At 66.3% G+C, this 41,665-nt stretch carries 42 protein-coding genes, 2 tRNA genes and 1 riboswitch; of the genes, 16 read left to right on the top strand and 28 right to left on the bottom strand.

Translation table 11 applies throughout. From position 1 onward, the window contains the following. From LBC97_05425 to LBC97_05400, 6 genes are all read right to left on the bottom strand, one after another. Window positions 1-242, bottom strand: a 242-nt coding sequence (locus tag LBC97_05425; protein MDR2565493.1) for a hypothetical protein, incomplete at its 3' end; no start/stop codon positions are given. Window positions 243-1,133: 891 nt separating this feature from the next. Continuing rightward, the gene (locus LBC97_05420; protein ID MDR2565492.1) at window positions 1,134-1,382 is read right to left on the bottom strand and encodes a (2Fe-2S) ferredoxin domain-containing protein; all 249 of its coding nucleotides are present in this window, start codon (window positions 1,380-1,382) and stop codon (window positions 1,134-1,136) included. Window positions 1,383-1,387: 5 nt separating this feature from the next. Then, window positions 1,388-3,085 carry a [FeFe] hydrogenase, group A gene (locus LBC97_05415; GenBank protein MDR2565491.1) on the bottom strand — a complete coding sequence of 566 codons (1,698 nt, stop codon included), beginning with the start codon at window positions 3,083-3,085 and terminating at the stop codon, window positions 1,388-1,390. Window positions 3,086-3,089: 4 nt separating this feature from the next. Then, entirely contained in the window at window positions 3,090-4,949 is a 1,860-nt protein-coding gene (locus LBC97_05410) for an NADH-quinone oxidoreductase subunit NuoF (protein MDR2565490.1), read from the bottom strand. Between the two features lie 15 nt (window positions 4,950-4,964). Continuing rightward, window positions 4,965-5,468: an NAD(P)H-dependent oxidoreductase subunit E gene (locus LBC97_05405; protein MDR2565489.1), complete on the bottom strand. Its 504-nt coding sequence runs from the start codon at window positions 5,466-5,468 to the stop codon at window positions 4,965-4,967. A gap of 162 nt (window positions 5,469-5,630) precedes the next feature. After that, window positions 5,631-6,803 (bottom strand): hypothetical protein, encoded by a 1,173-nt coding sequence (locus tag LBC97_05400; protein MDR2565488.1) that lies wholly within the window; start codon window positions 6,801-6,803, stop codon window positions 5,631-5,633. On the opposite strand from LBC97_05400, the gene LBC97_05395 reads away from it, so the two are divergent. Beyond that, entirely contained in the window at window positions 6,802-6,957 is a 156-nt protein-coding gene (locus tag LBC97_05395) for a hypothetical protein (protein MDR2565487.1), read from the top strand. The two genes, LBC97_05400 and LBC97_05395, sit on opposite strands and share 2 nt — an antisense overlap. 30 nt (window positions 6,958-6,987) lie before the next feature. Here the strand turns inward: LBC97_05395 and LBC97_05390 are convergent, their stop codons facing one another. The 11 genes from LBC97_05390 to recF all read right to left on the bottom strand — a co-directional run bounded on the left by LBC97_05390 (window position 6,988) and on the right by recF (window position 17,503). Next, window positions 6,988-7,719, bottom strand: a complete 732-nt coding sequence (locus LBC97_05390; GenBank protein ID MDR2565486.1) for a hypothetical protein — start codon at window positions 7,717-7,719, stop codon at window positions 6,988-6,990. Next, window positions 7,716-8,378: a helix-turn-helix domain-containing protein gene (locus LBC97_05385; protein ID MDR2565485.1), complete on the bottom strand. Its 663-nt coding sequence runs from the start codon at window positions 8,376-8,378 to the stop codon at window positions 7,716-7,718. The genes LBC97_05390 and LBC97_05385 overlap by 4 nt, the downstream gene beginning before the upstream one ends. A gap of 426 nt (window positions 8,379-8,804) precedes the next feature. Next, a tRNA-Ala gene (locus tag LBC97_05380) sits at window positions 8,805-8,877 on the bottom strand. Window positions 8,878-8,927: 50 nt separating this feature from the next. Beyond that, a complete protein-coding gene (locus LBC97_05375) occupies window positions 8,928-9,047 on the bottom strand; it encodes a DLW-39 family protein (GenBank protein MDR2565484.1) in 120 nt (39 codons plus the stop codon). A 179-nt stretch (window positions 9,048-9,226) separates the two neighbouring features. Then, window positions 9,227-9,499, bottom strand: a complete 273-nt coding sequence (locus LBC97_05370; protein MDR2565483.1) for a hypothetical protein — start codon at window positions 9,497-9,499, stop codon at window positions 9,227-9,229. Between the two features lie 45 nt (window positions 9,500-9,544). Continuing rightward, window positions 9,545-9,618, bottom strand: a tRNA-Ile gene (locus LBC97_05365). Between the two features lie 133 nt (window positions 9,619-9,751). Then, window positions 9,752-10,693, bottom strand: a complete 942-nt coding sequence (locus LBC97_05360; protein MDR2565482.1) for a DUF3566 domain-containing protein — start codon at window positions 10,691-10,693, stop codon at window positions 9,752-9,754. 59 nt (window positions 10,694-10,752) lie between these two features. Beyond that, the gene (gyrA, locus tag LBC97_05355; GenBank protein ID MDR2565481.1) at window positions 10,753-13,431 is read right to left on the bottom strand and encodes a DNA gyrase subunit A; all 2,679 of its coding nucleotides are present in this window, start codon (window positions 13,429-13,431) and stop codon (window positions 10,753-10,755) included. A gap of 93 nt (window positions 13,432-13,524) precedes the next feature. After that, window positions 13,525-15,525, bottom strand: coding sequence for a DNA topoisomerase (ATP-hydrolyzing) subunit B (gene gyrB / locus LBC97_05350; GenBank protein ID MDR2565480.1), 2,001 nt, complete (start codon window positions 15,523-15,525; stop codon window positions 13,525-13,527). A gap of 237 nt (window positions 15,526-15,762) precedes the next feature. Further along, the gene (locus LBC97_05345) at window positions 15,763-16,389 is read right to left on the bottom strand and encodes a DUF721 domain-containing protein (GenBank protein MDR2565479.1); all 627 of its coding nucleotides are present in this window, start codon (window positions 16,387-16,389) and stop codon (window positions 15,763-15,765) included. After that, window positions 16,382-17,503, bottom strand: a complete 1,122-nt coding sequence (recF, locus tag LBC97_05340) for a DNA replication/repair protein RecF (GenBank protein ID MDR2565478.1) — start codon at window positions 17,501-17,503, stop codon at window positions 16,382-16,384. Before recF ends, LBC97_05345 begins: the two co-directional genes overlap by 8 nt. Window positions 17,504-17,647: 144 nt before the next feature. On the opposite strand from recF, the gene LBC97_05335 reads away from it, so the two are divergent. After that, window positions 17,648-18,073 carry a hypothetical protein gene (locus LBC97_05335; protein ID MDR2565477.1) on the top strand — a complete coding sequence of 142 codons (426 nt, stop codon included), beginning with the start codon at window positions 17,648-17,650 and terminating at the stop codon, window positions 18,071-18,073. Continuing rightward, window positions 18,070-18,438: a DUF5615 family PIN-like protein gene (locus tag LBC97_05330; protein MDR2565476.1), complete on the top strand. Its 369-nt coding sequence runs from the start codon at window positions 18,070-18,072 to the stop codon at window positions 18,436-18,438. The genes LBC97_05335 and LBC97_05330 overlap by 4 nt, the downstream gene beginning before the upstream one ends. A gap of 115 nt (window positions 18,439-18,553) precedes the next feature. On the opposite strand, the gene dnaN is transcribed toward LBC97_05330, so the two are convergent. Next, on the bottom strand, window positions 18,554-19,681 hold the full coding sequence (dnaN, locus tag LBC97_05325) for a DNA polymerase III subunit beta (GenBank protein ID MDR2565475.1): 1,128 nt from the start codon (window positions 19,679-19,681) through the stop codon (window positions 18,554-18,556). A 615-nt stretch (window positions 19,682-20,296) separates the two neighbouring features. Next, on the bottom strand, window positions 20,297-21,682 hold the full coding sequence (gene dnaA / locus LBC97_05320) for a chromosomal replication initiator protein DnaA (protein MDR2565474.1): 1,386 nt from the start codon (window positions 21,680-21,682) through the stop codon (window positions 20,297-20,299). Window positions 21,683-21,974: 292 nt separating this feature from the next. On the opposite strand from dnaA, the gene rpmH reads away from it, so the two are divergent. The 9 genes from rpmH (at window position 21,975) to LBC97_05275 (ending at window position 26,713) form a co-directional block, all read left to right on the top strand. After that, a complete protein-coding gene (gene rpmH, locus LBC97_05315) occupies window positions 21,975-22,112 on the top strand; it encodes a 50S ribosomal protein L34 (GenBank protein ID MDR2565473.1) in 138 nt (45 codons plus the stop codon). Window positions 22,113-22,122: 10 nt separating this feature from the next. Then, the gene (rnpA, locus tag LBC97_05310; GenBank protein MDR2565472.1) at window positions 22,123-22,476 is read left to right on the top strand and encodes a ribonuclease P protein component; all 354 of its coding nucleotides are present in this window, start codon (window positions 22,123-22,125) and stop codon (window positions 22,474-22,476) included. Continuing rightward, the gene (gene yidD / locus LBC97_05305) at window positions 22,473-22,730 is read left to right on the top strand and encodes a membrane protein insertion efficiency factor YidD (GenBank protein ID MDR2565471.1); all 258 of its coding nucleotides are present in this window, start codon (window positions 22,473-22,475) and stop codon (window positions 22,728-22,730) included. The genes rnpA and yidD overlap by 4 nt, the downstream gene beginning before the upstream one ends. Window positions 22,731-22,732: 2 nt before the next feature. Further along, the gene (gene yidC, locus LBC97_05300) at window positions 22,733-24,001 is read left to right on the top strand and encodes a membrane protein insertase YidC (protein ID MDR2565470.1); all 1,269 of its coding nucleotides are present in this window, start codon (window positions 22,733-22,735) and stop codon (window positions 23,999-24,001) included. 10 nt (window positions 24,002-24,011) lie between these two features. After that, window positions 24,012-24,524 (top strand): single-stranded DNA-binding protein, encoded by a 513-nt coding sequence (locus LBC97_05295; protein ID MDR2565469.1) that lies wholly within the window; start codon window positions 24,012-24,014, stop codon window positions 24,522-24,524. 25 nt (window positions 24,525-24,549) lie between these two features. Next, on the top strand, window positions 24,550-25,161 hold the full coding sequence (gene rsmG / locus LBC97_05290) for a 16S rRNA (guanine(527)-N(7))-methyltransferase RsmG (GenBank protein MDR2565468.1): 612 nt from the start codon (window positions 24,550-24,552) through the stop codon (window positions 25,159-25,161). Window positions 25,162-25,297: 136 nt separating this feature from the next. Then, a complete protein-coding gene (locus LBC97_05285; GenBank protein ID MDR2565467.1) occupies window positions 25,298-25,774 on the top strand; it encodes a hypothetical protein in 477 nt (158 codons plus the stop codon). A gap of 307 nt (window positions 25,775-26,081) precedes the next feature. After that, window positions 26,082-26,336, top strand: coding sequence for a type II toxin-antitoxin system Phd/YefM family antitoxin (locus LBC97_05280; GenBank protein MDR2565466.1), 255 nt, complete (start codon window positions 26,082-26,084; stop codon window positions 26,334-26,336). Next, window positions 26,333-26,713 carry a type II toxin-antitoxin system VapC family toxin gene (locus LBC97_05275; GenBank protein MDR2565465.1) on the top strand — a complete coding sequence of 127 codons (381 nt, stop codon included), beginning with the start codon at window positions 26,333-26,335 and terminating at the stop codon, window positions 26,711-26,713. The genes LBC97_05280 and LBC97_05275 overlap by 4 nt, the downstream gene beginning before the upstream one ends. Here the strand turns inward: LBC97_05275 and LBC97_05270 are convergent. Next, window positions 26,661-27,065 carry a class I SAM-dependent methyltransferase gene (locus LBC97_05270; protein MDR2565464.1) on the bottom strand — a complete coding sequence of 135 codons (405 nt, stop codon included), beginning with the start codon at window positions 27,063-27,065 and terminating at the stop codon, window positions 26,661-26,663. The genes LBC97_05275 and LBC97_05270 overlap by 53 nt on opposite strands. A 794-nt stretch (window positions 27,066-27,859) precedes the next feature. Here LBC97_05270 and LBC97_05265 point away from each other — a divergent pair. After that, window positions 27,860-28,663: a ParA family protein gene (locus LBC97_05265; GenBank protein ID MDR2565463.1), complete on the top strand. Its 804-nt coding sequence runs from the start codon at window positions 27,860-27,862 to the stop codon at window positions 28,661-28,663. Window positions 28,664-29,021: 358 nt separating this feature from the next. After that, a complete protein-coding gene (locus LBC97_05260; protein ID MDR2565462.1) occupies window positions 29,022-29,924 on the top strand; it encodes a ParB/RepB/Spo0J family partition protein in 903 nt (300 codons plus the stop codon). Window positions 29,925-30,032: 108 nt separating this feature from the next. Here the strand turns inward: LBC97_05260 and LBC97_05255 are convergent, their stop codons facing one another. Both LBC97_05255 and LBC97_05250 read right to left on the bottom strand, forming a co-directional pair. Then, window positions 30,033-30,725: a queuosine precursor transporter gene (locus LBC97_05255; GenBank protein ID MDR2565461.1), complete on the bottom strand. Its 693-nt coding sequence runs from the start codon at window positions 30,723-30,725 to the stop codon at window positions 30,033-30,035. A 136-nt stretch (window positions 30,726-30,861) separates the two neighbouring features. Next, window positions 30,862-31,374: a hypothetical protein gene (locus LBC97_05250; protein MDR2565460.1), complete on the bottom strand. Its 513-nt coding sequence runs from the start codon at window positions 31,372-31,374 to the stop codon at window positions 30,862-30,864. 171 nt (window positions 31,375-31,545) lie between these two features. On the opposite strand from LBC97_05250, the gene LBC97_05245 reads away from it, so the two are divergent. Beyond that, window positions 31,546-32,613 carry a hypothetical protein gene (locus LBC97_05245; protein ID MDR2565459.1) on the top strand — a complete coding sequence of 356 codons (1,068 nt, stop codon included), beginning with the start codon at window positions 31,546-31,548 and terminating at the stop codon, window positions 32,611-32,613. Then, window positions 32,610-33,527: a hypothetical protein gene (locus LBC97_05240; GenBank protein ID MDR2565458.1), complete on the top strand. Its 918-nt coding sequence runs from the start codon at window positions 32,610-32,612 to the stop codon at window positions 33,525-33,527. Before LBC97_05245 ends, LBC97_05240 begins: the two co-directional genes overlap by 4 nt. A gap of 112 nt (window positions 33,528-33,639) precedes the next feature. Here LBC97_05240 and LBC97_05235 read toward each other — a convergent pair whose 3' ends face one another. The 6 genes from LBC97_05235 to LBC97_05210 form a co-directional block, all read right to left on the bottom strand. Beyond that, a complete protein-coding gene (locus tag LBC97_05235; GenBank protein ID MDR2565457.1) occupies window positions 33,640-34,536 on the bottom strand; it encodes an anaerobic ribonucleoside-triphosphate reductase activating protein in 897 nt (298 codons plus the stop codon). Beyond that, entirely contained in the window at window positions 34,533-36,719 is a 2,187-nt protein-coding gene (locus LBC97_05230; GenBank protein ID MDR2565456.1) for a ribonucleoside triphosphate reductase, read from the bottom strand. The genes LBC97_05235 and LBC97_05230 overlap by 4 nt, the downstream gene beginning before the upstream one ends. A gap of 147 nt (window positions 36,720-36,866) precedes the next feature. Then, window positions 36,867-37,012, bottom strand: a riboswitch (cobalamin riboswitch). Between the two features lie 186 nt (window positions 37,013-37,198). Continuing rightward, window positions 37,199-38,554, bottom strand: coding sequence for an ABC transporter permease (locus tag LBC97_05225; GenBank protein ID MDR2565455.1), 1,356 nt, complete (start codon window positions 38,552-38,554; stop codon window positions 37,199-37,201). Further along, window positions 38,551-39,447, bottom strand: coding sequence for an ABC transporter ATP-binding protein (locus tag LBC97_05220; protein ID MDR2565454.1), 897 nt, complete (start codon window positions 39,445-39,447; stop codon window positions 38,551-38,553). Before LBC97_05220 ends, LBC97_05225 begins: the two co-directional genes overlap by 4 nt. Continuing rightward, window positions 39,444-40,949, bottom strand: a complete 1,506-nt coding sequence (locus tag LBC97_05215; GenBank protein MDR2565453.1) for a peptidoglycan-binding protein — start codon at window positions 40,947-40,949, stop codon at window positions 39,444-39,446. The genes LBC97_05220 and LBC97_05215 overlap by 4 nt, the downstream gene beginning before the upstream one ends. A 515-nt stretch (window positions 40,950-41,464) precedes the next feature. After that, window positions 41,465-41,665 (bottom strand): hypothetical protein (locus LBC97_05210; GenBank protein ID MDR2565452.1); only part of this gene is annotated, 201 nt, incomplete at its 5' end.

The raw sequence follows: 41,665 nt of genomic DNA, 5'->3' as shown, positions 1-41,665 counted from the left end.
GCATAGCCGGACTGGGAGAGGGTTTCCGCCAAACGGCCGGATTGGATGGGGCCGGCAAAAACTCCCGCCTGCACCGCGTAATGGGGCGCGGAAACGGCAGCAGCAGCGGGAGCGCTTTGCAACAGCAGGCCCAGCCCCCAAACCAGCAGCCAAACGGGATAATTAAGAATCAGCCGGCCCCGGCAGGGACGGCGGGAGGCAATTAATTTCAATAAACTGACCTCTGCTGGCGCGGAAAGCAATAAATAACAGCCGCCGCGCTTTGCTTGACAATTGGAATAATTCAGGCAACGGTCTCAACTTGCTGACACTAATAATAACAGATTGTCCGGCAAAAAAAATCATTTTTTCACACAGCTTCGATTAGAGCATATTCACTTTGCGATAACAGCCGGGCGGTCATTCAGAAGCTTAAGACCGCCCAAGCCGAAAAGCGCGCTTTTCGGCTTGGGCCAGGCTTTGGGCAATGCTTGGCAGCCGCAGCCTGCCTTCTTAAAGTTAACCCGGATATGGCACGAGCTATGGCCATCTTTGCTGCGGCTGTTTTAAAGTTTTGTCACTGGGTGTCATGTTATTGCTCATCATTGTCATGTCTCGAACAAGAACTGAAGAATCCATTGACTTTGCTTAACAGCCCAAAGCCTAGTGTCATGTGTCGCTTAAAACTATACATTCGTTTCGTTTTAAGCTCTTAAGATCGCTAAAGCCGAAAAGCGTGGTTTTCGGATAAGCTTACGCCGCTCGGAGCGCGGCTAAGCCGGGCTTGATCGCCCGGCGGCTAGTGCGCTGCTTGATGTACATTTTTAAGTGTCACAGCGCACTAGATTCTCCGGCTCCGGCGGCCGCAATTGACGCGTTCAAAGAGATAATGCGGATATTTAAGGCAATTTTCATGACCGGGCGGGCAGAATAGCTCCGCAGGTAATCCTCCGGCAAAATTACGCGCCTCATGCCGACAAGCGCCGCAGATAATATATTTTTGTCGTCCATATATATTTTGTCCGTCTTCCATGCGGCCCACATTGGCTTCCGGAACTTGACATACGCGGATGCAACGATTGCAGCCCGCGCATTTTTCGCGATCCTTGGCAATCAGATTCCGCATGGCTTTGCCTCTTTGTTCATGTGCTTGCTTACGGATCCACTTGGGGCAAAACTACCGTGCGGAAGAATTCCCGTGATGTTTCCGGCAGGATACTGAACTCTTTACCGCCAATCAGCACCGAGACCCCTTCCTGGCATTGTTTCATGCAAAAAGTGGCTTGCATGTTAATCTTTTCATGCAAGCGTCCATCTTCAATCAATTGCTGAAAGATCTGGATCACGTTATAGGAACCTTTTAAATGGCAGGAACTGCCCACACAAATATTCAAATCGACCATGATAATTATGCTCCTTGACGCTCATGGCCGTAATGGACATGCAGCAATTTGTGAACTTTGCCTCTTAACAGGCCGTTATATAAACCCAGCATGAGAGGATTCTCTTCGGAACGTTTAATGTTGGTGAGCTTGTCGGCGGCATATAATTGCCGGCCGCGTTCTTCTTTGCCGGCAAAGCTGGCAAAAGGCTGGCCGGCGCCGCTGACACAGCCGCCGGGGCAAGCCATAACCTCCACAAAATCATAATGACCGCCGTCTTTAATGCGCCTGATTAGGGTCTCGGCATTGGCCAGGCCGCTGACCACGGCTATCTTTACTTCCCTTTCACCTACCGCCACCGTAGCTTCTTTGCTGCCTTGCATACCGCGCACTCCGGTGAAAGCAATAGATCTGAGAGCGCCGGGAGTTTTATCAGAGGCAATACGGCGTACCACCGCCTCCGCAACCCCGCCGCTTACGCCAAAGATAATCCCCGCCCCGGTTATGGCGCCAAAAGGCATGTCAACCGCCTCCGGTTCCAGTTCGCTGAAAATGATACCTGCCTCCTTAATCATATGAATAAGTTCCTGAGTGGTAAGCACGCAATCCACCTGCACCGTGCCGTCAACGGCGAGCTCCGGCCGCGCCGCTTCAAATTTTTTGGCAGTGCAGGGCATGATGGCCGCATGAAACAGCTTGCGGTTGGATTTGCTGTAATGCTCTTTGATAAGCGCGGCAAACATTTGCATGGGAGAGCGGCAGCTTGACACAGCGGGCATCAACTCGGGGTGTTTTTTTTCACAATAACTGACCCAGGCCGGGCAGCAGGAAGTGAACAGGGGCAAAGAAGGGTTGGTCTCCAGCCGGGTCTGAAATTCATTGGCTTCTTCCAGAACCGTGAGATCCGCTCCGGTGGCGGTATCAAATATCTCATCAAAACCCATGCGCCGCAAGGCCGCCACAATCCGGCCCATGGAATTTTCCGTTTCCCCCAGGCCTAAGCTCCGGCTCACCGCCACTCGCACTGCCGGGGCAATCTGGGCGATGACCTTGACCCCTTTGTCGCTTAGAGCCTGCCATAATTTCTGAGTATCGTTTTTAACCACAATAGCTCCGGTGGGGCAGACCGCCGCGCATTGCCCGCAGCCCACACAGTTGGACTCCGCCAGCGGGACCTCAAAAGAGGTGCTGATAGTCATCTTGGAGCCGCGGTGGGCAAAATCAATAGCCCCCACATTTTGCACCTCGTGGCACATACGCACGCAGTCGCCGCAGAGAATGCATTTATTCCTGTCTCGGGTAATGCAGAGAGAGGAATCATCTGTGTCAGATTCTTGGGAAGTGTTAGCAAAACGCACCCGGTCTATGTTAAAACGCATGGCCAGCTCCTGCAGCTTGCAGCTGCCGTTATTGTGGCAAGTGGTGCAGTCGCGGCAATGATTGGCCAGGAGAAGTTCCAGAATTATTTTGCGGTATTTGCGCAGACTCTCGGTATTGGTTTTGATTTCCATGCCCGCCTGGGGAGGAGTGGAGCAGGCGGCTTCCATTTCTCCCCATTTATTTTCCACCATGCACATGCGGCAGGCGCCGTAAATGGAAAGCTCGGAATAATAACAGAAGGTAGGCAGCTCAACGCCTATCTTGCGGATTAAATCCAGCAGATTTTTTTCACCATTGATGGGCACAGGCATTCCGTCTATAGTTATGTACGTTTTTTCTTTCATATTTTTATTTCTCCTTGATCGCCTGAAAAGAACAGGCCTCCACGCAAGCCCCGCATTTTATGCACCGGGCGGCGTCAATAGTGAAAGTTTCTTTAATTTTGCCGGATATGGCTTCCGCCGGGCAGCGCCGGGCGCATTTGGAGCAGCCCTTGCACAGCTCGGGATCAATATGGAAAATTTTTAAATGAGGACAGCTTCCGGCCGGGCATTTTTTGTCATAAATATGCGCCTTATATTCATCCAAAAAACCGCTGATAGTGCTGACTACCGGGGATGCCGCGGTTTTGCCCAGCCCGCACAAGGCAGTGGAGGAAATGGTATCGGCCAGTTCCAGAAGGAGATCAATATCGCCGTCCCGGCCCTTGCCCTCTACAATATTTTGCAAAATTTCCAGCATGCGTTTGGTTCCTTCCCGGCAGGGGACACATTTGCCGCAGGATTCGTTTTGGGTAAAATTCATAAAAAAACGGGCGACTTCCACCATGCAGGTTTTATCGTCCATGACCACCAGGCCGCCTGATCCGATCATGGCTCCGGCTTTTTTCAGGGAATCAAAATCAAGAGGGAGATTGAGATGTTCTCTGGTGAGGCAGCCGCCGGAGGGCCCGCCTATCTGCACCGCTTTGAAAGCGGCGCCGTCACGGATGCCTCCTCCGATATCGAAGATTACTTCCTGCAAAGCGGTGCCCATAGGCACTTCGATTAATCCGGTGTTGACAATATTGCCGGTCAGAGCGAAGGCCTTGGTGCCGGGGCTTTTTTCCGGGCCCATGCTTTTGTACCAGTCAGCGCCGCGCAGGATAATCTCCGGGACATTGGCAAAGGTCTCCACATTGTTGAGGACGGTAGGCATATTAAAAAGCCCGTGCTCTACCGTGCGGGGCGGTTTTACCCTGGGCATGCCTCGTTTGCCTTCAATGGAAGCGGTGAGAGCGCTGCCTTCACCGCAGACAAAAGCTCCGGCGCCGCGATTGATGCGCAAATTGAAAGCAAATCCGCTGCCCAGGATATTTTCCCCCAGAATACCCCATTCCCCGGCCTGGATAATAGCGGTCTTAAGCCGGCTGACCGCCATAGGGTATTCCGCCCGCACATAGATATAACCCCGGCTGGCCCCGCAGGCCAGAGCGGCGATGATCATGCCTTCCAGCATACGGTGAGGGTCTCCCTCCATAATGCTGCGGTCCATGAAAGCGCCCGGATCCCCCTCGTCGGCGTTGCAGACGATGTATTTCTGGTCGCCCGCCACCTTCCTGCACGCCTCCCATTTGACGCCGGTCGGGAAGCCGGCGCCACCCCGGCCCCGCAGGCCGGACTTCGTGATCTCTTCGACCACTTCGGCCGGGGCCCGTCGCAGCGCTTTGGCGATCGCCGTGTAGCCGTCGCGGGCTATGTAGGCGTCCACATTTTCCACATCGATCACGCCGCAATTGCGCAGGGCGACGCGCATCTGGTCGCGGAAGAACGCCACGGAGTCGATATCCAACGCGTGCCTGCCCTGGACGCTGTCGTAAAACGCGTACTCCTCGACTGGCTGGCCCTTGAGGAAGTGGCTGACAACGATCTGTTCGATTTTCTCGGGCGTGAGTTCGGAGTAGTAGGCACCATCCGGCAGCACGTAGACCACCGGGCCGACCGCGCAGGTGCCCATGCATCCTCTTTGGATGACTGCGACCTGGTCCCCGATCCCGTGCTTCGCCACCGCGTCCTTCAGGGCCGCGGCTATCGCGGCGGAGTTGGCGGAGACGCAACCGGTCCCGCCGCACACCAGCGCCTGATACCGGTACTTGGACAGGCGCGACCGATAGCGGTCTTTGACGCGCGTCAGTTCGCCAACCGTGCTAAGCCGTAGCGCAGTTTTCACGGCGCCTCCTCCTTGTCAGTACTCGGCTCGAATCGCGTCCAACTTGGCGGGCGTGACCTGCTTGTGCACCACGTCGTCGATCATCACGGCCGGAGCCAAACCGCAGGCCCCGATGCAGCGGGCCACGTCGCAGGAGAACTTGCGGTCCTCGGTCACACCGCCCACCGCGACTCCCAACGTCTCCTCCAAGTGGTCGACCAGTCGCTTGCCGCCGCGGATGTAGCACGCCGTGCCCAGGCAGACCCGGATGATGTGCTCGCCGCGCGGCACCGTGGAGAAGAACGAGTAGAAGGTCACGACTCCCGCCACCTGCGACAAGGGCAGGCTCATCCGCGCCGCGATCATTTTCTGCACGCTGAGCGGCAGGTAGCCGTAATTCGTTTGGGCCAGGTGCAGCACTTGGATGAGGCCGCTTCTGGCGTCCGGGCACTCGTTGATCAGCGCGGCCAAGCGCGCCTCGTTCAGTTCTTCTTTCTCGGGCGGACAGGCCGGGCCAGCTGTTGGCGCAACACTTTTCATGGTCGCCTCTCCGATGAGGGATTGAGTCAGGCCGCCGTCTTTGGGGCCGCCGCTTCCTCCATGGAGCGTACAGACCCCCGTGGAGCCTCACAAGGGCCCCCACGTGGACTTTTGATCAGCGCCGATGCCGTGCCCCCCGTCGCCCAGGCACGCCCGGCTTGACTATTCGGGGAGCGTCCGCTCCTCCACGCCCCCGTCGGCGTACCGGTAGAAGACGCGATGCTTCGCCGAATACGTCCAGCCCAAGGCTCTGGCGCACAGGTTGCCCAGGGCCCCATCCGGTGACGGCGGGGCGGGTATGAAAACGTCGGGCATGTGCGCCAGCACTTCGCCCTCCAGCGACAGGGCGAAGGCGCCGTTGGTCTCGGTGATGGCGATCAGGCAATTGCGCGCCGAGTCGTAGTGCAGTTCGCCGGTCACCTCGCCATGCGAGTTGCGCGGGAAGACATCGCAGTCGACATAGGAGACGGGCTCAATCCAAGTTGTCTTTCCGTCAGGCGGCGGGAAGTCTGGGAGCGTGAACAAACCAAGTTGGCGGTACTTGTAGCCGCCGAGGTCCTCCTCATTCAGTCGCTCGTCAGGGCGGAGATCATCCAAGGCCAGCGCGAACCGCCTATTGTCCAGGAACGCGGCCGGACGGTCCCAGCTGTCCCCGGAACCCGAGCACCATGCCGCCGTTGGCTCCCAGCGGTGGAGGAACGCCTCGGTCGAAAACGCGAGCACCGTGCCCACCGGGTGCCACACCCAACCGTTGTCGAGAAAGTGACGCGAATCGGGGGAAACCAACAATAATGAATGGAAATAGTCGACGTAGTTTGTGTATTCGTACTCCGGATAGGTTTCCCCGGCTTTCTGGCCTAGCTTGCGTATTTTCACCTCGCGGTTTGTCAAACACTCGCCGGTGGCCGCGTCAAACACGTCAAGTCGGTTCCACTGGGTTTGGGCGATCAGCAGCGTGCGTCCCGTGTCCGATTGCCGAAGAAACCCAATGGAGTAGCTGGACACATCTGCATCATGATTCTCACGCCGCAGCGGCCGCGCATCCCCGGTGTCCACTTTCACCAGCGCCGCGTGGGTCCCAAACCGCTCCGTCACGCAAACCCAATTGCCGTCGCTGTAGAGCTTGATCTCGAGCTCGTTGCACCCTGGACGGCTGGCGCCAAGCTTTGGTGCCATCTTCCGAATGGTGGGGGTAGTGGCGATCAACTCGGCCTTCGCGCTGCCCGCGTTGACGCGAAACAGCCGGCGCCCGGCGAAAACGAAATATGAACTCCGGGCGCGGTCATCCGCCACGATTCCTCTCACCCGGACGCTGCTCAGGTCGACTGCGGGCATGGTCTTCAGCCTACCGACCGCGCTCGGCGGAACGGAGTGGAGGTGGCTGGACACTATTCGAAACATGCCCCGGCTGCCGAAATGGCTGGTCAAGATGAGAATCGGCCACGCCGAGGCGTCCACGGATTGGGACGGTTCGAGTGAGCACGCCTGACCGCTTCGCAGTGCGGGGTTCTTGCCCCTCTTATCCGGCCAGGATGCGGAGCGTGTCCTGGCCTCGGCGAGCCAGGTCGTCGCCCAGCGCCAACCATGCGGAATGCGCCGGATCCTGCAGCCTCGCGGTCAGGCGGCCGAGCCGGCGCCGATCGGAGCCGCGCAGGCGTGCGCGCTCGCCGGCGTGGTCGGTGACGAGCGCCGCCAGCAGGGCGGCGTCTTCGAGGTGGCGCCCGGTCTCACGGTTGTCGGCGGCGCTCGCGGCAGCCTTCAGCACCAGAGCGCCCAGCAGGTCCGGCACCGTCACCGTGGCTACCTCATCGCCGTCGGCGATATCCACCTCGATCAACCGGTCGAGCGCCTGCGCCCCGCCCTCGATGGCCATGACCGGGCGGCCCGAGATCTGTTGGCCCAGATGCCGCGGCAGATGGTCCGCGACCAAGATGTCGACCACGTCAACGCCCCGACGCATCCGGTGGAACGGGGAGTCGGGCCAGCCGGGTTCTTGCGCCTCGAACCCCCTTGACCGGAGGTCCGCCACGACCGACGCGACGGACGCCCGCCGTGCGAGCACGTCGACCAGGAGGTCGACATCGTGAGTCGTCCGGTGCGGGGTAACCCCAGCCAACATGGCGTGGACCTGGGCCATCAGGCCGCCCACCAGCGCACAGCCAGAAGCCCCAGGGCCGCCGAGCACCTCGATAAGCAGCTGCCAAGGGGGCGGCCAGCCTCCCGGAGGCGCGACGACACGCGGCCTCGTCACCGCAGCAACTCATCCAGGATGGCACGACCGGCGGCCGCTTCCCTCGGATTAGCCGACTCCAGCAAGTCGGCGCCGACCACCGCCGGCGGCATCGCACCACCGGGCGCGATCAACTCGAACCCGGTTGCCCGCAACGTGACGTTGCCCGCCGGATCGTCCACCAGGAAGAACTCGTCGACCAGCGCCCCCAGGTCGCGACCCGCGCAGTAGCCGTCCACCACGCCGGCAGACGGCGCCAAAAGGTCCCGCGCGGGCTCCAACGCCGAGGCTCCCGTCAGAGCCAACCGCGAACGCAGCGGGCCGAGGAACGATTCGGCGCCCCGAAAACGCCTCACCTCCGCGCGGCCGCGGCAGGCCCACGCCAGGCCCTCGGGCGTCGCGGCCCCCAATCTTCGGGCAATCCGGTACCGCGTCTGCCTGTCGGCCCACTCCGCGTCAAGGCCAGACGCCATCCACAAGGCAGCCCACGCCGTGCCCGGCGCCCAGGGGCGCCCCCGGCCGCGCGCCTGACCGCCCAGCCGCGCGGCCGCGCCGGCATCCACCAGCCTGGCCCTCCCCACCCGCCTGGTCGTCGGCAGCTGGCCGGACGCCGCCAGGCGCTGGACTTGACGCCGAGACAACCCAAGTCGAGCGGACACCTCCGCCGTAGACAACTCCACCCGTCAATAATAGGCGCAAAAACGACCAATTATGATGAAGCGCTCGGACTTCTTTCTCGCTGGCGCGAGAGCGCACCGGCCATCTCGACGGGGCCTCCGCCCCTCACGCCGCCGGTGGGACAACGAGAAGCTTCCCACGGCCAACCACCGTGGAGCGCCTCATCGCCGAATGCGAAGCCTGCGGCAACGCACCCGCCGACTCCGCCCGGCGACCCTCCGAGACGACCCGCCCAGATAACGGCAAAAGGCGGTCCCTAGATACTGGCAAACAGGCGGTCCCATCCCCCTGGCTGATGACGCCCCAGACGAACTGGACAGGTCAGTGGTTCGGATAAGCGAACTCTGGTGGAGCTGACCGGAACCGCTATTGCGAAGCAACGCCAGAAGGCGCGGCACCGGAGTTCGAGTCCGGTCGGAGGAACGGAGTGGAGCCGACCGGATTCGAACCGGCGACCCTCTGCTTGCAAAGCAGATGCGCTACCAACTGCGCCACGGCCCCAACAAGGCCCCGGCGGTTAGGCCGGGGCGAGATTCATTCTGACGGGAAGGTCAGTCGACCGGGTCGGTCACTTCCGCCCAAAGGTCCAGTTCGGCTCGGTCTTGCGCGACTTTGCGGTAGACCAGCAAGGCCACGGCGGCCAGCCCAAGGACGATCAGAAACTTCTTCATAGCGGTGTTCCTCCCGGTTGTGTTGCCTTGGGCCGCGGGTGGCGGCCCGCGAAGGGATGCCCCCTTGGGGCCGGAAGCCCGACCGGCGAGCTCCCGTGCGGATCATCCTAGACGCTATCAGAACGGCTCCGGACTGCCGAAACGCCTTGCGCGGCGCGGTTTTCCGGGCTGCGGAGAAATCAGGAGTCAGTCGCCGCAGAACAGCAGGTCCTGCCTTCCTCAATGCTCGCCTCAAGCAACTCCCGAAAGGCGGGATCCCCTGGTCCGAGACACCCCGCCAGAACCCTCATGTGGTCGCGGTGGAGAACCGTGTCGCCACACGGATCCAGGTAGACGCCGGTCTTCTCGAGCAACTGGTCAACGGCGGCCGCGACGACCCGTGAGTGGTACTCGACCAGCGCCAGGCGGTCGCGCATCCCCACATCACGCACGTCGAACACGGACCAGGACACGGCAACATGCTATCCGCGAGCGCACCATCACGCTCCAAGAGCCGGTGGGCCTAGGAGGACTTGAACCTCCGACCTCTTCGTTATCAGCGAAGCGCTCTAACCGCCTGAGCTATAGGCCCGTGTTGCCGCTTTGACCTGCCAGTCAACGCCCCGCGAGATTACCCCACCGAGGCCCTGCGGGGCAAACACGCCGGTCCGGTCGGGCCCGGACGCGCGCCCGCAGGTCCGCTTGGGGGGTGTCCCGCATGGCGCTCAGCGTTCCTTGAGGGTCACCCGCACGCCTCCGACCAGCGCGGCGATGATGTTGTAGATCACCGCCACCAGGGTGGAGATGATGGTGAACACGATCACGTCGATCACGGCGATGATGGCCGCCCCGGACATGATCCGCCCCTGCTCCACGTATTGCAGGATGTTCAGCGCGTCGGGCCGGTTCTTGCCGACCACCTCGGTGATCATGGCGTCGATCTGAGTGAAGATGTGCCGGTCGTTGAGCACGGTCCACAGGATGAAGATCGCGACCACGAAGGCGATCCCCATGGCCACGGACACGAGGAAGGAGATTTTCATGACTGAGAGCGGCGCCACGTAGGACAGGTTCAGCTTGACCCGCTTCGGCCCTTTCGCTTTGGTTTTGGCGTCGGTCGCGACTGTGGCCGTGCCGGCGGCCTCAATCCCGGCCGCGGCCGCGACCACCTGCGTGAACGTCCCAGGATCGACGCCTTTCACAGCGGTTTGGGTGGTGCTTGCCGCCGATGCCGCGCTTCCCGGCCCAGCCCCGACGCCCGTCCCAGCCGAGCCGGACACGGCGGCGCGCGCGCTGGCGCGGGGCGGCCCGGTGACCGCCCCGACGTTGGCGGGCTTCTTCGCCACCTGTTCCCCCACCACCACCGGCACGGACCGGGTGGTGCGGTAGGAGCGCTTGGATCCAGCGGTCGAGGCGCCGGTCTTCGGATGGCTGGGGCCCGATTCGCCGTCGCCGTGCCCCACCCGTTTGACCGGGGCGGCGGAACCCACGATCGGCTTCGGCTTCGACTTCGGCCGGATTGACGGCGGCGGCTCCACGGCATGGCCGGACCGCGCCGTGCTCTTGGCTTGGACCGGCTTGCGTTCCACGGCCACGGCGCCCGATTCGGCGTGGCCCGAATCGTCTGGCGGTTTCGAGGCGGGCGCCGAATCGTGTTCACTGCTCATTCGTCGTCACTCTCTGTCAGCAGGCGGGCTGGATCGCAGTCAACGGTACCTGACAAAACTCAACCATCCGTGCTACCGGCGGACGAGTCCGGTTCTGGCGGGACGGCATCGTCGGCGTGGTCGGCTGTGGCGCCGGGAGCGTCACTTGCGGGCGGCGCGGCGGCTTCCACCTCCGGCTGCTCCGCGGCCGGCTCCCCGGCCGACCCGTCAGGCGGGGCGTCCACGCCCTCCACCGCGACGGCGCGCTCAACGTTGCGGGCCACCGCGATGATCCGGTCGCCGCTGTCTGGTTTGGCGAACACCACGCCCATGGTGTCGCGGCCCTTGGCGGGGACCTCGTCGACGCGGGAGCGGACCACTTTGCCGCCCTCCATGATGACCATGACCTCGTCCTCCGGGTCGGTGATCAGCGCGCCCACCAGGTCGCCGCGCTGCTCGGCGAGTTTGGCGACTTTGATGCCCAGGCCGCCCCGGCCCTGCACCCGGTATTCGCCGACCGGCGTGCGCTTGGCGAACCCGCCCTCGGTGACCACGAACACGTCCGCGCCGTCTCGCACCACGTCCATGGCCAGGAGCTCGTCGCCGCGCCTGAACCGCATGCCGGTCACGCCGGAGGTCGCGCGCCCCATTGGGCGCAGGGCCTCGTCCCAGGCGGTGAACCGGATCGACATGCCTTTGCGGGAGACCAGGAGGAGGTCCATGGAGGAGTCGACCAGGCGGGCGGACACCACCTCGTCGCTGACGCCGTCCGCGTCCTCCCGGAGGTTGATGGCGATTATCCCGCCGGAGCGGGTCGAGTCGTAGTCCGCCAGGAACGTCTTCTTGACCAGGCCGCGTTTGGTGGCCAGGACCAGGTATTCGGCCTGGTGGTAGTCCTTGATGGCGAGCACCTGCGCGATCCGCTCGCCGGGTTGGAACGCCAGCATGTTGGCGACGTGCTGGCCTTTGGCGTCGCGGCCGCCTTCGGGCAGCTCGTAGCCTTTGGTCCGGTAGACGCGGCCGAAGTTGGTGAAGAACAGCAGCCAATGGTGCGTGGTGGTGGTGAAGAAGTGCTCCACCACGTCGTCCTCCCGCAACTGGGCGCCTTTGACGCCCTTGCCGCCCCGGCGCTGCGAGCGGTATTGGTCCACGCGGGTCCGTTTCGCGTAGCCGCCGCGCGTGATGGTGACCACCACGTCTTCTTCGGGGATCAGGTCCTCGTCGGTGACCTCGCCTTCGAACGGCAGGATGCGGGTGCGGCGCTCGTCGCCGAACCGCGCCACGATCTCCTGGAGTTCGTCTGCCACGATCCGCCGCTGCCGGTCGGGGTTCCCCAGGATGTCCTGGTAGTCCGCGATCCGGACCTCGATGGCGTTGTGCTCGTCGATGATTTTCTGCCGTTCCAGGGCGGCCAGCCGCCTCAGCTGCATTTCCAGGATGGCGTTGGCCTGGACCTCGTCCACCTCCAGCAGCCCGATCAGGCCCTGCCTGGCGATTTCGACCGACGCCGAGGCTCTGATCAGCGCGATCACGTCGTCAAGGGCGTCCAGCGCTTTGAGGTAGCCGCGCAGGATGTGGGCGCGGGCCTCGGCTTCCCTGAGCAGGAAGCGCGTGCGGCGCACCACGACCTGCAGTTGGTGGGTGGTCCAGTGCCGCACGAACGAGTCGAGGGTCCGCGCCCTTGGCACGCCGTCCACCAGCGCCAACATGTTGGCACCGAAGGTGTCTTGGAGTTGCGTCTGCTTGTAGAGGTTGTTCAGCACCACCTTGGGAACCGCGTCCCTTTTCAAGAGGATGACCAACCGCTGCCCGGTCCGCCCGGACGATTCGTCGCGCAGGTCCGCTATCCCCTGGATGCGCCCGTCTTTGACCAGTTCCCCGATCCGCGCCGCCAGCCGGTCGGGGTTGACCTGGTACGGCAGTTCGGTGACCACTAGGGCGTTGCGCCCGCCGATTTCCTCGACTTCCACGACGGCCCGCATGGTGATGGAGCCGCGCCCAGTCCGGTAGGCGTCTTTGATGCCTTTGACACCCAGGATCAGCGCGCCGGTGGGGAAATCCGGGCCGGGGATGCGCTCGATCAGCGCCTCAAGCAGTTCCTCGCGCGAGGCCTCGGGGTGGTCCAGGTGCCATTGCACGCCGGCCGCGACCTCGCGGAGGTTGTGCGGCGGCACGTTCGTGGCCATCCCGACCGCGATCCCGGCCGACCCGTTGACCAGCAAGTTCGGGAATCTGGCCGGCAGCACGACGGGTTCTTTGGTGCGCCCGTCGTAGTTGTCCTGAAAGTCGACGGTGTCGCGTTCGATGTCCCGCACCATCTCCATGGCGAGCGGGGCCATGCGACATTCGGTGTACCTTGGCGCGGCGGCGCCGTCGTCCCCCGGCGAGCCGAAGTTGCCCTGCCCGTCCACCAGCGGGTAGCGCAGCGACCAGTCCTGGACCAGGCGCACCAACGTGTCGTAAATGGCCGAGTCGCCGTGCGGGTGGTATTGGCCCATGACCTCGCCGACCACGCGCGTGCATTTCGAATAGCCGCGGTCCGGCCTGTACCCGCCGTCGTACATCGCGTAGATGACCCGCCGGTGCACCGGTTTGAGCCCGTCGCGGATGTCCGGCAGCGCCCGGCCCACAATCACGCTCATCGCGTAGTCCAGGTAGGACCGCCGCATTTCGGTTTGGAGGTCCACCGGCTCGATCCGCCCGGCGTCCACAATCACGCCGGCGTTTCCGGCCCCGCCGTCTTCGCCTTGGCCGCCGATGCCGTCCGGCCCGGTCTGGGGGCCCGTCACGTTGTTGTCAGTCACAAGTTTTCCTAGCTTTCCTCAGGTGTCCTCGGGCGTTCTCAGCTGTGCTCAGATGTCGAGGAAACGCACGTCGTGGGCGTTGCGCTGGATGAAGGCTTTGCGGGATTCGACGTCTTCGCCCATCAGGATCGAAAAGGTCTCCTCCACCGCGGCGGCCTCTTCCATGGTGATTTGGAGCAGGGTCCGCTGCTCCGGGTCCATGGTGGTCTCCCAAAGCTCCTGGTAGTTCATTTCGCCCAGGCCCTTGTAGCGCTGGATGCCGTTATCTTTGGGAATGCGCTTGCCGGATTCCGCCCCGGCGGCCAGCAATTGGTCGCGTTCCCGGTCCGAATAGGCGAATTGATGCTCCGCGTTGGTCCATTTCAGCCGGTACAACGGCGGCTGGGCCAGGAACACGTTCCCGTTCTTGATCAGCCAGGGCATGTAGCGGTAGAGGAGGGTCAGCAGCAGCGTCTGGATGTGTTTCCCGTCCACGTCCGCGTCCGCCATTAGCACGATCTTGTGGTACCGGAGCTTGCCCAGGTCGAAGTCTTCGCCAATGCCGGTCCCGAACGCGGTGATCAGCGCTTGGATTTCCGCGTTTGAGAGGGCGCGGTCCAGGCGCGCCTTCTCCACGTTCAGGATCTTGCCCCGGATGGGGAGGATCGCCTGCGTTTCCGGGTTGCGGCCCCGGATGGCCGAGCCGCCGGCCGAGTCGCCCTCCACAATGAAGATCTCCGACACGGCGGGATCCCGCGAGGAGCAGTCTTTCAGCTTGCCGGGCATGCCGCCGGATTCGAGCAGCCCTTTGCGCCTGGTCGCCTCGCGGGCCTTCCGGGCCGCCAGGCGCGCCGCGCCCGCCTGCATGGCTTTGCGGATGATGTCCTTGGCCTCCGCCGGGTGCGAGTCGAGCCAGTCCCCCAGGCGTTCGCCGACGACTTTCTGGACAAAGGTTTTCGCCTCGGTGTTGCCCAGTTTGGTTTTGGTCTGGCCCTCGAACTGCGGCTCTTTAAGCTTGACCGAGATCACCGCGGTCAGACCCTCGCGGACGTCTTCGCCGGTCAGGTTGTCGTCTTTGTCCTTGAGAAGGTTCTTGTCGCGCGCGTAGCGGTTGATCAGCGACGTCAACGCGGCCCGGAAGCCTTCCTCGTGGGTGCCGCCGTCCGTGGTGTTGATCGTGTTGGCGAACGTGTGGACGGCCTCCGAATAGGCGGTGGTCCACTGCATCGCGATCTCCACCGAGATCGAGGAGTCGGGCGCCTCCGACTCGAAGTAGATGACCTCCGGGTTGACCGGCTCGCTCTTGCGGGCGGCGTTGAAGTGCTCCACGTAGTCGATCAGGCCCTTGTCGAATCGGTAGGTGACGGCCCGGACGGTGCCCGCCTCTTCGGGGCCCTCCTCGCCCGTGTCGTGGCCGGGACGCTGGTCGGTCAGCGAGATGGTCAGGCCTTTGTTCAGGAACGCCATCTGCATGAACCGGAGCCGCAGGGTCTCGAAGTCGAAGTCGACGGTCTCGAAGATGTCCGGGTTCGGCCAGAACGTGATCACGGTGCCGGTGCGCCCGGTGGGCGCCCCGCGTTCGATCTCCCCGATCGGCGAGCCGTGGTCGAACGACATCTTCCAGACGAAGCCGTCGCGGTAGACCTCCGCGTCCAGCCGCGTCGACAGGGCGTTGACCACCGAGACGCCAACGCCGTGCAGGCCGCCGGAGACGGTGTAGCCGCCGCCGCCGAACTTGCCGCCGGCGTGCAGCACGGTCATGACCAGCTCGAGGGCGTTCTTCTGCTCGGTGGTGTGCATGGCCACGGGGATGCCCCGGCCGTTGTCCTCCACCCTCAGGGCGCCGTCCGGCAGGATGGTCACCAGGATGCGGGTGGCGAAGCCCGCCAGGGCCTCGTCCACAGAGTTGTCCACAACTTCATAGACAAGGTGGTGCAGGCCGCGCTCGCCGGTCGAGCCGATGTACATGCCCGGGCGCTTCCGGACCGCGTCAAGGCCTTCTAGGACCGTGATGTCGTCAGCGTCGTAATGGGGTTGCTCTGGAGGTGTGGCGTTGGCCTTGTCGGGCAGACTGGGCACGGCGTCAGCTTTCTGTTGAGGAGTCGGTTTGGCCTGTCGCGGGCCAGAGGCTATCTTCCGGGCACCTAGACCCGGCGGGTGTACAGGGATAGCCGACAGCTATTCTAGCGCCTCAGGAGCCGATTTGCCCGGTTCCGGACCGGTGAGGCCCTCAGCCGCCCGCGAACCCCAGGAAAATGGGGACGGTACCGGTTTCCGGCAAGCCGGAAACCGGTACCGTCCCCATTTTCAGGTTCGGCGGCGACCGGCCCGGCGGGCCTCCGGGCCGAGCACCTCGACTTGGGTGACCAGGCCTGGACCCACATGTTTGTCGATGGCCGCGCGCAATTGCGGGATCAGCAGCCTGATCTCGGTGGCCCACGGCGACGAGTCGGCCTTGACGGTCAGTTTGCCCTCTTCCAAGCCGACCACCTGGCAGTGCGCGGCCACCTGCGGTCCCACAATCCGGGGCCAGTCGGCCAACAGCAGGCCCGCCGACGCGTCGGTCTGCCAACCCTCGACCGCTATGAGCTCATCAACCAGTTCTCCGGCCGTCTTCGGGTCGCGGCTGTTCGACCACTGGGCCGCCTCGGCCCGGCGGCCCTTGAACCTGGTGGATCCGCGCATGATCCTGGCCAGCACCGCCTTCTGCGCGGCCGATCCCGGCTCGGCCGCTATCTCCCCTCCGTCCCGGCCTTCGCCGGACGGGCCGGACGGACGGCCGTCGGCTGGGACCTCGCCCGCCGCCGAGCCCGAACCGCCGACCCCGCCTTGCCCGGCCCCGCGTGGTCCGGCGAGCCCGCCTTCGCCAGGCCCCAGCGATCCGGCGGTTCGCGGTTCGCCGCCGGCTCCCCGCCGGCCTGCCCGCTCAGCCATCATCCGACACCCGGCCGCCGGCCACGGTCTGCCAGCGGTCGGTCAGTCCGTCCGGCACGTCGCTCCGGACCGCCGCCGTCACCAGGACCTGTTCCACGCCGGCCACCAGGCCGGTCAGGGCCTGGCGCCTGTCCGTGTCCAATTCCGCGAACACGTCGTCCAAGATCAGGATCGGGTCGTCTTCCACCTCCGCCCGGATCACTTGAAACGACCCCAGTCGCAGCGCCAACGCGAGCGACCACGATTCGCCGTGCGACGCGTATCCGCGCGCCGGCAGTTCGCCCAGCGTCAACTCCAACTCCTCGCGGTGCGGTCCGTAGAGGCACGCCCCGCGGTCGATCTCCCGGTCCCTGGCCGCCGCCATCGCGTCCAGGAGTTTGCGCTCGACGTCCGCCACGGCATCGCCGGCCGCGGCCTCAACCGTTGGCCGGTACGCCAAACGGGCGCCTCCCCCGCCGGCCAACTGCCCGTAAAGCTGGTCGACCCGGGGCTGCAGCTTTTCGGCCAGCGCGAGCCGCTGGACGGTGATCGCCGCGCCGAGCGCCGCCGCGGGGCCGTCCCAGATTTCCAATCCGCCAATCCCTTCGCGCCGCTTTTCGCCGCCCAGCCCGGCCAGGGACTTCAACAGGGCGGACCGCTGCCGGACGACTTGCTGGTAGTCGGCGAAGCCACCGGCCATGGAGGGCCTGAGTTGCAGCGTCAACTCGTCGAGGAAGCGGCGTCTGAGGTCCGGCGGCCCTTTGACCAAGGCTAGGTCTTCCGGCACGAAGCCGACCGCCCTGGTCACTCCCAGCAGTTCGACGGGCCTGACCTTGGCGCGGCCGATCAACGCCCGGTTCGCCTTCCCGGGGACGATCTCCAGGCTGACCTGCGCGGCCCGATCGCCGCGCGCCAGCCGCGCCCGGATGACGGCTTTCTCGGCGCCTTGCCTGACCAACGCCTGGTCGGTGGCGGTCCGGTGCGACGACAAAGTGGCCAGGTAGGCGACGGCCTCCACCAAATTGGTCTTGCCCTGCCCGTTCCCGCCAACGAAGGTCGTGACCCCCGTCTCAAGGTGCAAAACGGCATCCTGATACGACCGGAAGTCAGTCAAGGCGAGGTCGCTCAGATGCACTGCCCCAGCGTACTAACCGCCGGAGCCACCGCCGCGCGGGCCGTCCGGCCGACCGAACCGTTGAGACCCTCGAAGCATTCTCTCGCCGACCATTTCCTACCACTTGACTCGGCTCGTCGACGTACCTGCGATACGCTGTGTTACATGGTATCTCCGAGGCATGTGCGTTTTCCGGCAGCAGTCGACGAGGCGCTGGAGGCGCACACCCGGCGGACCGGCGCCACCCGGTCCGGAGTGATCAGCGTGGCCGTCGCCGAATGGCTGCGGCTCCAAGGTCATCCGCGCGTCCGCTTCGTGGAGCCCGTGCCGGGCGAACGGCGCGCGGCGCTCGTTGACGGGCCGGAGATTTGGTCTGTGGCGGAAGCCTGGTTGCAGCACCGGGCTCCGGACCGGTCCGTCTCGCTGGTCGCCGAGGCCACCGGGCTGCGCCCCGACCAAGTCGAGGCGGCGCTGGCCTACTGGGCGGACAACCGGGAGGAGATTGACGCTCTAGTCGCGCGGATTCAGGCCGAGCAGGAGGCGGCCTTTTCGGCTTGGGAGCGCAGGCGGGAATTGGACCACGTCCGGTGAGCGCTATCCGGCTTCTGCTGGACGAACACTATCCGCCCGCATTGGCCCGACTGCTGCGGGAGACGGGAATCGACGCCGTTGCGATCACGGCCGACAGGCCCCTGCTGATGGGGGCCCCAGACTCCGAAGTCCTCATGGCGGCCGTCGCCGACGGCCGGGTCGTGGTAACCGAGGATGTCACCACATTTCCGGCGGCCGTCAAGCGCGTGCCGGGACACCTGGGAATTGTCTACTGCCGCTCCCGGGCCTTCCCGCGCACGCGCGGCGGATTGCAGCGCCTCGCGGCCTCGTTGCAGTGTCTGGCTTCCGACCCGCCGCCGGGCCTCGGCTCCGCGCCGTTGGAGTGGTGGCTCGCGCGAGTTTAGAACCAGCCACCGCCAGCGTCCCACGTCCGGTTTCCGCGACCCGGACGCGGACACGGCGACCCCGTGTCGGCTTGACTCTCGTCAACCATTGGATCGCGGCCCTTTGGCCGCCGTCCTAGACCGTGAAGCGGATCGGGACCAGAAGATATTTGTAGTCCGGGAGGACTTGGCCGTCGGATTGGCCCTGGAACAGGACCGGCTTGGTCGGGGAGTTCATCAGCAGCTTGACCTCCGGGGCGCCAATCACCGACAGGCCCTCAAGGAGGTAGTGCGGGTTGAAGGCAACATTGATCGGGTTGGTGACCTGGGCCTCGAGAACCTCGGAGGCCTGCGCGTCGTCGCCCGCGCCGGCGTTCAAGACCGCCTGGCCCTCCTCGAACGCGATCTGCACCGGCGTGTTCCGGTCCGCCACCAAGGAGACCCGCCTGACCGCCTCGATCAAGGCCGGGACCGACAAAACCGCCGAGATGTCGAACGAATCCGGCAGGAGCTTTCGAACCTGCGGGTATTCGCCGTCGATCAGCAGCGAGGTGGTTTCGCGGCCGGCGGCCGCGAAACCGATGATGTCCGCGATTCCGGGAGCGGTCAATGACACCTCGATCTCCTCGGTGTGCCCAAAAGACTTCGCGACGTCGCTGAGCGTGCGGGCCCTGACCAGGGCGACCCTCGAGACGTCGGGGGCGGTCGGCTTCCAAGTCAGCTCCTTGATGGCCAGGCGGTACCGGTCGGTGGCCAGGAAGGTCAGATTCTCTCCCTCGATCTCGATCCGGACGCCGGTCAGAAGCGGCAGTGTCTCATCCCGCGTGGCGGCCACCGCGACCTGGCCGACGGCCGAGGCGAACTGGCCCGCCTCGATGGCCCCCACGGCGGAAGGCAGGACCGGCAGGGCCGGGTAGTCGTCAAGCGTCATGGTCAACAAAGTGAAAGTCGAAGAACCGCAGGTCACCACTGCCTTCGGCCCGTCCAGTTGGAGGGTCACGGGCTTGGCCGGCAACAGCTTGGCGATTTCCGCCAGGAGGCGCCCCGAGACGAGGATCTCGCCGCCGTCTTCGACGTCTGCGGCGATCTCGACTTTGGCCGAGACCTCGTAGTCGAAGCTCGCCAACGTCACCTTGCCGCCTTCCTCCGCGGCGGCCTTGACCCGCACGCCGCTCAGGATGGGGCTGGGCGGGCGCGCCGGGAGTGCCCTCGCGGCCCAACCGACCGCGTCCGCCAACACATCTCTGTCGACCATGAACCTCATGGCGTTTCCTCCAAATCCTCTTTGTTCAATCCAACCCTACGCCGCGTCAAACTGGTCTTGGCCCTTCCGCTTTCGCCTGTGCCAATAGGCGGCGGCCGCCGGCCAAGCGATGTGCGCTATCCACAGCAATTCCAGTCGAGTTAAGCAATCGTAGTAGTAGGGGCTGTGGAATGTGTGGGCGGCCCGCCGCCGCGCAGGTGGGGGCTGGCTTCGGGCTGTGGACAGGGCCGTGGACAGGCGGTGGGCAAGATGACCGGCCTGTGGGCCGCCTGGGCCGAGGGTGCGGATGTCCACAGTTCCGGGGGCGACTGTGCCCCGGAACCGGCCCGTCGTCCACCGCTGTCCACAGGTTTTCCCACAACTGGGGAATTCTTTTTCGGAAGAATGGCCCCGAACGTTCTCCAACCGTTAACGCGGCGTTCACTTATGAGCCGATCGGGGCGGGGAACGCAAACAGGCGAAGCCCGGCCCGCTCTTTAGACGCGGAGCGGGCGAGGAGCTTGGCGAATAACCGCGCTCGGCCCGTGGCGGCGACGGGCAGAGGAAACCTGACCAGCGGAAACGCGGCGTCAAGCCCGGCCGGCTGCTTGGGAGGCGGGTTTATTCACCGGTTTCCTAGGCCGCGGCTTGGCGTTTGATCCGGTAGGTCAACTCGGAAATCTTGGTGTAGAGGGCGGGCTTTTCCGACAAGGTCGACTTGACCTTGTTGCAGGCGTGAAGGACCGTGGTGTGGTCGCGGCCGCCGAACTCGCGGCCGATGCTCGGCAGCGACAAGTCCGTCAATTCGCGGCACAGGTACATGGCGATCTGGCGGGCCTCGACCAGATTCCGGCTGCGTGAGGGGCCGCAAATGTCGTCAAGCGTCAAAGAGAAGTACTGCGCGGTTTGGCCGATGATCAAGGTCGGCGTGATCTCGGTTTCATGGTCGGTGATGAGGTCGCGCAGGACGATCTCAGCCAGCGACATGTCGACCGCCTGGGAGCTGAGGTTGGCGAAAGCCGTCACGCGGATCAACGCGCCCTCTAGTTCCCGGATGTTGGAAGAGACCCGCGAGGCGATGTATTCGAGCACGTCATCCGGGGCGCTCAGGCCCTCGCTGGCCGCCTTCTGACGCAGAATGGCGATCCTGGTCTCCAATTCCGGGGGTAAAACGTCCGTCTGCAGGCCGCCTTCGAAGCGGGTCAAGAGCCGGTCCTGGAAGCCGTTGAGCTGTTTGGGCGGGGTGTCCGAGGTGATGACGATGTGGCTGCCGGAACTGTAAAGCGTGTTAAAGGTGTGGAAGAACTCCTCCATGGTCTGGCCCTTGCCGGTCAGGAACTGGATGTCGTCAATCAGGAGGATGTCGTTGCTGCGGTAGCGGTATTTGAACGCCTCCATTTGGCCGACCTGCACGCAGTTGATGAAGTCGTTGGCGAACTCCTCAGAAGTTGTGTAGAGGATTTTGAGGCTGGGGTCCAGCGTCAGGGCGTAATTGCCGATGGCGTGAATCAAGTGGGTCTTGCCCAGGCCGGAGCCCCCGTAGATGAAGAGGGGGTTGTAGGTCTTCGCGGGCGATTCGGCCACGGCGCGGGCGGCCGCGGCAGCGAACCGGTTCGAGGATCCGACCACGAAGGATTCGAAGGTGTAGCGGGGCTGAAGATGCGATTGGTGCCCGGCCGCGGGCGGCGGCTGGACGGGCGCCCTCGGGGGGACCGGCTCCGGATCTGGTGAGACCGGTTCGGCCGGCAAGACTTCGCTCAACGACGGGTCGACGGTGATGGCGAAGTTGACCGGCCGGCCGGCGGCGGTTCCAAGCGCCCCCGTCAGAGCGTCCCGCAACTGCGACTCCAAGAACTCCTTGGCGTAGTCGTTCACCACCGCCAACAACGCGGTGTCGCCGACAAAGCCGAGCGGCTTGACCAACTGGATGAAGCCGTAGCCCTGGCCCATCACCTGGCCGGAGCTGACCAAGGAGTCGACCGCCGTGCTCCAAAGCTGGTCAATGCCCGGTGGATTGCTCAACGCCGACCCCTTTCGCCGCAAGTTAGAGGTCTCAGCCTAACGGCGGTTGGCGGCCTTGGGGCAAGTGGCCTGGTGCCCAGGCGAACACGCCGGCCGGCGGCGGCTCGGCGGGACGGCGGGCGCCCGGTTTGACCCAGGAGCCCCCGCACGCCTAGATTTTGTTGCGGCTATGCGATGACTCCTGCCCACAAGTGTGGGCCCCGGCTGCGCAGGGACGGACCAATCGCGGTACCGGATATCACCCTCGGCGCGGGAAGGGTGGCATCACCCAGGACGTTTCAGGAGTAGTCACGTGACTAAGAGGACTTACCAGCCGAACAACCGGCGGCGTGCCCGGAAGCACGGTTTTCGCCTGCGCATGCGCACTCGCGCCGGCCGTGCCATCGTGGCGGCCAGACGGCGCCGGGGGCGGGCCAAGCTGACCGCTTAGGCGCCCAGCCGTGCTGGCCCAGCCGCATCGCCTCAGGCGGCGAGCCGACTTTCAAGACGTCATCCGGAACGGACGGCGTTGCGGCAGTCGGCTGGCCGTCGTCTACGCGGCGGCGGTCAACCGGGGGGCGGACCAAACGGGAACGGCCGTCTGGCAGGGGGGCGTGGTGGTGTCCAAAGCGGTTGGCAACTCCGTGGTCAGGCACCGGGTGGCCAGGCGGCTGAGGGCGATCATGGCGGCGGAACTGCCCAACTTGGAAGAGCCCAAACGGGTGGTGGTGCGGGCGCTGGGGCCGGCGGCATCGGCGGACTATAGGGAATTGGAGCGAGCGGTCGGAAGATGCGTGAGGGAAGCGGCCAAATGACAAGCCTGGCGGCGGCCGGGCCCGCGGCGCTGATCCGGGCCTACCAGCGGTGGATTTCGCCGCTGTTCGCGCCGCGCTGCCGCTTCTATCCGAGTTGCTCCGAATACGCCGCCACGGCGCTGCGCGAACACGGCCTGATCAAAGGCGGCGGTCTGGCGGTCGGGCGCCTGTTGCGGTGCCAGCCGTTCAACCCGGGCGGGGTTGACCACGTGCCGGAGCGGCGGGAGCCCGACTGGCGGGGAGCGGAGAGGTAGCTATGGACTGGTTTGACAAGATCTTGCGGCCCATCATGTGGGTGGTCGCGTGGATCATGTACGGAGCGCACCAACTGGGCGTGGTGCTGGGCCTGGCGAACGGCCTGGCCTGGGTGCTGTCGATAGTGGTCTTGGTGATCATCATGCGCGTCATCATGATCCCGTTGTTCGTCAAACAAATCCGCTCGTCTCGGGGCATGCAGCTGCTCCAACCCGAATTGCAGAAGATCCAGCGGCGCTACAAGGGCAAGACGGACCCGGTCTCGCGGCGCCGCATGCAGGAAGAGACCATGGAGCTGTACCGCAAGAACGGCTCCAACCCGATGAGCGGCTGTTGGCCCGTGTTGGCGCAGTCGCCCCTGTTCTTCGCCCTTTTCCGCGTCCTGTACTCGCTCGGCAAGCTGGCCAAGGGCACCTACGAGGGCGGCAGTTCGATCGGACCGATCGACCAAGCCGTGGCGAAAGACATCGAGAGCACCCACCTGTTCGGGGCGCCGCTGTCCGCCACCTTCCTCGACGACAAGACCTGGGCGGGCGCCTCGCCCGTCGCGGTGCGGATAGTCACGGTCATCCTGATCATCTTGATGTCCGTCACCACTTTCACCACGCAGCGGCAGCTCACCATGAAGAACATGCCGCAGTCCGCCATGGACAACCCCATGTTCCGGACTCAGAAAATCATGATGTACATGATGCCCGGCATCTTCGCGGTCTCCGGCGTCAACTTCCCGATTGGCGTCCTGATCTACTGGTTCACCACGAACGTTTGGTCCATGGGGCAGCAGTTCTTCGTCATCCGCAACATGCCCGCGCCAGGCTCCGAGGCCGAAGCCCGGATGAAGGCCAGAAAAGCCAAGAAACGGTTGCGCAAGGGGTTGCCCGCTGAAGGCGAATCCGACGATGCCGTTTCGGACTCCCCAGCGCCGCCCCAGGCCCAGCGCGCGCAGCCGAAGCGGACCAGCCGGTCGCAACGCCGGTCTGGGCCTTTGCAGGCCGCCAACCCCTCGCCCCGGGCGGACGACCCGCGCCGGGAGATCGAACCAAGCGACGCGGAGCCGAAGGCCGCCTCCGGCGGTTCGGACGGTTCGGGGGGCTCAGGCGGCGGACCCGCCGGGGCGAAGAAGGGCAAAGGCGGGGCCGGCGGCTCTGACCGGTCCGCCGGTTCGGGGGGCGCGGCTGGGACGGGCAAGACGGCATCGGGCGACCAGGCGAAGGCGGCGGGCGGCCAACGTTCCCAGCCGAAGAAGCAAACCCGCAAGAAGCGGAAGTGAGGAGAGCGCAGTGAGTGACGGCGATCAGGACCAAACCGTGTCGCGCGGGGTGGCGAAACTCGAGGAAGACGGCGAAATCGCGGCCGACTACTTGGAGGAATTGCTGGACATCGCGGACATCGGAGGCGACATCGACATTGACGTGGACCACGGCCGGGCGGTTGTGGCGATCGTCTCCGAGGACCCTCTGGACCGGGACCTGGAAAGGCTGGTCGGGCCGGACGGGGAGGTCTTGGACGCCCTGCAGGAGCTGACGCGGATCGCGGTGCAGGCCAAGACCGGCGAGCGATCCCGGCTGATGCTGGACGTGGCGGGATACCGGGCGGCGCGGCGCGAGGAGCTGCAGGCCGTGGCCCGCGAGGCGATCGCGGAGGTCAAAGCCAAGAACGTCAACCTGGCCATGGAGCCGATGAACGCGTTTGAGCGGAAAGTGGTCCACGACGCGGTGGCGGAGGCCGGCCTGATCAGCGAATCCTCGGGTGTCGAGCCCGAGCGGTACGTGGTCATCCGGCCCGCCGATTGAACGGCCCGCCGGGGCCTGCGGCCGGGTGAGGGAGTTCTTCGGAGCGGCGCTGCCGGGCGTTGAGCGCCTGGCCCTGCTGCTCGCCGCGGGCGGGGTGGAAAGGGGTCTGATAGGCCCCCGTGAACTGGACCGGTTGTGGGAGCGGCATCTGGTCAACAGCGGAGTGCTGGCGGCGCTGCTGCCGGATGCGGGGACGGTGGTGGACGCGGGATCCGGCGCCGGCCTGCCGGGGCTGGTCCTGGCGCTGATGCGTCCCGACTTGAGCTTCGAACTGGTGGACTCGATGAAACGGCGGACCGACTGGCTGGAAGAGGCGGTCGCAGCGCTGGGATTGGGGAACGTGTCCGTGATCCGCTCGCGGGTCGAGGAGCTCGCGCCGCGCGGGAGGGCCGCGGCGGTGGTCTCCAGGGCGGTCGCGCGGCTCGACAAGCTGGCCTCCTGGACCTCCGACCTCCTGGTACCCGGCGGGGTGTTCCTGGCGCTGAAAGGATCCAGCGCGGCCGACGAGTTGGCCGAGTGCGGTTCGGCGTTGGCCCGACGCGGGCTGAGCGGGGCCGAGGTCGTGTCACTCGCGCCCGTGCCCGGCGTGGAGCCGACCTATGTGGTCCGGGCCTGGCGGGCCTGCGGTGGACGGTGAATGATCCGGACCTCCGGCTCGGCGCTGGACGAGCCTGACGAAAGCGGAAGGCGCGCGAGGGGAGGCTGCGAGCCCGGGCGGGGGCCTTTCGGTTAGCATGGGCGCGAACCAAGCACCGAGACGAGGTATTTCAGCCATGAGTTTGTTCCGCCGGAGGACCGATCCGGCCTTGCGCCGGAAGGCTTCGCCACTGCCGCGAATCGAGGGCGAGCCGACCGGTCCGAATCCGCCCTGCTTGATCTCGGTGGCCCCCGGCGGGGACGATCCCGCCGAGGTCGCGATCAACTTGCCCGGACCGTCAACGCTCGGCATCACCCCGCTTGACCGGCGCGTCTACTTGGTCGGGGACCAAGGCGACGGCGTCCAGGCCTTTCAAGTCAAGGCGGGATTCGTGGAGGCGGGGGACGGAATCTCCGCCGCCCAAGCCCTGTGCGACGGTTTTGTTCAGCGCCAATTGGCTGCACATCCAACTGTGGCCGCCCAAGCGGGCTTCACAAGGATCATATGGATGTTCATGCCCGGCGAGGATGGGTTCGGCGCGCCCGACGCCGACGTGTTGGACCTGCTGCTGGGCAACGACGTGGCGTATCAGCTCTACCTGGCCGAGGAATAGGCGGGCGGGCGCAGCGGATCGGGAGCCAAAGCCGGGCTTGGCGCCGGGCGGCCGGGGCTTTGGCTCGAGCCGTCGGCTCCAGGGGCGACGTTTCACGTGAAACACCTGCGGATCCGGCGCGCCAGCGGCCGGCGAGGTGTGAGCGGGGGATGGAGAGCGGATCCGGGTATGGATCGCGCTTAGCGCCGGTGTGGCCGTGGTCTCGCCGCAAGTCGGATGGCGTTGTAGCATGGATCGATAACGGACCAGACCAGAACAGACCAGAACCGCCCAGGCAGGAACGGCGGGGCGTGGAAAGGAAACGCGCGTGGAAACCGTCAGCCTTGTCGAGGCCAAAGCCAATCTGTCGAAGCTGGTGGATCAGGCCGCAGGCGGCAGCCCATTTGTGATAACGAAGCATGGCCGGCCTTTGGTCATGGTGTCCGCTTTGCCGACTCCCGTCGCGCCGCCGCCAAGAATCGGTTTTTTGAAGGACCGATTCGAGGACTACGAGTTGCCGGAAGACTTCGACACCATGATGGCGGGCGAAATCGAGGAGCTGTTCGAGGGCGGGCGGCAATGAGGCTGCTGCTGGATTCGAACGTTCTCATTCGATCGGCGCAAGGGTCCACGCCCACCGAAGCGGCGCGACTGGTGGCCGACCCAGACAACCAGCCGTACTACAGCGCAGCGGCGTTGTGGGAAATCACAATCAAGGTCGACTCAGGAAAGCTCGCGTTGCCGGTGAGCCCCTGGGAGCTGGAAGTCGGCTTGTCGAGCGCCGGCTACAAGGCGCTGGACATCAAGGTCCCGCATGTGCGGCAGTTGTCAAACCTCAAGGATCTCCATAAGGATCCGTTTGATCGAATCATGGTTGCCCAAGCCATTGTGGAAAGAATGACATTCCTCACGACCGACGCGCTCTTGGGTCGGTACAGCCCGCTGGTGAAGTTGGTCTGAGGGCAGATCGTTTTCCGCGCCGCGGCGGTGGGCGGCCCGGGAGGACCGGCTTGGTCTCGCGGCGGAGTTCCGCGTGGCTAAGCGCGGGTTCCCTCACCACCATTTCCGGCTGGCGCGACTCGTGTCTCAGCCAGCCGGCGACGCGCACCGGCGGAACCCGCAAGCCGGAGAGGATCCAGTCCCAAAGGCTTGCGTTTCGGGACAATCCGACAATTCGCAATCGGCCGCCGGGACGCAAGAGGCCCACGGCCTTCGCCAGGGCCGGCTCCAAGTCCATGTGATGCAGCGATGCCACCAAGCAGACCAGGTCGAACGACTCCGGCTTGAAGTCGAGAGCCAAGAACTCGCCCAGGACCAGGCGGACGTTTCGCGCGTCCCGAAGACCCGCTGGCAGGCCTCAATGGCCGCGTGGTCCTTGTCGACCCCGGTGACGGAACGGCAGAGGGGGAAAGAAGGGCCAGCAGAGAGCCGTCGCCGCAGCCAACGTCCAGGGCGTCGCCGGCCCCGGCCCGCGCGGCCTTCGCGATCCACAGGTGATAGGCCGAATTGTGGGTCCAGCTGGCGCTCATCCGCTCATTGTTCCCCATCAAGAAGCGCGGAGGGAACATGCCGCCGCGCGCGCCCCCAGCGCACCGAGACGAGGCGCGGGGCCGCCCGCGCGGGCACGGCCATGCGTGCCGCCGGGTGGTCGATCTCGGCGCCGCGCGGCAGGGCCTCGGCTGGCGCCACGCGCCGGGACGTCGAGGCGTGCCGCGGCGCCAAAGAATTCGCCGGCCAGCCCGTGCCGGGGGAAGGCGGGCGGACGGCATCGGCGGCGGGGCAAAACCGCCGGCCTGTCGCGCGCCGGTCCGCGACTGTCCGCCGAACGGAGTCGCCGCCACCCAGTCGAGGGCGCGGAGGGATTGTGGCGGCGGACCGGCACCGGGGCGGCCCGGACGCGGGGGACGGGACGGGTGTTGGGGGCTGGAAAACAGTGTCGGAGGTACCCGGCATACTTGTGGGGTGTCTTTTCCAGAACCCGCCGTGAGCGATGTTTCACGTGAAACATCGGGACCGGCTTCCAGCGATACGCCTTTGGGGGATCAGGCCGCGATTGACACCGCGCGGCGGTTGCGGCTGCGGGGTCGGCGGTTTCCGCGACCGCCGTTGACGCGCGTGATCGCGGTGGCGAACCAAAAGGGCGGGGTGGGGAAGACCTCCACCACCGTCAACCTCGCTGCGGCGTTGGCGGCCGGCGGCCAACGGGTCCTGGTGATAGACACCGACCCGCAGGGCAACGCCTCGACCGCGCTGGGGGTGGAGCATCACAGCGAAACCCCGTCGATCTACGACGTGATCCTCCGGGGACAGGCGTTGTTGGACGTGGTGGCGCCGACCGACGCGGACCCGAACCTTTGGTGCGCCCCGGCGACAATCGAGTTGTCCGGCGCGGAGGTGGAGTTGGTCGGCGAGCCCAAGCGGGAGTACCGCCTGCACGAGGCGATAGGCGACCTCCGCCGGCACTTGCGACGAGTCGGCGAGGAGCAACTGGACTATGTCGTCATCGACTGCCCTCCGTCGCTGGGGCTGCTGACTCTGAACGCGCTGGTGGGGGCGAAGGAAGTGCTGATCCCCATCCAGTGCGAGTATTACGCTCTGGAGGGGTTGTCTCAACTCCTGCGGACCATTGGCCTGGTCAGGGACTCGCTCAATTCGGAGCTGGCCGTTTCCGCGATTCTGTTGACCATGTACGACGCGCGGACCAACCTCGCGCATGACGTGGTTAGGGAGGTCAAGGAGCATTTTCCGGACCAGGTGATGCGGACCACCATTCCGCGCTCGGTCCGGATCGCCGAAGCCCCCGGCTTTGGCCAGACCGTGATTGGCTACGACCCGAATTCGACCGGCGCGCTCGCGTACATGGAAGCGGCGTTGGAATTGGCAGAACGCGTGGGAGGGAACAATGGCTGAACGCAGAACCGGCTTGGGGAAAGGGCTCGGCGCCCTCATACCGTCCGGGTCGGGGGTCCGCGGCGGCGCCGCGGAGGGCTCGGAGACGGGGCAGGGCTCGCGGGCGCCGGCCAGAAGGCGTCCGGTCGACTTGCTGTTCACGTCGCCGCAAGCGGAGGATGCCGACCGGCCGGTTCAGGCGAACCCGGCCGCGCGGGCCGCTGGCGGCGGCGGGAACGCCCAATCGGATGGGACCGGCGCGGGAGGACGGGCGCGGTCCGCTCGCGGAGGGACCAAGGGCGCCGCCACGGCCGCCGCCGGTGGGGGTTCGGGTGGGGACGGCGCGGAACTTGTGGCGGTGCCGGGCGCCGAGTTCGCCATGATCCCGCTCACCGCAATCCAGCCGAATCCGCGCCAGCCCCGGCAGGTTTTCGACGAAGACGCGCTCCAGGAGTTGGCCGATTCGATCAAGGAGGTCGGGCTGCTGCAACCGGTGGTGGTGCGGCCTCTTTCGGTTTCGGGGCGTGCGGCGGACGGCGCCGGAACCGGGCTCCGACCCGGAGCCGCAACGGCGGCGAACGCCGGGCGCGACGCGCAGAAGGACGGCCAGTCCGAAGCGCCGCGGTACGAACTGGTGATGGGGGAGCGGCGCTGGCGGGCCTGCCAGCTGGCCGGCCTGGACGAGGTGCCGGCCATTGTCCGGGCGACCGAAGACTCCGACCTGCTGCGGGACGCGCTGTTGGAGAACCTGCACCGGGCGCAGCTCAACCCCTTGGAAGAGGCCGCCGCCTACCGGCAGCTCCTGGACGATTTCTCCTGCACGCAGGATCAGTTGGCGGCGAAGATCGCCCGCTCGAGGCCCCAAATCTCCAACACCCTGCGGCTGCTGAAGCTCCCTCCGCTGGTGCAGCGTCGGCTGGCGGCGGGCGTGCTCTCGGCCGGGCACGCCAGGGCGCTGCTGTCGCTGGACGACGCGGCGGCGATGGAGCGCATGGCGCAGAAGGTGGTGGCCGAAGGCCTGTCGGTTCGCACCACCGAGGAACTGGTTTCGCTGGGGGAGGTCCCGCCCGAGGCGAAGCCGAAGAGGGCGGCGGTGCGGGCGGGCGCCCACCGGCAGGCGCTGGACGGTTTGCAGGACCGCCTCGCGGACCGTTTCGACACCAAGGTGACCGTCAACTTGGGCAAGTCCAAGGGACGGGTCGTGATCGAATTCGCGTCGGTGGCGGATCTCAACCGGATTGTGCAGTTGCTCGACCCATCGGATCCGGGAGTGCTCAAGTAGCGGTGGCCGCCCCGTGCGGCGGGCCGGCTCCGAGAAGGCTCAAACAGCCGGGAGCTTGAACCTTTCCCGCCGGGCGCGGCCGCAGGCCGCTGGTCGGTTCGAGAAGCCTCAAGCAGCGGCGGCCTCGCGGCGCCTGACCCAGGCCACCACCCGGTAGGTGACGGGCAACAGGACAACTTCGACCAGGCACTTGTAGACGTAGCCCAACGCGACGTAGCCCAGGAACTGCGCGCCGGAGATCACGCCGTAGAAGGCGATGGTGCAGAACACAACGGTGTCGGCCAGTTCACCCACGGCGGTGGACCCCAGCAGGCGCGCCCAGAGCGCTTTGCCACGCGATCGGCGCTTCATGGCCGTCAGGGTCAGGGCGTTGAGCAACTGCCCAACCAGGTACCCGGCCAGGGAGGCCCCCACAATGCGGGGCACAAACCCCAAGACCTGCTCATAGGCGGCTTGGCCCGTCCAGCCGGAAGCGGGCGGCGAGACTTGCACCAGCCAAAACGAGCCCACCGCCAGGACCGCGCAGACAAAGCCGAGCAGAATCGCTTTGCGGGCGGCCCTGAACCCGAACACCTCGGCCAGCACGTCGCCCAAGATATAGGTCAGGGGAAACAGAAAGACGCCCCCGTCGACGGTCACGTCGAACCGGGCGCCGAACAACTCGACCGTCCCCAACCCGATCAGCTTGACCGCCGAGACGTTCGAAATCACCAGCAAGGAGGTGAACAGCCCAACCAACGCGGGATAGGCGCCCCGCCGAACAACGGCGGCGGGCGGCGGGTCTTGGCGGCTGGTTGACACCAATCAATGATGCCGCACCGGCCAACCCAAGCAGATCAGCTCCCCGACCGGGGCCTGGCCGAAGGGCGGGGCGGCCTGGGCCGGGCTGGGGTCCCGTTGATATCCGGCTCCTTATTGGAGAGGCGCGCGGGTGTGGTCAGACCACCGCGGAATGGCCGCGCTGACTTGCATCCTCGGCGTAGGCCGCCGCCGTAGCCGCTCGGGCAAGCCGGTCGAGTGCCCTGAAGAGAAGCCGCGCCCGGTCCTCGTTCAGAACGGCGATGGATTCTTCCTCGGTGACTTCAATCGCTTTGCGGTTCTCCACGATCTGGGTGAGCACAGCGGAGTCGCTCAGCGAGGGGTCGTTGCCGTTCTCGGGTCTGGTTGTCGTTGCTCTCGCCACCAAGTGGTAAGGCTCGAAATCGTCCAGGGGTGCGTCCTCTGTTCCCATCAACAGGGCAAACTGTCGCTTTTCGTCGATCTCAACCAGACGGTCGACGTGCGCAAGGGTCCGGCGAAGCGCTGTTACTGCGCGGCGGGGAGGCGGCGCTTGGCCGCTGACCGCGTCTTCGACCGCCTGTGCCGCGAGAAGCGCGTCGAACGATATGGCAGCTTGGGCTTGGACGAGGCGGCGACGAGCTTCTGGATGCAAGCCTATTGAGTTGGACACAAGTGCGCTTCCTTGATGGGTTTTCGGACATCCGATGATCGGCCACGTTACGGCCTAGCGACAGCGGCAGGGCAGCAGATTTTGCGGCGAGTCGCCAGGACGAAGGCACCCGCTTCAAGCGGCGAGGATCGCCCCGCCCCCAGGCGGGTCAGGTTGCGCTACGGTGACAGGATGAGCGACGGCAAGAAACAGGGAGGTGGCATTTCCGTCATCCAGGTGCTTGCCAGCGCTCTCGCGGCGGTCACCTCGACTGTCGCGCTGTCCTACCTGGGCGTGGCCGGCACCATCCTGGGTGCGGCCCTGGCGGCCGTCATCACCGTTGTCGGTAACTTCATCTACACCCGCTCCCTGGACCGCACTCACAAGGCGGTCAAGAACTTGGCCCAGCAGGCCGTCACCGCCGTTCTGCCCGCCGCCCACGGATCCGGCCAGGCCAGCGCCGTGTCCGCCGCCGGCGAGGCCGCAGACGGGTCCACGCAAACCGACAATCCCGACGATGCCGCCGAGCCGGTTCCCAACGAAACCGCTGCTCCGGAGCCGGTCGCGCAAGACGCCGCCAAGACGAAGGGGGAGGATGGGGCGGAGGGCACGGCATCGGCGGAATCTGGCGCGGACGGCCAGGCCGAGGCTGCCGGGGAGAGCCAGGCGAACGCGGACAGCGACACGGACAGCGACACGGACAGCCAAACCGACGCCCAAACCGACAGCGACAGCGACGGTTCGGCGGGGAAGGGGCCGGGCCTGGCGAAACTGGACAATGCGAGCTGGCTGCGGGAGCTGATCCGCCGTCACGGCCCGGTGAAGGCTTTGGCTGGGCTGGGGCTGGCGGTGTTTCTGGTGATCATGGCGATCGTGACGGGGGTCGAGTTGTTGCTGGGCAACACGATCTCCGACGAGCTCACCGGCCGCGACTCCGGGCGGAAGACGACGTTTGTGAACCCACGGGGGCCGGAGCGGACGCCTTCGGCGCCGCCCTCGGAAGAGGCCCGCGAGTCGACGCCGCCATCCGAGTCGCCGTCCCCAGCCGAGACGGCGGACCCGAGCCCCTCCGAGCTGGCTTCCCAGGAGCCTTCGCCGAGCGGCGACGCGAGCCCGGAGATCGATCCGAGCGGGAGCGCCGAGCCCGCGTCGGACCCAGCCGCGACCGAGAATGCGGAGGGGCCGTCCACGAGCCCCAGCCCGGGCGACCAGGAGAACTTGGAGGACGAGGCCCTCCCTAAACAGCCGTCGCCGAAATGAAAACCGGCGGCCTGGCTGTCAGCCTTGCGGCGTTGGCCGCGGCGCTGGCGGCGGGCTGCACCCCCGGCACGACCTCTGATCTGCCTCTGACCAGCGCCACCAGCTCTCCGCTTGAGCCCTACTGGACGCTGGCCTACGGGGCGGCCCAGGATTACGCCGCGCGGGACCGGCTGCTCGAGGCCGCGTTCCAGAAGCGCATCGCGGCCTGCGTGCGAGAAGAGGGATTCGAATACCAAATCGAGGAAGGCCGTTACGTGCAGGAGGAAACCCCGCCGGCGGTCGCCCCCGGAACCATGGAGTACCGGGCGCTTTACGGCTACGGGATCTCGTCCGGGGAGCTGTCCGGCGCAGGTGCCGCCGGGCCCGGCACCGACGACCCGAACATGGCCATTCGGGAATCGCTCAGCGCCGAGGGGCGGGCCGCCTACGATCTGGCGTTAGGCGGGGAGGAGACCGTCGACGCGGACGGCGTGATCAACCGTTCCGGCGGATGCTACGACCTGGCTTGGGACGCGGTGTACGGCGGCGCCGCCTTCACAGGAGGACTGCGGTGGGAGGGGCTGCTGGAGGAGATGACCAGCCTTGGCGACAGGGCCGCCGCCTCCGCGGAGATGGCAAAGGTCAACGGCGATTGGTCGGCGTGCATGCGGGGCAAGTCGTTCGGTGCCCTGGGCGGCCCGGATGACGCCACGGCCTTGGCGGACGAGCGCTCCCGGTCTGGGGCGGCGGACGCGGTCGAGTTCGAGGTCCGGTTGGCCGTGGCGGATCTCGAATGCCAGCAGGAGGTGGACTACCAGGTCCGGTCGGACCAGATTCTCTACAGCCTTGAGGAGGAGTTCGTTGACGCCCGCAAGGCTGACCTTGAGTCGTGGGCGCAAGAAGCCAAGGAGGAGTTGGCGGCATTGACCGGCTGACCAGGCCCGACGTCTTCCCATCATCTTCGCCGGCCTCGTCGGCCGACGGTCAGAGCCGTCCCAAGACCGCAGGAGAGAGGGCCGGGACGGTCCGGGTGGGCACCCAGGAAAGTCAGGAAATGGCCGCCGCGCGGGCGGAGCGGAAGGCCGGCCGCGCGCCTTCCGCCCGCACTGGTTGCAGGACCGGCGCGGACACGCCTTGGGCGCGGGCCCAATCCAGAACCGCCTCCGCCTGGGCGGGGGTGGCCACAGTCGGGACGCCAGGACCCCAGGTGGTCCGCACCTGGCAGTCCACGCCTGACGCTAGGAGCAGGCGCAGCGATTCGGCCATGGCCGCCGCCGAGGCGGCCACCCCGGTCACCTGGGGCAGATTGTCCGGCAGCGCCTTGACGTCGAACCCGACCCAGTCGACCTTGTCCAACAGCGCCGCCAGGCGCCGGGGGTAGGCCCCGGAGGTGTGCAGGCCGACCAGGAACCCGAGTTCGCGGACCTGGGCGATAGCCGGGCCCAACTCCTGGCGTGTGGCCTCCCCGCCGCTGAAGACGACGGCATCGAGCAAACCCACCCGGCCGCGCAGGAAAGCGAGCACGTCCGCCCAGTCGAGCGAACCCGGCGCGCGCGGGTCGATCAGGTCCGGGTTGTGGCAGTACAGGCAGTTCCACGGGCAGCCCTGCAGGAACACCGTGGCCGCGAGCTTGCCCGGCCAGTCGCACGTCGACAGCTTCGACAGGCCGCCAATGGCCAGCGGCCGGCTCGCGTTTTCCGCTGTGGGCGCACCCGGTCGGCCCGAACTGGGGGCGGCGTCCGCCACGGCCTGGCCGTCCGCTCTCCAGGCGGCCGCGGCCTCGCGGTCGGCGAGGGCAAAGCGGCTCGCGTCGCCGCCGGTTCGCCGGCCGGACCCCGCGCCGGGAACGGGCCGGACGGCATCGGGCACCGGATCGCCAAGCGAAACGCTAGCCAAGTCGGCCGCCGGAGCCAAAGCCAAGCCCAATCCGGCCGGAGCGGTCATACCAGCGCGGGTTCGGCGAAGTGGACCCGCTCGTGGTGCTCGCCCTGCTTGCCGACGTTGAAGCTCGACACGGGCCGGTGGTACCCCATGACGCGGGTCCAGACCTCGCACGCGACGGGCTCCGCCGAAGGGTCGGCCTCCGCGCAGCGCGGGCAGGCCGGCTGCTCGCCGTCCAGGTATCCGTGGGTCGGGCAGATCGAGAAGGTCGGCGTGATGGTGATGTACGGCAGCGAGAACCGCGTCAGCGCGCGTTTGACCAGCTCGCGGCAGGCGGTGGCGGATGAGATGGCCTCGCCCATGTAGAGGTGCAGGACGGTGCCGCCGGTGTATTTGCGCTGCAATTCGTCCTGCAGCTCCAGCGCCTCGAACGGGTCGTCGGTGTGGCCGACGGGCAGCTGCGACGAGTTCGTGTAGTACGGATTGTCCGGCGTCCCCGCCTGGACGATGCCCGGGAACCGCCGCCGGTCCTCTTTCGCGAACCGGTAGGTGGTGCCCTCCGCCGGGGTCGCCTCCAGGTTGTACAGGTGCGTTGTGGTCTCCTGGAACTCCACCATCCGCGCCCGCACGTGGTCCAGCACCCGGATCGCGAGCGCCCGCCCCTCGGCGCTTGTGATGTCGCCGGGGGTTCCCTGCCCGATGCCGTGTGTTTCAGCCCCAGCCAAACCCTCGGCGCCCAGCGGGGAGCGGAAGAAGTTCCGCGCCATCTCGTTCAGGCCGTTGACGCCGATCGTGGAGAAGTGGTTCCTAAGCGTGCCCAGATAGCGTTTGGTGTACGGGAACAGGCCCTGGTCGATCAGGCGCTGGATGACCTTGCGCTTGACCTCCAGGCTGTCGCGGGACAGCTCCAGGAGCCGGTCGAGGGCGCGGAGCAGGCCCGTCTCGTCGCCGGCATGGAGGTAGCCCAACCGGGCGCAGTTGATGGTGACCACGCCGAGCGAGCCGGTCTGCTCCGCCGAGCCGAACAGGCCGTTCCCGCGCTTGAGGAGCTCGCGCAGGTCGAGTTGGAGCCGGCAGCACATTGAGCGGATCTGGTTCGGCTTGAGCTCGGAGTTGATGAAGTTCTGGAAATACGGCAGGCCGTACTTGGCGGTCATGCCGAAAAGCCGTTCGGCGTTCGGGGACTCCCAGGGGAAGTCGGCGGTGATGTTGTAGGTCGGGATGGGGAACGTGAAGACCCTGCCCTTCGCGTCGCCCCTGGTCATGACCTCGATGTAGGCGCGGTTGATCATGTCCATCTCGGTCTGGAGCTCGCCGTACGTGAAGTCTTGGGCCACGCCGCCAATCACCGGCCGGTCCTGGCGCAGGTCTTCCGGGCACGTCCAGTCGAAGGTCAGGTTGGTGAACGGGGTTTGCGTGCCCCAACGCGAGGGCACGTTGAGGTTGTAGACCAGTTCTTGGATGCCTTGGAGGACCTGCTCGTAGGTCATCTTGTCCAGACGCACGTAGGGGGCCATGTACGTGTCGAAGGATGAGAAAGCCTGCGCGCCGGCCCATTCGTTTTGAAGCGTGCCCAGGAAGTTGACAATCTGCCCGATGGCGGAGGAGAAGTGCTTGGGCGGCGCGGCGTCGATCTTGCCGGGTACGCCGTTGAGGCCTTCGGCCAGCAGCGTGCGCAGGGACCAGCCGGCGCAGTAGCCGCTGAGCATGTCGAGGTCGTGGATGTGGAGGTCGCCTTCGCGGTGGGCGCGGCCGATCTCCGGCGCGTAGACGTGCGAGAGCCAGTAGTTGGCGATCACCTTGCCGGAGGTGTTGAGGATCAGGCCGCCCAGCGAATACCCCTGGTTGGCGTTGGCGTTGACCCGCCAGTCGGAGCGGTCCAGGTACTCGTTGATGGAGCTTTCGACGTCCACCACCACGCGGGCGTCCTGGCGCAGGCGCGAGTGCTGCTCGCGGTAGACAATGTATGCGCGGGCGGTGGCGATGTAGCCCGCGTTCATCAGGGTCTGCTCCACGCAGTCCTGGATTTGTTCGACTTGCGGGGCGCCGCCGTCCAGCTTGCGGGTCACGAAGCGGGCCAGCAGCAGGGCCTCGGCACCGTCGAACTCGCCGGTGGCGGCGCCCGCTTTGGCGATCGCCCTGGCGATGCGGTCTAGTTCGAAGGGAACTACCCGTCCGTCTCGCTTCGTGACGGCGGAAATGGTGCTGGAACCGTTGACGGCGGTGCCGGCGGCCTGGGTGGTCATATTTGTGCGTCTCCTCGTCGCTTCGCTCGCGGCGGGCGGGTGGTGAGCAGCGGCGGCGCGACGTGGGCAGAGCCGAACGAGGGCCGGCACTTCGGCTTCCCGCGAGCCGTGAGGCCTGACGCGGGCACCGTGCCCACGCCGGCTGGCAGGTCTTCGGACTTGCGGGCGTCGCGCCTGGGTTGGCGCGGTTCCTACCTGGCCGCTGCTTCCCAGACCGTGGGTCCAGTGCGTCTACGCGGCCGTCGTTCCCGCTCACCGCTGCGGGGCAGTCCCGGATTCGCACCGGGTTCCCACGCCGCCGCCAACCGCCCTGGTCGTGTGGCCGTTTGGTTGGCGGCGGCCGCTCTTGCGAGCGACCAGCATGGTAAGCAACACTACTACACCTAGGGGTGCTCCGCACGCTTCGCCACAGCATGTTGTGTTCCGAAATGGGGACGGTACCTGTTTCCGCCGGAAACAGGTACCGTCCCCATTTTCGGTCAGGGGCCTTCCTGGAGGGCCGCCGCCGGTTCTATGCGGGCGGCGCGGATGGCGGGGGCCAGGCCCGCCAGGACGCCGGTGACCATGCCGACCAGGGCGGCGGCGGCGACCAGGCGGAGGTCCAGGACCGGCGTCCAGTCCTTGACCATGGAGATGAAGACCACCGCGAGCAAGCCCGTCGCGGCTCCGATCAGGCCGCCCAGAAGGCCTACTATGGCGGTCTCCGCCACGAATTGCAGGGCCACGTTTGGCTGGGTGGCGCCCAGGGCGCGGCGCAGCCCGATCTCGCCGCGCCGCTCCATCACGGACAGGGACGTCACCACAGCGATGGTCAAAGCCCCGATCAGCAGGGCGACCAGTCCCAGCACAATGAACAGGGAGTTCACGTCCGCCGTCAGATTCTTGCGGAACTCGGAGGCGGCGCCCGGCAAGGAGATCTCGTAGTCGTTCGGCGAACCGGGGTTGAGCGCGGTTCCGAGCTGCTCCGAGACCATGGGCCCGGCTCCCACCTCCAGGCGCACGCGCAACTGCTCGGGTTTCGCCAACCCCTGGGTTTGGCGGGCGGTGGACTGAGGCAGGACCACCGAGTCCATCAAACCGTGCTCGGCCTTGACCGACCCGATGATCCCGATCACGGTGTAGGCGGTGTCGCCGATGAACATGGACGGCTGATCCGACACGCGGGCCACGCCCAACAGCTGGGCCGCCTGCGCGCCCAGCACGGCCACCCGCTGCGCGGTCGACTCATGGAAGGCGGAGAAGAACACGCCCTCCGTCATCTCGCCTTCCACCGTGTCCAACAACCCCGGCGTGGCCGCCAGCACGCCCGGCACCACCGACGGCGGCGCTTCCGGATCGGTTATCGGGGCGGCCGAGATACGGGCGCTCCTGACGTCCACCTCGCTGGACATCCCCGCGGCGATGACCCCGTTCAAACGGGCGGCCGTCTCAGCCGCGTCCCAGGGCAGCGGCGCCGCGGCGCCGCCCAACATGGGATCCTGGCGTTCCTTGACCACGCCCTGGGTGGCGGCGACCTCATCAAACGTGGCCTCAACCTGCCTCGCCCCCGTCTGAGCGAACCCCACCGTGGTGACCAGCGAGCCGATCCCCAACACCACCGCCAGCGCCGTCAAAACCAGGCGTCCCGGCCGGCCCGCCAGCCCGCGCACGGCCTCCCCGAACAGATTCCCCGTGGTGAACCGCTCAGCCCGGCCCAACCTGGGCGTGGCCTGCCGGGCCTCCCGCCGGAGCCGACGGCGCTCCCGCCGCCCGTGCCGGTCGCCGCGGCCGTCCCGTCCGCTCTCCCGCGGGCCGGGAACTTCCGGCGTGCCCCGCCCTTCCCTGAGCGCCGTCATGTCTCCTCCAACCGGCCGTCCGACATGCGGATCCGCCTTGACGCCCGTTCCGCCACCACCGGATCATGCGTCACCACCAGGACGGTCTGCCCGGCCCGGTTCAACTCGTCGAACAAGTCCAACACCTCGCCGGAGGTCGCGGCGTCCAGGTTTCCGGTCGGCTCGTCCGCCAGCAGCACCGCCGGGCCCTTCGCCAGCGCCCGAGCCACCGCCACCCTTTGGCGCTCCCCGCCGGACAGGGTCGAGGGGAAGAACGCCGCGCGGTGGGTCAACGACACCTGCTCCAACACGGCCACCACCCTCTCGCGGCGCACCCGCTTGGTGACCCCCGAATACGCCATCCCCAGCAGCACGTTCTCAAACACGGTCCGCTTCGGCATCAAATGAAACCCCTGAAAAACGAACCCGAGCTCGCTGGCCCGCAATCTGGCCCGCGCCTTGTCCCCCAACGGTCCGGTGTCCACCCCCGCCAGCCGGTAAAGGCCCACCGTCGGCCGGTCCAGCAGCCCCAGCACGTTCAGCAAAGTCGACTTGCCGGAACCGGACGTGCCCGTGATCGACACGTAGTCCCCCGGCGCCACCGTCATGGACACGTCCCTCAGCGCGAACACCTCCACCGCGCCGGAGAACGTCCGCGACACGCCCTCCAGCAAGATGACTGGCTCTCCCGCGGGCTCGGCCGCGCGCGCCGGCGTCAGCAACTCGGTGTCGGCGCTCTCCGGCGGTCCCGCCGCCGCCTCGGCCTCCGTTTCCCGATGCCGTGGGTCGCCTCCCAGCAAATCGTCCAGCCCCAGCCCGCCCCGGTCGGCGGTCCGGGCGCGGCCGCGGTGGTCCCGCCACAACGGCTGCCGCGCAGTGGACGCGGGGAGGGGCTGGGACGGGCCGAACGTCATCGTGCGCCAATTGCCGGCAAAGCCGCTGGTTCGGGAGACTGGGCGGCCGGGCCTTTGGCGGCTTGGACGCCGACAACCACCAGGTCGCCGGACTTGATCGGCTCGGTGGAGGACTTGATCTCCACGAAGCCCTGGGCGGACAGGCCCGCTTCGATGACCACTTTGCGGGTTTCTTGTTGGCCGGCGGCGGCGTTCTTGACCAATTCGCCGACCACCAACTCGACCTGCGGCTCGCCCGCGGAATTCGCTGAGACCGCCGCGACCGGCACCACCAGGCTGTCCTCCGCGGAGGTTCCCAGGAGGATGGAAACGGCCACGTTGCCCACCAACTGGCTGCGGTCGAAGTCTTCCGAGAGGGTCGGGTTGATCAGGACCTCGCAGCGCTGAGTCGGGTCGGAGGGGATCGGCTCGCCGCCGCAGATGGACTCGATGACGCCCTCCACGGCGAGCATCGAGGGGTCCAACACCACCGCGCCGCCCTCCACGAGCAAAACGGCCTCTTCCGCGGAGACGTCGGCCGTGACTTTGATTTGCGCGCCGGACAGCACCAGCGCGTCGGCGGGGGCGCCGCCCATCATGTCCGTGGGCATGCCCTGGGAGAGGTCCTGGCCCAACGTGACCCCGACCGAATCGACCCGGCGGGGCAAGTCGGTGGCGAAAACGACCTCGGCGGAGATCATTGGCGTCCACGCGGCCCGGTTCGCCTCTTCGCTGGCCTCCTGCGCGCGGGTCACGCCTCGCTCGGCCTGTTTGAGGGCGTCGTTGGCGGCGTCCAGCAGCTCCTGGGCGCCCTCCACGTTGTCCCGCACGTCCTGTTTGGCCTGGTCGACGGCTTTCTGGGCTGAGGCGCGGGCGTCTTTGGCGTCCTCGACCGCGTCGCGGGCGTCCCGCACCGCTTGGCTCAGGGCGCGGTCCTGGCTGTTCGGGGCGGGGTAGCCGGCCTTGTCGTACATGGCTTTGACCGCGCCGGCGAGGGCGCTGTCGTATTGGTCGCTTTCGGCTCCGGCTGAAAACCCCAGGGAGTTCAACGCCGCCCGCAGCTGCGTGACGTCCGGGCCGGATGATCCCGCCGCCAGAGTCCGGTACGCGGGGAAGGCGCCCGGGAGCAGGAACACGGGGCGGCCGGAAACCTCCAGGATCACGTCCCCGCCGTCCACCTCGCTGCCCTGTTCGGGGATCCGCCCGGTCACCACCGCCGCGGAGGCGTCTCCGAGCGCCCCGGGGTTCACCGCGATCGGGTCCGCGAATGACACGTCCGCCCTGGCCACCAGCGTGGCCTCGATCCTTTTGGCCTCCACTTTCGCGGTGATCAGCCCCGGCTCCAACTGCGGCCCGGCCGCCTGCGCGGGGGACTTGACGACCCGTCCCAGGCCGAATCCGGCCGCCAACGCGAGAACCGCCACGCCGGCCAGCGCCCAGACCGCCCGCCCGCCCGCCAAGAGTCCGCGCTCGCCGGGCGCCCGCGCATGGTCAGCGGAACTGTTCTTGGCTGAACGGGCCATGTTCTCCACCTTCGTTTCCTTGGCGTAGGGGCGTGGGGGCGAGCGCCGCCGACGGCCAAGACCCGCCTCGACGCCCAGCCCAATGGTCCCACGCCCGCCCGCCGGACGCGTCATCCACGCCGCGCGGAGTTGCTACACCGATCCGGAACGCGCCCACCGCCTTCGGCGGGAGTGAAGTCACGATCTTGGTCCGGACCCGGACAAAGAAAGGAGTCCGCATGGCATTGAGGCAGCGACACTGGTCACCTGGGTGCCCCGCCGGGAGCGAAGCCAGCATCCTGATCCACGCTGCTCATACGTAGATGGGGCAAAAGACTGTTTGATGACTGCCGACACGGGCGAGATGGCTTGTGGGAGCGACTGGCCCGCAGACGAGCAGGAATCGGCGGGCAAGGTGACCGTGCTAGTGGATGCCGCTCCAGGAGAGCTCACAGGCGCAGCGTTGTGCTGGCGCTACGAGGGGATCGCGGTTCTTGCCAAGAGCGAAACAATTGCCGTGTGCCGGTCCGGTTCCGTCAGTCACCTTGGCCCGTCGAAGCGCCGGGCGTCCGCGCGAGGACTCGGTAGAAGAAGCTGTCCCCGTCGCCAAAGTACTGGCGCCAATAGGGTTCCACGGCGGTCGGGTCATCCCGCCAGGACGGGACCAGACGGGCCAGCAGAGTTTGACGCGCGACCCGCCAATTCGTCCCTTGAACAACCGATTCGATCGCGCGGAG

The sequence above is a fragment of the Bifidobacteriaceae bacterium genome (assembly GCA_031281585.1).
GTDB lineage: Bacteria > Actinomycetota > Actinomycetes > Actinomycetales > WQXJ01 > JAIRTF01.
The sequence above is the reverse complement of the archived record's forward strand: the minus strand, read 5'-3'. Positions and strand labels throughout refer to the sequence as shown.

What these genes read in the sequence shown, in the direction of transcription:
- LBC97_05335 (MDR2565477.1), top strand. Translation starts at nt 17,648, where the DNA reads ATGGTATCTCCGAGGCATGTGCGTTTTCCGGCAGCAGTCGACGAGGCG.
- LBC97_05220 (MDR2565454.1), bottom strand. Translation starts at nt 39,447, where the DNA reads ATGACGTTCGGCCCGTCCCAGCCCCTCCCCGCGTCCACTGCGCGGCAG.
- LBC97_05405 (MDR2565489.1), bottom strand. Translation starts at nt 5,468, where the DNA reads ATGAAAAGTGTTGCGCCAACAGCTGGCCCGGCCTGTCCGCCCGAGAAA.
- LBC97_05240 (MDR2565458.1), top strand. Translation starts at nt 32,610, where the DNA reads ATGAAAACCGGCGGCCTGGCTGTCAGCCTTGCGGCGTTGGCCGCGGCG.
- yidC (MDR2565470.1), top strand. Translation starts at nt 22,733, where the DNA reads ATGGACTGGTTTGACAAGATCTTGCGGCCCATCATGTGGGTGGTCGCG.
- LBC97_05375 (MDR2565484.1), bottom strand. Translation starts at nt 9,047, where the DNA reads ATGAAGAAGTTTCTGATCGTCCTTGGGCTGGCCGCCGTGGCCTTGCTG.
- LBC97_05245 (MDR2565459.1), top strand. Translation starts at nt 31,546, where the DNA reads ATGAGCGACGGCAAGAAACAGGGAGGTGGCATTTCCGTCATCCAGGTG.
- LBC97_05285 (MDR2565467.1), top strand. Translation starts at nt 25,298, where the DNA reads ATGAGTTTGTTCCGCCGGAGGACCGATCCGGCCTTGCGCCGGAAGGCT.
- LBC97_05415 (MDR2565491.1), bottom strand. Translation starts at nt 3,085, where the DNA reads ATGAAAGAAAAAACGTACATAACTATAGACGGAATGCCTGTGCCCATC.
- LBC97_05400 (MDR2565488.1), bottom strand. Translation starts at nt 6,803, where the DNA reads ATGCCCGCAGTCGACCTGAGCAGCGTCCGGGTGAGAGGAATCGTGGCG.
- LBC97_05395 (MDR2565487.1), top strand. Translation starts at nt 6,802, where the DNA reads ATGGTCTTCAGCCTACCGACCGCGCTCGGCGGAACGGAGTGGAGGTGG.
- LBC97_05235 (MDR2565457.1), bottom strand. Translation starts at nt 34,536, where the DNA reads ATGACCGCTCCGGCCGGATTGGGCTTGGCTTTGGCTCCGGCGGCCGAC.
- LBC97_05275 (MDR2565465.1), top strand. Translation starts at nt 26,333, where the DNA reads ATGAGGCTGCTGCTGGATTCGAACGTTCTCATTCGATCGGCGCAAGGG.
- LBC97_05260 (MDR2565462.1), top strand. Translation starts at nt 29,022, where the DNA reads ATGATCCCGCTCACCGCAATCCAGCCGAATCCGCGCCAGCCCCGGCAG.
- LBC97_05215 (MDR2565453.1), bottom strand. Translation starts at nt 40,949, where the DNA reads ATGGCCCGTTCAGCCAAGAACAGTTCCGCTGACCATGCGCGGGCGCCC.
- dnaN (MDR2565475.1), bottom strand. Translation starts at nt 19,681, where the DNA reads ATGAGGTTCATGGTCGACAGAGATGTGTTGGCGGACGCGGTCGGTTGG.
- LBC97_05230 (MDR2565456.1), bottom strand. Translation starts at nt 36,719, where the DNA reads ATGACCACCCAGGCCGCCGGCACCGCCGTCAACGGTTCCAGCACCATT.
- LBC97_05420 (MDR2565492.1), bottom strand. Translation starts at nt 1,382, where the DNA reads ATGGTCGATTTGAATATTTGTGTGGGCAGTTCCTGCCATTTAAAAGGT.
- LBC97_05345 (MDR2565479.1), bottom strand. Translation starts at nt 16,389, where the DNA reads ATGGCTGAGCGGGCAGGCCGGCGGGGAGCCGGCGGCGAACCGCGAACC.
- LBC97_05225 (MDR2565455.1), bottom strand. Translation starts at nt 38,554, where the DNA reads ATGACGGCGCTCAGGGAAGGGCGGGGCACGCCGGAAGTTCCCGGCCCG.
- LBC97_05360 (MDR2565482.1), bottom strand. Translation starts at nt 10,693, where the DNA reads ATGAGCAGTGAACACGATTCGGCGCCCGCCTCGAAACCGCCAGACGAT.
- yidD (MDR2565471.1), top strand. Translation starts at nt 22,473, where the DNA reads ATGACAAGCCTGGCGGCGGCCGGGCCCGCGGCGCTGATCCGGGCCTAC.